General features: G+C 70.5%; 52 protein-coding genes, 1 tRNA gene and 1 riboswitch (1 of these 54 running past the window's edge). Of the genes, 29 read left to right on the top strand and 24 right to left on the bottom strand.

Annotation, left to right across the window (positions count from 1 at the left end):
• Positions 1-16, bottom strand: partial view of a hypothetical protein gene (locus ACS5PV_RS28745; protein ID WP_455398750.1) — the start only. It extends 293 nt beyond the left edge of the window; 16 of the gene's 309 nt are visible here — the first part of the coding sequence; its start codon is at positions 14-16; its stop codon lies beyond the left edge, outside the window.
• Positions 17-267: 251 nt separating this feature from the next.
• A complete protein-coding gene (locus ACS5PV_RS28740; RefSeq protein ID WP_455398749.1) occupies positions 268-531 on the bottom strand; it encodes a hypothetical protein in 264 nt (87 codons plus the stop codon).
• 312 nt (positions 532-843) lie between these two features.
• On the opposite strand from ACS5PV_RS28740, the gene ACS5PV_RS28735 reads away from it, so the two are divergent.
• The 4 genes from ACS5PV_RS28735 (at position 844) to ACS5PV_RS28720 (ending at position 3,934) form a co-directional block, all read left to right on the top strand.
• Positions 844-1,239, top strand: coding sequence for a VOC family protein (locus tag ACS5PV_RS28735; RefSeq protein ID WP_455398748.1), 396 nt, complete (start codon positions 844-846; stop codon positions 1,237-1,239).
• A 95-nt stretch (positions 1,240-1,334) separates the two neighbouring features.
• Positions 1,335-1,883, top strand: a complete 549-nt coding sequence (locus ACS5PV_RS28730; protein ID WP_455398747.1) for a twin-arginine translocation signal domain-containing protein — start codon at positions 1,335-1,337, stop codon at positions 1,881-1,883.
• A 105-nt stretch (positions 1,884-1,988) separates the two neighbouring features.
• A complete protein-coding gene (locus ACS5PV_RS28725; protein ID WP_455398746.1) occupies positions 1,989-3,557 on the top strand; it encodes a GMC family oxidoreductase in 1,569 nt (522 codons plus the stop codon).
• Positions 3,557-3,934, top strand: a complete 378-nt coding sequence (locus ACS5PV_RS28720) for a hypothetical protein (RefSeq protein WP_455398745.1) — start codon at positions 3,557-3,559, stop codon at positions 3,932-3,934. The genes ACS5PV_RS28725 and ACS5PV_RS28720 overlap by 1 nt, the downstream gene beginning before the upstream one ends.
• Before the next feature lie 282 nt (positions 3,935-4,216).
• Here ACS5PV_RS28720 and ACS5PV_RS28715 read toward each other — a convergent pair whose 3' ends face one another.
• Both ACS5PV_RS28715 and ACS5PV_RS28710 read right to left on the bottom strand, forming a co-directional pair.
• A complete protein-coding gene (locus tag ACS5PV_RS28715) occupies positions 4,217-4,543 on the bottom strand; it encodes a hypothetical protein (protein ID WP_455398744.1) in 327 nt (108 codons plus the stop codon).
• A complete protein-coding gene (locus tag ACS5PV_RS28710; RefSeq protein ID WP_455398743.1) occupies positions 4,543-4,665 on the bottom strand; it encodes a hypothetical protein in 123 nt (40 codons plus the stop codon). The genes ACS5PV_RS28715 and ACS5PV_RS28710 overlap by 1 nt, the downstream gene beginning before the upstream one ends.
• Before the next feature lie 285 nt (positions 4,666-4,950).
• On the opposite strand from ACS5PV_RS28710, the gene ACS5PV_RS28705 reads away from it, so the two are divergent.
• Positions 4,951-5,214, top strand: coding sequence for a DUF3297 family protein (locus ACS5PV_RS28705; RefSeq protein WP_455398742.1), 264 nt, complete (start codon positions 4,951-4,953; stop codon positions 5,212-5,214).
• On the opposite strand, the gene ACS5PV_RS28700 is transcribed toward ACS5PV_RS28705, so the two are convergent.
• Positions 5,201-5,710, bottom strand: coding sequence for a VOC family protein (locus ACS5PV_RS28700; protein ID WP_455398741.1), 510 nt, complete (start codon positions 5,708-5,710; stop codon positions 5,201-5,203). The two genes, ACS5PV_RS28705 and ACS5PV_RS28700, sit on opposite strands and share 14 nt — an antisense overlap.
• A gap of 123 nt (positions 5,711-5,833) precedes the next feature.
• Between ACS5PV_RS28700 and ACS5PV_RS28695 the strand changes: the two genes are divergently transcribed.
• The 4 genes from ACS5PV_RS28695 (at position 5,834) to lexA (ending at position 11,738) form a co-directional block, all read left to right on the top strand.
• The gene (locus tag ACS5PV_RS28695) at positions 5,834-6,808 is read left to right on the top strand and encodes a LysR family transcriptional regulator (protein ID WP_455398740.1); all 975 of its coding nucleotides are present in this window, start codon (positions 5,834-5,836) and stop codon (positions 6,806-6,808) included.
• Positions 6,805-7,875, top strand: a complete 1,071-nt coding sequence (locus ACS5PV_RS28690; protein ID WP_455398739.1) for a PAS domain-containing protein — start codon at positions 6,805-6,807, stop codon at positions 7,873-7,875. Before ACS5PV_RS28695 ends, ACS5PV_RS28690 begins: the two co-directional genes overlap by 4 nt.
• Before the next feature lie 72 nt (positions 7,876-7,947).
• Entirely contained in the window at positions 7,948-10,713 is a 2,766-nt protein-coding gene (gene uvrB, locus ACS5PV_RS28685) for an excinuclease ABC subunit UvrB (RefSeq protein WP_455398738.1), read from the top strand.
• Positions 10,714-11,000: 287 nt separating this feature from the next.
• Positions 11,001-11,738: a transcriptional repressor LexA gene (lexA, locus tag ACS5PV_RS28680; RefSeq protein ID WP_455398737.1), complete on the top strand. Its 738-nt coding sequence runs from the start codon at positions 11,001-11,003 to the stop codon at positions 11,736-11,738.
• 447 nt (positions 11,739-12,185) lie between these two features.
• Here the strand turns inward: lexA and ACS5PV_RS28675 are convergent, their stop codons facing one another.
• Genes ACS5PV_RS28675 through ACS5PV_RS28665 form a run of 3 tightly spaced genes read right to left on the bottom strand, consistent with a single transcriptional unit; the run spans position 12,186 to position 17,094 of the window.
• Complete coding sequence (locus tag ACS5PV_RS28675) at positions 12,186-13,541, bottom strand: NCS2 family permease (RefSeq protein ID WP_455398736.1); 1,356 nt, start codon at positions 13,539-13,541, stop codon at positions 12,186-12,188.
• Positions 13,532-16,273, bottom strand: coding sequence for a molybdopterin-dependent oxidoreductase (locus ACS5PV_RS28670; protein WP_455398735.1), 2,742 nt, complete (start codon positions 16,271-16,273; stop codon positions 13,532-13,534). Before ACS5PV_RS28670 ends, ACS5PV_RS28675 begins: the two co-directional genes overlap by 10 nt.
• Positions 16,264-17,094: an FAD binding domain-containing protein gene (locus ACS5PV_RS28665; protein WP_455398734.1), complete on the bottom strand. Its 831-nt coding sequence runs from the start codon at positions 17,092-17,094 to the stop codon at positions 16,264-16,266. Before ACS5PV_RS28665 ends, ACS5PV_RS28670 begins: the two co-directional genes overlap by 10 nt.
• A 466-nt stretch (positions 17,095-17,560) precedes the next feature.
• Between ACS5PV_RS28665 and ACS5PV_RS28660 the strand changes: the two genes are divergently transcribed.
• Both ACS5PV_RS28660 and ACS5PV_RS28655 read left to right on the top strand, forming a co-directional pair.
• Positions 17,561-18,280: a hypothetical protein gene (locus ACS5PV_RS28660; protein WP_455398733.1), complete on the top strand. Its 720-nt coding sequence runs from the start codon at positions 17,561-17,563 to the stop codon at positions 18,278-18,280.
• Positions 18,281-18,400: 120 nt separating this feature from the next.
• Entirely contained in the window at positions 18,401-19,396 is a 996-nt protein-coding gene (locus ACS5PV_RS28655) for a DMT family transporter (RefSeq protein WP_455398732.1), read from the top strand.
• A 97-nt stretch (positions 19,397-19,493) separates the two neighbouring features.
• Here ACS5PV_RS28655 and ACS5PV_RS28650 read toward each other — a convergent pair whose 3' ends face one another.
• The 3 genes from ACS5PV_RS28650 to ACS5PV_RS28640 all read right to left on the bottom strand — a co-directional run bounded on the left by ACS5PV_RS28650 (position 19,494) and on the right by ACS5PV_RS28640 (position 26,012).
• Positions 19,494-21,782: a putative bifunctional diguanylate cyclase/phosphodiesterase gene (locus tag ACS5PV_RS28650; protein ID WP_455398731.1), complete on the bottom strand. Its 2,289-nt coding sequence runs from the start codon at positions 21,780-21,782 to the stop codon at positions 19,494-19,496.
• 628 nt (positions 21,783-22,410) lie between these two features.
• The gene (locus ACS5PV_RS28645; RefSeq protein ID WP_455398730.1) at positions 22,411-23,862 is read right to left on the bottom strand and encodes a PepSY domain-containing protein; all 1,452 of its coding nucleotides are present in this window, start codon (positions 23,860-23,862) and stop codon (positions 22,411-22,413) included.
• Positions 23,862-26,012: a TonB-dependent receptor gene (locus tag ACS5PV_RS28640; RefSeq protein ID WP_455398729.1), complete on the bottom strand. Its 2,151-nt coding sequence runs from the start codon at positions 26,010-26,012 to the stop codon at positions 23,862-23,864. Before ACS5PV_RS28640 ends, ACS5PV_RS28645 begins: the two co-directional genes overlap by 1 nt.
• Positions 26,013-26,268: 256 nt before the next feature.
• Positions 26,269-26,469, bottom strand: a riboswitch (cobalamin riboswitch).
• Between the two features lie 275 nt (positions 26,470-26,744).
• Between ACS5PV_RS28640 and ACS5PV_RS28635 the strand changes: the two genes are divergently transcribed.
• The 5 genes from ACS5PV_RS28635 to ACS5PV_RS28615 all read left to right on the top strand — a co-directional run bounded on the left by ACS5PV_RS28635 (position 26,745) and on the right by ACS5PV_RS28615 (position 31,299).
• A complete protein-coding gene (locus ACS5PV_RS28635; protein ID WP_455398728.1) occupies positions 26,745-27,959 on the top strand; it encodes an ABC transporter substrate-binding protein in 1,215 nt (404 codons plus the stop codon).
• A 280-nt stretch (positions 27,960-28,239) separates the two neighbouring features.
• Positions 28,240-29,067, top strand: a complete 828-nt coding sequence (locus ACS5PV_RS28630) for an aldo/keto reductase (protein ID WP_455398727.1) — start codon at positions 28,240-28,242, stop codon at positions 29,065-29,067.
• A 69-nt stretch (positions 29,068-29,136) separates the two neighbouring features.
• Positions 29,137-29,574 (top strand): acyl-CoA thioesterase, encoded by a 438-nt coding sequence (locus ACS5PV_RS28625; RefSeq protein WP_455398726.1) that lies wholly within the window; start codon positions 29,137-29,139, stop codon positions 29,572-29,574.
• Complete coding sequence (locus tag ACS5PV_RS28620) at positions 29,571-30,410, top strand: ACT domain-containing protein (RefSeq protein ID WP_455398725.1); 840 nt, start codon at positions 29,571-29,573, stop codon at positions 30,408-30,410. Before ACS5PV_RS28625 ends, ACS5PV_RS28620 begins: the two co-directional genes overlap by 4 nt.
• Before the next feature lie 124 nt (positions 30,411-30,534).
• Positions 30,535-31,299: a sulfite exporter TauE/SafE family protein gene (locus tag ACS5PV_RS28615; protein ID WP_455398724.1), complete on the top strand. Its 765-nt coding sequence runs from the start codon at positions 30,535-30,537 to the stop codon at positions 31,297-31,299.
• Positions 31,300-31,306: 7 nt separating this feature from the next.
• On the opposite strand, the gene ACS5PV_RS28610 is transcribed toward ACS5PV_RS28615, so the two are convergent.
• A complete protein-coding gene (locus ACS5PV_RS28610; RefSeq protein WP_455398723.1) occupies positions 31,307-31,873 on the bottom strand; it encodes a hypothetical protein in 567 nt (188 codons plus the stop codon).
• Positions 31,874-32,197: 324 nt separating this feature from the next.
• Here ACS5PV_RS28610 and ACS5PV_RS28605 point away from each other — a divergent pair, with 324 nt between their 5' ends.
• The 4 genes from ACS5PV_RS28605 to ACS5PV_RS28590 all read left to right on the top strand — a co-directional run bounded on the left by ACS5PV_RS28605 (position 32,198) and on the right by ACS5PV_RS28590 (position 35,036).
• Positions 32,198-32,407 (top strand): hypothetical protein, encoded by a 210-nt coding sequence (locus ACS5PV_RS28605; protein ID WP_455398722.1) that lies wholly within the window; start codon positions 32,198-32,200, stop codon positions 32,405-32,407.
• Between the two features lie 111 nt (positions 32,408-32,518).
• Positions 32,519-33,280: a LamB/YcsF family protein gene (locus tag ACS5PV_RS28600; protein WP_455398721.1), complete on the top strand. Its 762-nt coding sequence runs from the start codon at positions 32,519-32,521 to the stop codon at positions 33,278-33,280.
• A gap of 5 nt (positions 33,281-33,285) precedes the next feature.
• Positions 33,286-34,008, top strand: a complete 723-nt coding sequence (locus ACS5PV_RS28595; RefSeq protein ID WP_455398720.1) for a 5-oxoprolinase subunit B family protein — start codon at positions 33,286-33,288, stop codon at positions 34,006-34,008.
• A complete protein-coding gene (locus ACS5PV_RS28590; RefSeq protein ID WP_455398719.1) occupies positions 34,005-35,036 on the top strand; it encodes a 5-oxoprolinase subunit C family protein in 1,032 nt (343 codons plus the stop codon). The genes ACS5PV_RS28595 and ACS5PV_RS28590 overlap by 4 nt, the downstream gene beginning before the upstream one ends.
• Before the next feature lie 120 nt (positions 35,037-35,156).
• On the opposite strand, the gene ACS5PV_RS28585 is transcribed toward ACS5PV_RS28590, so the two are convergent.
• Both ACS5PV_RS28585 and ACS5PV_RS28580 read right to left on the bottom strand, forming a co-directional pair.
• Positions 35,157-35,531: an energy transducer TonB family protein gene (locus ACS5PV_RS28585; RefSeq protein WP_455398718.1), complete on the bottom strand. Its 375-nt coding sequence runs from the start codon at positions 35,529-35,531 to the stop codon at positions 35,157-35,159.
• A gap of 151 nt (positions 35,532-35,682) precedes the next feature.
• Complete coding sequence (locus ACS5PV_RS28580) at positions 35,683-37,152, bottom strand: HWE histidine kinase domain-containing protein (protein ID WP_455398717.1); 1,470 nt, start codon at positions 37,150-37,152, stop codon at positions 35,683-35,685.
• A 563-nt stretch (positions 37,153-37,715) separates the two neighbouring features.
• Here ACS5PV_RS28580 and ACS5PV_RS28575 point away from each other — a divergent pair.
• Entirely contained in the window at positions 37,716-39,284 is a 1,569-nt protein-coding gene (locus ACS5PV_RS28575; protein ID WP_455398716.1) for a caspase family protein, read from the top strand.
• Between the two features lie 245 nt (positions 39,285-39,529).
• On the opposite strand, the gene ACS5PV_RS28570 is transcribed toward ACS5PV_RS28575, so the two are convergent.
• The 5 genes from ACS5PV_RS28570 to ACS5PV_RS28550 form a co-directional block, all read right to left on the bottom strand.
• Positions 39,530-40,108, bottom strand: a complete 579-nt coding sequence (locus tag ACS5PV_RS28570) for a cytochrome b (RefSeq protein ID WP_455398715.1) — start codon at positions 40,106-40,108, stop codon at positions 39,530-39,532.
• 121 nt (positions 40,109-40,229) lie between these two features.
• The gene (locus ACS5PV_RS28565; protein ID WP_455398714.1) at positions 40,230-41,030 is read right to left on the bottom strand and encodes a TetR/AcrR family transcriptional regulator; all 801 of its coding nucleotides are present in this window, start codon (positions 41,028-41,030) and stop codon (positions 40,230-40,232) included.
• A 166-nt stretch (positions 41,031-41,196) separates the two neighbouring features.
• Complete coding sequence (gene proC / locus ACS5PV_RS28560) at positions 41,197-42,012, bottom strand: pyrroline-5-carboxylate reductase (RefSeq protein WP_455398713.1); 816 nt, start codon at positions 42,010-42,012, stop codon at positions 41,197-41,199.
• The gene (locus tag ACS5PV_RS28555) at positions 42,009-42,512 is read right to left on the bottom strand and encodes a YbjN domain-containing protein (RefSeq protein ID WP_455398712.1); all 504 of its coding nucleotides are present in this window, start codon (positions 42,510-42,512) and stop codon (positions 42,009-42,011) included. The genes proC and ACS5PV_RS28555 overlap by 4 nt, the downstream gene beginning before the upstream one ends.
• Before the next feature lie 280 nt (positions 42,513-42,792).
• Entirely contained in the window at positions 42,793-43,080 is a 288-nt protein-coding gene (locus ACS5PV_RS28550) for an accessory factor UbiK family protein (RefSeq protein WP_455398711.1), read from the bottom strand.
• 225 nt (positions 43,081-43,305) lie between these two features.
• On the opposite strand from ACS5PV_RS28550, the gene ACS5PV_RS28545 reads away from it, so the two are divergent.
• From ACS5PV_RS28545 to ACS5PV_RS28535, 3 genes are all read left to right on the top strand, one after another.
• The gene (locus ACS5PV_RS28545; protein ID WP_455398710.1) at positions 43,306-44,025 is read left to right on the top strand and encodes a response regulator; all 720 of its coding nucleotides are present in this window, start codon (positions 43,306-43,308) and stop codon (positions 44,023-44,025) included.
• A gap of 13 nt (positions 44,026-44,038) precedes the next feature.
• Positions 44,039-45,430, top strand: a complete 1,392-nt coding sequence (locus tag ACS5PV_RS28540; RefSeq protein ID WP_455398709.1) for a sensor histidine kinase — start codon at positions 44,039-44,041, stop codon at positions 45,428-45,430.
• A gap of 317 nt (positions 45,431-45,747) precedes the next feature.
• Entirely contained in the window at positions 45,748-46,347 is a 600-nt protein-coding gene (locus ACS5PV_RS28535) for a hypothetical protein (protein ID WP_455398708.1), read from the top strand.
• Between the two features lie 19 nt (positions 46,348-46,366).
• Here the strand turns inward: ACS5PV_RS28535 and ruvA are convergent, their stop codons facing one another.
• From ruvA to ACS5PV_RS28520, 3 genes are all read right to left on the bottom strand, one after another.
• Entirely contained in the window at positions 46,367-46,993 is a 627-nt protein-coding gene (gene ruvA, locus ACS5PV_RS28530) for a Holliday junction branch migration protein RuvA (protein WP_455398707.1), read from the bottom strand.
• A gap of 103 nt (positions 46,994-47,096) precedes the next feature.
• A complete protein-coding gene (locus ACS5PV_RS28525) occupies positions 47,097-47,702 on the bottom strand; it encodes a PAS domain-containing protein (RefSeq protein ID WP_455398706.1) in 606 nt (201 codons plus the stop codon).
• Between the two features lie 563 nt (positions 47,703-48,265).
• Complete coding sequence (locus tag ACS5PV_RS28520; protein WP_455398705.1) at positions 48,266-49,234, bottom strand: UDP-glucuronic acid decarboxylase family protein; 969 nt, start codon at positions 49,232-49,234, stop codon at positions 48,266-48,268.
• A 584-nt stretch (positions 49,235-49,818) separates the two neighbouring features.
• Here ACS5PV_RS28520 and ACS5PV_RS28515 point away from each other — a divergent pair.
• Positions 49,819-49,895: transfer RNA gene (locus tag ACS5PV_RS28515), tRNA-Pro, on the top strand.
• Positions 49,896-49,919: 24 nt separating this feature from the next.
• Complete coding sequence (locus ACS5PV_RS28510) at positions 49,920-50,228, top strand: ETC complex I subunit (protein WP_455398704.1); 309 nt, start codon at positions 49,920-49,922, stop codon at positions 50,226-50,228.
• Positions 50,229-50,238: 10 nt separating this feature from the next.
• Here the strand turns inward: ACS5PV_RS28510 and ACS5PV_RS28505 are convergent, their stop codons facing one another.
• Both ACS5PV_RS28505 and ACS5PV_RS28500 read right to left on the bottom strand, forming a co-directional pair.
• Entirely contained in the window at positions 50,239-51,297 is a 1,059-nt protein-coding gene (locus tag ACS5PV_RS28505) for a spore photoproduct lyase family protein (RefSeq protein WP_455398773.1), read from the bottom strand.
• Between the two features lie 28 nt (positions 51,298-51,325).
• Positions 51,326-52,507: an MFS transporter gene (locus ACS5PV_RS28500; protein WP_455398703.1), complete on the bottom strand. Its 1,182-nt coding sequence runs from the start codon at positions 52,505-52,507 to the stop codon at positions 51,326-51,328.
• Positions 52,508-52,974: 467 nt separating this feature from the next.
• Between ACS5PV_RS28500 and ACS5PV_RS28495 the strand changes: the two genes are divergently transcribed.
• The 3 genes from ACS5PV_RS28495 (at position 52,975) to argE (ending at position 55,049) form a co-directional block, all read left to right on the top strand.
• Positions 52,975-53,175, top strand: coding sequence for a hypothetical protein (locus tag ACS5PV_RS28495; protein ID WP_455398702.1), 201 nt, complete (start codon positions 52,975-52,977; stop codon positions 53,173-53,175).
• A 208-nt stretch (positions 53,176-53,383) separates the two neighbouring features.
• Entirely contained in the window at positions 53,384-53,725 is a 342-nt protein-coding gene (locus ACS5PV_RS28490) for a DUF1491 family protein (RefSeq protein WP_455398701.1), read from the top strand.
• Positions 53,726-53,873: 148 nt separating this feature from the next.
• A complete protein-coding gene (gene argE, locus ACS5PV_RS28485) occupies positions 53,874-55,049 on the top strand; it encodes an acetylornithine deacetylase (RefSeq protein WP_455398700.1) in 1,176 nt (391 codons plus the stop codon).
• Positions 55,050-55,154: the final 105 nt, after the last annotated feature.

Genomic DNA, 55,154 nt, shown 5'->3' with positions numbered 1-55,154 from the left:
GGGCGAGCGGGGGCATGGCGGGTCTCCTGCGGTGGTCTCGCAGGGGCAAAGCGGCCCGAAGCTCTGCGGTTCCGTCGCCGGCGCGGGAAATGCCGCTCAAACGGGAAGGACCGCCCCGGGGGGCGGTCCTTCGGCAGAATTACATGTTCATCAGAGCGCTGGCGGTGCCGACCACCGTCATGGCGAGGCCGCCGGCCAGAACACCGATCATGCCGTAAGACACGGCGCGCAGAAGCTTCATCTCGCTCATTGTCCGTCTCCGTCAGGTTAGCAGCGGTATCCGCCGGCGGTCTGGCCGTACTGCTTGACCGGGAAGTTCTGCTGCTTGGCGTTGCCCTCGGCGGCCGAGCTCATCGGGCACGAGCCGTAGAACGGGACGCTGTCGTTGGCCGAGCCGATCGAGCCGGTGGTCTCGACGTCCTGGGTCCGGAACGGGTTGACGGGAGCGTTGGGGCTGAATGCCATGGCGGACGAGATCGGAGCGGCGCCAAGGACAATCGCGGTGACGACGGCGGCGATGCGGGTCTTCATGTGGTATTCAGTCTCCTTGTCGCAGTGCCTGCCGGGGGTTCGGCCTGCCTCTGTTGCGATGATTGGAATATAGGTGGCGCGTCCGTCCCGCGATGTGTCCTCGCGCACGCGGCGGAGTGGAACAGGAATTCACCCGTCCCCGTGAGCGGTAGGCGGCTTGCCCGTGCCTTCCCGTGCGGGAGGGTCGCGCCCGGGCGGCGCCGCGAGCCGGCGCGCGTCACATCCCGCTACCACCGCGGCCCGCTTCCCTGGAGCTAGTCTAAGCGGCGACACCCGAGCGGTGGCTCACGCGAAACGAGGTTCCTGCTGCCGATGGCCAAGCCCGTCCACTCGATGATCCGCGTCCTCGACGAGGAGCGCTCCCGCGCCTACTACGCCCGCGCCTTCGGCCTGGAGCTCGCCGAGCGCATCGGCTTCGACGGTTTCGCGCTCGTCTACCTGCGCCATCCCTCGTCGCCGTTCGAGCTGGAACTGACGGTCAACTTCGACCGCACCGAGCCCTACGACCTCGGCAACGGCTACGGCCACCTCGCGGTGGTGGTGGACGACGTCGACGCCGAGCACGCCCGCTTCACGCGAGAAGGCCTGCCCGCCACCCCGGTCAAGGACTTCCAGCACCAGGGCAAGACGCTCGCCCGCTTCTTCTTCGCCACCGATCCCGACGGCTACAAGATCGAGGTGATCCAGAAGGGCGGCCGCTTCGGCTGAGCCGATCCCGCCAGCCCGGCAAGCGCGCAAAGACGCGTCCCGGGCCGGCGCACCGACCGAGCACGGACAAGAAACAGCGAAAGAGGAGACACCCGATGAGAGAAGTCGATCCGCGCACGCGGTTCAGCCGCCGCGGCTTCCTGCAGAGCGCCGCCGTCGCCGCACCGGCCGCGGCCATCGCCACCGGCGCCGGGCTCCAGGTCTCGGAGGCCTGGGCCGAGAACGGCGCGGCGCTGGCGCCGGCCGAGCTGAAGACCCTGGTGAAGATGGCGCGGGACATCTACCCGCACGACTTCCTCGCCGACGTCTACTACATCACGGCGATCAAGCCCTGGGACGGCAAGGCCGCCGCCGACCCGGCGGTGAAGACGCTCTTGAAGGAGGGCGTGCGCCGCCTCGACGAGGATTCCCAGGCCCGCCTCAAGGTCAACTACGCCCAGATCGGCTGGGAGGCCGACCGGGTCGCGGTGCTGGAAGGCATCAGCCACACCGACTTCTTCAAGAAGATCCGCTCCGACCTCGTCGTCTCGCTCTACAACCAGCCGGAGCTGTGGCCAAAATTCGGCTACGAGGGCTCGTCGGCCGACAAGGGCGGCTACATCAACCGCGGCTTCAACGACATCGACTGGCTGCCGAAGGTCTGACCGGCCGGTCATCCTTCAAAAACCGAACGTCGACCAAAGAACAATCAACGAACGACCGCGCAGGACCGGCCGCGACCGGCCGTGCGGAGCGGAGCGGAGGAAACCATGGCCACATTCGACCTGAACGACGACGGCCTCGTCGTCATCGTCGGCTCGGGCGCCGGCGGCGGCACGCTCGGCACCGAGCTGGCGCTCAAGGGCATCCGCTGCGTCATCCTCGAGGCGGGCGCGCGCCACAACATGGAGGATTTCGTCAACGACGAATGGGCGAGCTTCGCCCAGCTCGCCTGGACCGACATGCGCACCACCTCGGGCTCGTGGCGGGTGGCGCGGGACTTCCCCAACCTGCCGGCCTGGATCGTCAAGGCGGTCGGCGGCTCGACGGTGCACTGGGCCGGCGCGTCCCTGCGCTTCGAGGAGCACGAGTTCCGCATCCGCGACCATTATGGCGCGATCCCCGGCGCCAACCTCCTCGACTGGCCGCTGACCCGGGCCGAGCTCGATCCCTGGTACGAGAAGGCCGAGGACCGGATGGGCGTGACGCGCACCAACGGCATCCCGGGCCTGCCGGGCAACAACAACTTCAAGGTGATGGAGGCCGGCGCCCGCCGCGTCGGCTACAAGGAGGTCCATACCGGGCGGATGGCGATCAACAGCGAGGAGCGCCACGACCGCGGCGCGTGCCAGCAGATCGGCTTCTGCTTCCAGGGCTGCAAGTCGGGCGCCAAGTGGTCGACCCTGATCGCCGAGATCCCCCGCGGCGAGGAGACCGGCAACCTGGAGGTGCGCCCGAACTGCATGGCCCTGCGCATCGAGCACGACGCGTCGGGCAAGGTCACGGGCGTGGTCTACGCCGATGCCGACGGCAAGCTCCAGCGCCAGAAGGCCCGCATCGTCGCGGTGGCCGGCAACTCGATCGAGAGCCCGCGGCTCCTCCTCAACAGTGCCTCGAACCTCTTTCCCGACGGGCTCGCCAATTCCTCGGGGCAGGTCGGCCGCAACTACCTGCGCCACATGACCGGCAGCGTCTACGGCGTGTTCGAGAAGTCGGTGCACATGTACCGCGGCACCACCATGGCGGGCATCATCCGCGACGAGGCGCACCACGACCCCAAGCGCGGCTTTGCCGGCGGCTACGAGATGGAGACGGTCTCCCTCGGCCTGCCGTTCATGGCCGCCTTCCTCAATCCCGGCGCCTGGGGCCGCTCCTTCACCAGCGCGATGGAGCAGTACCCGCGCATGGCCGGGATGTGGCTCGTCGGCGAGGACCTGCCGCAGGAGACGAACCGCATCACCCTCGATCCGGTCGTCAAGGACAAGCACGGCATGCCGGTGGCGAGCGTCCACTACGACGACCACCCCAACGACGTCGCGATGCGCAACCACGCCTACCAGCGCGGCGCGGCGATCTACGAGGCGGTCGGCGCCACCGTCACCTACCCGGTCACGCCCTATCCGAGCACCCACAACATGGGCACCAACCGGATGAGCTTAAAGCCGCGGGACGGGGTCCTGAACAAGTTCGGCCAGACCCACGACGTCAAGAACCTGTTCGTCTCCGACGGCAGCCAGTTCACGAGCGGCGCGGCCTGCAACCCGACCCTGACCATCGTGGCGCTGGCGCTCCGCCAGGCCGACCACATCGCCGGCGCGATGCAGCGGCGGGAGATCTGATGCGCCCCATCCCCACCCTCGTCCTGCTCGCGGCGCTCGCCGCTGGCCCCGCCCTGGCGCAAGGGACCTCGGCACAGGGCTCGGCCACCCCCGCCCCGCCGTCGCGCCAGCCCGGCGGGGCCGCGGCCTACCCGAACAGCCCCGGGGGCCAGCCGGCGGCGGAGCGGGACGGCCGCTCCGTCGCGACCGACCACGCCGCCTGTCCGGGCCCCGGCCCGTGCCCGGCGGCGCCCGGGCCCTCCGGCGCGGCGGATGCGAGCCGGACCCCGGCGCCGAGCAGCTCGGTCGGGCAGGCCGGCCCGGTGCCGAGCACCGCCTATCCGGACGCGCCCGGCGGGATGCCGTCGAACCGGCCGGACGGCACGGCGCCGCGGTGAGCCGCGTTCTCCGGACCGGTCATCGGTTCGGCGACTGTCATGGTGCAGGTGGATCCCGGCAGTCTTTCCGCCGACGATTCTGACGGCACGGGTTCTCCCTCCCCCCGACGGAACTCGGGCTTGCCCGAGTTCCGTCGGGGGGAGGGAGAACCCGTGCCCTTTCCTCCTGTCCGGACAGTCCTATGGAACGGGGTGAGGGGGCATCGCCTGGGCCGTAGGCTCGGCCGGCGCGCTCATCCGCGAAGGCCCGCGTAAGATTTGCACATCGATCGGCGACCACCCTCACGCCCGCCCCTGCACCGGCAGGTCGGCGAGGGTCGTCCGGGAGCGCTCGATCAGGGCGGCCGCCAGCATCGCCTCGAGGCGGATCAGGTCCTCGTCGGGCTCTGGCTGGCAGCCGCACCCGCAGCGCGGCACCGGGCCGTGCAGGGAGGCGATCTGGCGGTAGAGCGTGCCGACGGTGCGGGCGGCGGCCTCCAGCGCCGCCATCGGCGGCAGCGGGCCGCGCTCCAGGGCGTCCCAGAAGGCGAGGGTCAGGGCCTGCTCCAGGGCGGCCTGCCCGCGAGATTCGGCCTCTTCCCGAAGGCGCTCGCGTTGATGCAGGGTCATCATCGCCCGCTCCCCGATTCGCCGAAGAAGCCGACCAGCCGCTCCCAGGGTAGGCCGACCGGCGGCCATCCTTCGCGGATCAGGCCCGCGCAGCCGTGAATCAGGATCAGCGCTCGCGCCATCGCGGCCTCCATCTCGGATCGTGCCGGGGTCCGGCGCGCCCTGGATGCAGCACGTTCTCGGCGCGCGCAAGATCTAAGAGCGATTTTGGAGATCTTCTACTTTGAAATCACCAATCTATATTGTCACGTGAATTATGAAAATTCCAGAGAGCGGACCGGCCCAGGGGGCGGATTGGCAGCGGCGCGCGGAGCGGCTACTGGGGCGCCGACGCATGGTCCGGGCTCGCCAGCCCGACCCCTTGCCCGACCTCTTCCCCGACCTCCTGCCCCAAGGCTTCGAGACCGATGACCGACACCCCGCCCGACCGCCTCAGCACTGATCCGCGCAGCCCCTTCCACGACGCCGCCCTGCTGGAGCGCGGCGTCGGCGTGCGCTTCAAGGGCGTCGAGAAGACCAACGTCGAGGAGTATTGCGTCAGCGAGGGCTGGGTGCGGCTCGCGGCCGGCAACGCCAAGGACCGCTTCGGCAACCCGATGACCGTGAAGCTGAAGGGCCCGGTCGAGCCCTATTTCCGCACCCCCGAGGCCGACGCGCCTAGCGCCGGGTAGCCCCGCCCTGCGAGGGAGCCTCCGCCCGCAGGGCGGCGAGGTCGATGCGGCGGGTCACCATCTGCAATCCGCCGGCTTCGTCCCGCGGCCACTCGGCCTCGGGCCGGTCGCGGTACAGCTCCACCCCGTTGCGGTCCGGGTCGTCGAGGTAGAGCGCCTCGCTGACGCCGTGGTCGCTCGCGCCGGTGAGCGGGATGCCGGCGGCGTCGAGCCGGGCGAGCGCGTCGGCCAGCGCCGCCCGGGTCGGGTACAGGATCGCCGTGTGGTAGAGCCCGGTGCTCCCGGGCGGCGGCGGCGCCCCGCCGGCGCTGTCCCAGGTGTTGAGCCCGATATGGTGGTGGTAGCCGCCGGCCGACACGAAGGCGGCCTGGCTGCCGTAGCGCTGCATCAGCGCGAAGCCGAGCACCCCGCAATAGAAGCCGAGCGCCCGGTCGAGGTCGGCCACCCGCAGGTGGACGTGCCCGATGCGGGTCCGTGGGTCGATCGGTGCGCTCATCGGCTCGGTCTCCGGTGACGACGTGTTGGCGCCAGGCTGTCTGCGCACACTGCAACGTTTGAGAATGTCCGGAAATCCGGCATGTCGTAGCATCACTTCACACGCTCAGAGTGAGATCGAGCCGTGCCCGACCGGCTGACCGGAATGCAGATCTTCGTGCGGGTCGCCGCGACCGGCAGCCTCTCGGCCGCCGCGCGGGCGCTCGGCCTGTCGCAGAGCGGCGTCACCAAGCACGTCGCCGCCCTCGAGGACCGGCTCGGCGCCCGGCTCCTGCACCGCACCACCCGCCGCCTGACCCTGACCGAGGCCGGCCGGCGCTATCTCGAGGCCTGCGAGCGCATCCTCGCCGAGATCGACGAGGCGGAGGCCGCGGCCGGCGCCGAGGCGATGGAGCCCCGCGGCACCCTGCGGCTCAACGTGCCGGTCTCGTTCGGGGTGCTGCACGTTGCTCCGGCGCTGGCCGAGTTCGGGCAGGCCCACCCGTCGCTGACGGTCGAGCTCGGCCTCAACGACCGGCCGGTCGACCTGATCGAGGAGGGCTGGGACCTGGCGCTGCGGATCGGCCACCTGCGCGATTCGAGCCTGGTCGCCCGGGCGCTGGCGCCGTGCCGGATGCGGGTCTGCGCCGCGCCGTCCTACCTCGCCGCCCACGGCCGGCCGCGCCGGCCGGAGGACCTGATGCGGCACAACTGCCTCGGCTACACCCTGGCGAGCAGCGACGGCTGGCGCTTCGAGGCCGGCACCGTCGCGGTCTCGGGCTCGCTGCGCGCCTCGAACGGCGCCGCCCTGGTGGCGGCGGCCGCCGCCGGGCTCGGGGTGATCTACCAGCCGACCTTCCTGGTCGCCGAGGCCCTGCGCCACGGCCGCCTGGTGGGGCTCGATCTCGGGCCCGTGCCGTCCCTGCCGATCCACGCGGTGATGCCCTCGCGCCGCCGCCCGCCCGCCAAGGTCCGGGCCCTGGTGGCGTTCGTGGCGGACCGCTTCGCCGACCCGCCCTGGGATCGCGGCCTGCCCGACCCGCTCGGGAGCGATGATCCGCTGCCCCTCACCCTGGTGCCGGAGCCGGCCGCTCCGCGCGAGCCCGCGAGGCTGTCATGACCCGGGACGCCACGCCGCCCGGCCTTCCCCGGCGCCCCGAGGAGGATTTGACCGGGCTCGATTTCCCCGACCGGGACTTCCTGCGGCTGATCGAGAGCCACGGCCTGACCGGCAGCTGGACCTGGGATTTCGACCGCAACGAGCAGGTCTGGTCGCCGGGCCTCTACCGGCTGCTCGGCTTCGAGCCCGGCGGCGTGCGGGCGGATTTCGGGTTGTTCCTCAGCCTCGTCCATCCCGAGGACCGGCCGCTGATCGAGACCAACGGTGCGGTGATGCGGGAGGGGATCTTCAACGACCACACCGTCCGGGTGATCCGGCCCGACGGGTCGCTGCGGGTGCTGGCCAGCCGCGGCACCGCCTACTTCACTCCCGCCGGCCGGCCCCGCGCGGTGGCCGGGGTGGTGCTGGACGTGACCGACGCCGAGCGCCTGGCCGGCCTGCACCGCGAGGAGCAGCGCCGCAAGCGGGCCCTGTTCGAGCAGGCGCAGACCTGGATGCACGCCTCGCCCTACTCGGATTCGCTGCGCATCGCCTCGCGCGAACTCCTGAGCCTCACCGGCCTGAGCCAGCAGGATTTCCACGACGACTGGACCCGGATCCTGGTGCCGGAGGAGCGCGGGCGCGTCTACGACCAGGTCCTGGCCCGGGTCGAGGCCGGGCGGCCCTTCGTGACGGAGAACCACCTCGCCCTGGCCGGCGGCGAGCGGGGCCTGTTCCGCGGCGTGTTCGTCCCGGTGCGCGGCGCCGACGGGCGGATCGAGACCTGGGCCAGCCTGAATTCCCGGATCGACGGGATGCGGCCGGTGCCCACGGGCGCGGTGCGGCGCAGCCTGGAGCAGGCGGTCCAGGGCGCGCATCTGCGCGCCGCCCGCGGCCTGCTCGACTGGTCGATGGCCGAGCTCGCCGAAGCGAGCGGCCTCTCGCTCTCGACCATCCGGCGCCTGGAGGAGGGCAGCGAGGGGCCGGCGGCCCGCAGCCGCCACGCCGCCATCGAGGCGCTGCGCCGGGCCGGCATCGGCTTCCTGCTCGTCGAGGGCGACGCGATCGCGGTCGCCAAGGTGCGGTGAGCCGCACGAGGTGGTCAAGGTGCGCTGACGAGAGCCCTTTCCGGCCCCGGCAGGGCTTGCCATATCACCTCCATGCCAGCCCCGAAGAAGCCCCGCCTGTCGACCGGCAAGGCCTCCAAGCCCGAGCTGAAGCCGCTCGACCCGTTCCTCGCCGAGCTGTTGAACCCGGCGCTGAACCGCGACCGCCTGCCCGTCGTGGAACCGCCGCCGCCCGAGTCGCCGAAGCGCGGGCGCCCGCGCAAGGACGCGGCCGCGGCCCCCGGGACGGCACCGTCCGGGTCCGGCCGCAAGGCCAAGCGCTCCGGGGCCGCGGCCCCGGGCGGCTTCGGCGAGGCGCCGCAGGCCGCCTTCGCGCACGGCGATGCGGCCGACGTCGACCCGGCGCTCGCCCAGGCGCTGGGCCTGCGCGAGCCGGACGGCGAGGCGGTGGAGGAGCGCGGGTCGCTGGCGGCCGAGGGCGTCTCGGCGACGGTCGACGCGCTGACCAAGCTCCTCACCGAGGGCAACCCGCTGTTCAAGAACGGCGAGCTGTGGCGCCCGCACCGCCCCGAGCGGCCGCAGAAGTCGGAGGGCGGCGTCCCGTTCCGGCTGAACTCGGAATTCACCCCGGCGGGCGACCAGCCGCGCGCCATCGCCGAGCTCGTCGCCGGCGTGAAGGGCGCCGAGCGCGACCAGGTGCTCCTCGGCGTCACCGGCTCGGGCAAGACCTTCACGATGGCGAAGGTCATCGAGGAGACCCAGCGCCCGGCCCTGATCCTCGCCCCCAACAAGACCCTGGCGGCGCAGCTCTACGGCGAGTTCAAGAGCTTCTTCCCCGACAACGCGGTGGAATATTTCGTCTCGTACTACGACTATTACCAGCCCGAGGCTTATGTGCCGCGCTCCGACACCTTCATCGAGAAGGAGTCGTCGATCAACGAGCAGATCGACCGGATGCGCCACTCCGCCACCCGGGCGCTCCTGGAGCGCGACGACGTCATCATCGTCGCCTCGGTCTCGTGCATCTACGGCATCGGCTCGGTCGAGACCTACACGGCGATGTCGTTCACCGTCAGCCTCGGCGAGAAGATCGAGCAGCGCCAACTCGTCGCCGACCTGGTGGCGCTGCAATACAAGCGCATCCAGTCCGACTTCGCCCGCGGCACCTTCCGGGTCCGCGGCGACGTGATCGAGCTGTGGCCGGCCCACCTGGAAGACCGCGGCTGGCGCATCGGTCTGTTCGGCGACGAGATCGAGGCGATCTCCGAGTTCGATCCGCTCACCGGCAAGACCCTCAACACGCTCAAGTTCGTCAAGGTCTACGCCAACAGCCACTACGTCACGCCGCGCCCGACACTCCAGCAGGCGGTCAAGGGCATCAAGGACGAGCTGAAGTGGCGGGTCGAGGAGCTGACCCGGATGGGCCGGCTGATCGAGGCGCAGCGCCTGGAGCAGCGCTGCACCTTCGACCTCGAGATGATCGAGGCGACGGGGGCCTGCAACGGCATCGAGAACTATTCGCGCTACCTCACCGGCCGCAAGCCCGGCGAGCCGCCGCCGACCCTGTTCGAGTACCTGCCCGACAACGCGCTGGTCTTCACCGACGAGAGCCACGTCACGGTCTCGCAGATCGGCGGCATGTACCGGGGCGACTTCCGCCGCAAGGCGACGCTCGCCGAGTACGGCTTCCGGCTGCCCTCCTGCCTCGACAACCGCCCGTTGCGGTTCGAGGAATGGGACGCGATGCGCCCGCAATCGATCCATGTCTCGGCGACGCCCGCGAAGTGGGAGCTGGAGCAGACCGGCGGCGTCTTCGCCGAGCAGGTCATCCGTCCGACCGGCCTCGTCGATCCCGTCATCGAGGTGCGCCCGGCCCGCTCCCAGGTCGATGATCTTCTGGGGGAAGTGAAGGAGGTCGCCGCCGCCGGCTACCGGACGCTCGTGACGACGCTCACCAAGCGCATGGCCGAGGACCTGACCGAGTACCTGCACGAGAACGGCGTGCGGGTGCGCTACATGCACTCCGACATCGACACCCTGGAGCGCATCGAGATCATCCGCGACCTGCGCCTCGGCGCCTTCGACGTGCTCATCGGCATCAACCTCCTGCGCGAGGGCCTCGACATCCCGGAATGCGCCCTCGTCGGCATCCTCGACGCCGACAAGGAAGGATTCCTGCGCTCCGAGACCTCGCTGATCCAGACCATCGGCCGGGCCGCCCGCAACGCCGAGGCCCGCTGCATCCTCTACGCCGACCACATCACCGGCTCGATGGAGCGGGCGATGGCCGAGACCGAGCGCCGGCGCAAGAAGCAGCTCGCCTACAACGAGGAGCACGGCATCACGCCGCAGAGCGTGAAGCGCAACATCTCGGACATCCTGGAGAGCGTCTACGAGCGCGACCACGTCCAGGTCGATACGGGCTTGGCCAAGTCCGCCGTCACGGTCGGCCACAACCTCAAGGCGGTGATGGCCGACCTCGAGAAGCGGATGCGGACGGCCGCCGCCGATCTCGACTTCGAGGAGGCGGCGCGGCTTCGCGACGAACTCAAGCGGCTCCAGGCGACCGAGCTCGCCATCGCCGACGACCCGATGGCCGAGCAGGCCGAGGTCGAGCGCGAGGCCGGCCGCTTCGGCGCCAAGCGCAAGCGGCGCGGCGCGGAGCCCCTGGGCTACGGGCCGGGCGGCAAGGGCACCTCCGACGAGGGCACCCGCATCCGCGAGCCCGACCTCGACGACATGGGCCCGGGCACCGACCGCGAGGTGCCCTTCACCTACGCCGAGCGCCCGACCGGCCGCTCGACGCAAGGCTTTCCGGGCCAGCGGCCGAAATACAAGGGGCGCAAGGGGCGGGGGTGATCCTCCTCGATCGAGGTCGATCGCTCCCACGTCCGCCGGCCGTCCTGCGCGACCGCCGAACTCCTCCTCGCTCGGGAGCCGGCGCCCGTCCGCCGCTGGCGCATCGTCGTCCGGCCGGTCGCACCGCCCGCTTTGCATGCCCGGCCGCGCCCGAACTGGCCGCGATGTCCTCGTTCTGCTGTGTTCTCGCGCCGCAGGTGCGGACCCGCTTGCGGAACACTTGCGGAACGCTTACCATGTTCGCGATTTGTTTCCGGAGCGCGCCAGCGCGGGGATGAGAGTGTCACATGCTCACGCGTAAGCAGTTGGACCTGCTCCGCTTCATTCAGCAGAGAATGCGCGAGACGGGCGTACCCCCGTCCTTCGACGAGATGAAGGACGCCCTCGATCTCAAGTCGAAGTCGGGCATCCACCGCCTGATCACGGCGCTCGAGGAGCGCGGCTTCCTGCGCCGCCTGCCGAACCGGGCCCGGGCGATCGAGGTGATCCGCCTGCCCGACACGGTGACGGGGCCGGCGCAGGCCGCGCCGAGCGCCGAGGTGGTGCGGTTCAACCCCAGCGTGGTCGAGGGCGGGCGCGCCCACGAGCCGAAGCGGCCCGCCGGCATCCCGGCGATGGCGACGGCCTCGGACGAGAACGGCCACTCGGTCAGCGTGCCGGTGATGGGCCGGATCGCCGCCGGTACGCCGATCTCGGCGATCCAGAGCCAGAGCCGCACGGTGGCGATGTCGCCGGACTTCCTGGCCAGCGGCGAGCACTACGCGCTCGAAGTGCGCGGCGACTCGATGATCGAGGCCGGCATCCTCGACGGCGACCTCGTGGTGATCCGCCGCCAGGAGACCGCCAATACCGGCGACATCATCGTGGCGCTGATCGACGACGAGGAGGCGACCCTCAAGCGCCTGCGCCGCCGCGGCTCCTCGATCGCGCTGGAGGCCGCCAACCCGGCCTACGAGACCCGGGTGCTCGGGCCGGACCGGGTGCGGATCCAGGGAAGGCTGGTGAGCCTGGTGCGGAAGTACTGAGACCTTCCCGGGAATGGCGCCCGAACTCTCCCCCCTCTGCGCAGGGCTGTCCGGGGAAAACTTCTTTAAAATCAAGCGCGGGATCCCCTCTCCCGTGTGGGAGAGGGATAGGGGTGAGGGTGGCTCGGCTTCCGCAATAATCCTGAACAGTTGAGCTGTGCAGCTCGACACTTTCAGCTTTACACGGGAGCCGAGCCACCCTCACTCCCGGCCCCTCTCCCATACGGGAGAGGGGAGACGCGCCACTTCTTTTCCCGGACAACCCTGCCCTCTGCGGGGGAGAGTGCCCGGCGGATGCCGGGCGGGAGAGGGGTAGCGCGACGCTGTTCCAGTGGGCGCCCTTCACGACGGCTCCACCATATCCGGAAGCGGCGTCCCCTCTCCCGACCCCCTTCGGGGGCCACCCTCCCCCGCAGAGGGGGAGGGTTCAGGGGGCGGCGGTGCCCGTTAGTGCGCGCTGCCCGTCGCCACGAACTTGAACAGGAACACGCCGGCGATCACCCACACCACCGGCTTCACGTCGCGGAAGCGTCCGGTGAGCAGCTTGATCACCGCGTAGGTGATGAAGCCGAAGGCGACGCCGTTGGCGATCGAGTAGGTGAACGGCATCAAAAGCGCCGTGACGCAGGCCGGCAGCACCTCGGTCAGGTCGTCCCAGTCTAGATCGACCAGCTCGTGCAGCATCAGGCAGGCGACGTAGAATAGGGCCGGCGCCGTGGCGTAGGCCGGGACCGAGCCGGCGAGCGGGGCGAAGAACAGGCAGGCGAGGAACAGGACCGCCACCGTCGCGGCGGTGAGCCCGGTACGGCCGCCCTCCTCGACGCCGGACGCGCTCTCCAGGTACGCCGTGGTGCTCGACGTGCCCAGCAGCGAGCCGACGAAGATCGACGACGAATCCGCCATCAGGGCCTTGTCGAGGCGCTCCATCTTGCCCTCGGTGAGGAGCCCGGCGCGGTTCGCGACGCCCATCAGCGTGCCGGTGGCGTCGAACAGTTCGACGAGGAAGAACACCAGGATCACGTTGAGCAGGCCGCCCGACAGCGCGCCGGTGATGTCGAGGGCAAACAGGGTCGGGGCGATCGACGGCGGCAGCGAGGCGACGCCCTGGAAGGTGTTGTCGGCGACGACGAAGCTCAACGCCGTGACCGTCAGGATGCCGGCGAGCAGCGCGCCGCGCACCTTGCGCACCGAGAGCACCGCGACGATCAGGAAGCCCAGCACCGCCAGCACCGTGCTCGGCTTGTGCAGGTCGCCGAGCGTGACGAAGGTCGCCGGGCTCGCCGCCACCACGCCGGCGCTCTTCAGCGCGATGATCGCCAGAAACAGCCCGATGCCGACCGTGATGGCGATGCGCATCGATCGCGGGATGCCCTCGACGATGATCCGGCGCAGGCCCGTCAGCGTGACGACCATGAAGAGCAGGCCGGAGATGAACACCGCGCCGAGCGCCGCCTGCCAGGTGTAGCCCATCTGGAGCACCACCACGTAGGCGAAGTAGGCGTTGAGCCCCATGCCGGGGGCGAGCGCGATCGGGTAGTTGGCGTAGAACGCCATCACGAGCGAGCCGATCGCCGCGACGAGGCAGGTGGCGACGAACACCGCGCCCTTCGGCATCCCGGCGTCGCCCAGGATGTTGGGGTTGACGAAGACGATGTAGGCCATCGTCAGGAAGGTGGTCAGCCCCGCGAGCAGCTCCGTGCGGACGGTCGTACCGTGGGCCGAGAGCGCGAAGGTGCGCTCCAGGAAACCGCCTCCGGAAGGTCCCGCCGGCCTGGTCAGGCGGTCGTCGCGCTTCAGGTCCATCTCTCCTCCTCACCGCTGTGGGTTGCGTCGCTGGTCTGTCGGTAGATCCGGTCGGGCGCGAACGGCGTCGCGGTCAGCCGCGCGCCGGTCGCGTCCCGGATGGCGTTGGCGAGCGCCGCCGCCACGGGGTTGAACGGGCTCTCGCTCATCGACTTGGCGCCGAGCGGCCCGACCGCATCGTGGGTGTCGGCGAAGATCACCTCGGTGCGGGGCACGTCGGCGATGGCCGGGATGTGGTAGGTGCGGAAGGACGGGGTCGCGACCCGGCCCGCCTCATCGATCGCCAGGTCCTCGTAGAGCGCGGCACCGAGCGCCTGGGCGACGCCGCCTTCGATCTGGCCGCGGCACTGCACCGGGTTCATCACCCGCCCCGCGTCGGCGGCGTGGACGCTTCGCAGGATGCGCACCTCGCCGCTCGCGGGATGCACCGCGACCTGGAAGCCCTGGACGTTGAACGCTACCGAGCGCGGCGTGCCGTCGGCCCGCCCCGACGCCTCGGCGGGGCCGAGATCGGCCAGCGCCACCCGGGTGTCGCCCGCGACGACGAACGCGCCGTCGAGCCGGCAGGCGGCGGGATCGATCCCGAGCCGGTCGGCGGCGCGCGCGCGCAAGGCGGCGGCCAGCGCTTCGGCGGCCCGCAGGGTCGCCTGGCCGGCGACCACGATGCCGGTGCTGCCATAGGCGCCGGTATCGTGCCCGACCGCGTCGGTGTCGCCCTGGCGCAGGGCGATCCGGTCGGGCGTGGTGCGCAAGGCTTCCGCGGCGATCTGGCCGTGCACCGTCGAGGTGCCGTTGCCGAACTCGACGGTGCCGACGCTCAAGGCGTAGCGGCCCTCCGCGTCGAGCGCGATGCGGGCCTCCGCGAAGTGGCCGCGGGGCGGGATGGTGTCGATCATCGACAGGGCCATGCCGGAGCCGGTGCGCCAGCCCGGGGGGCCCGAGGGAGGGGGCTCGGCCAGGGCCACCGCGACCGCGTCGAGGCACTGGTCGAGGCCGTAGCTGCCGTACTGGACGTCGTGGGGTTCGAGGCTGGTCGAGACCATCGGGTCGCCGGGGCGCACGACGTTGCGCCGCCGCAGCTCGACCGGATCGAGGTCGAGCGCCCGGGCGAGCTCGTCCATGGCGGATTCGACCGCGAAGATCGTCTGGCTCAAGCCGTAGCCGCGAAAGGCGCCGGCCGGCAGGGTGTGGGTGTGGACGGCGTAGCCGTCGATCCGCTTGTTGGCGCAGCGATAGACCGCGATCACCTCGTTGCAGCCGTGATGCAGCACCCCGCCGGCATGGTTGCCGTAGGCCCCGGTATTCGACAGCACGTCGAGGGCGATCGCCGTCAGGGTGCCGTCGCGGCGGGCGCCTAGGCGCACCCGCACCCGCATCGGGTGGCGCGTGGTGGTGGCGGTGAACTGCTCGGCGCGGGTCAGCTCCCAGCGCACCGGCCGGCCGGTGGCGAGCACGGCGAGCGCCACCAGGTCCTCGGTCAGCATCTCCTGTTTTCCGCCGAAGCCGCCGCCGACCCGGCCGCACTCGACCCGGACCCGGTCCCGCGGGAGATCGAACAGCGCGCAGAGCGCGTCGCGGGTGAGGAACGGCACCTGGGTGCTGGAGCGGATGACGAGGCGCCCAATCGGGTCGCGCCAGCCCATCGCCGCGTGGGTCTCGAGATGCGCGTGCTGGATCCTCTGCGAGGTGTAGGTGCCCTCGTGCACCACGTCGGCCGCGGCGAGGCCGGCCGCGACGTCGCCGATCGCGCCATGCGCCTCGGCGGCGAGGTTGGGGTGGGGATGCAGCGGCGGCGCATCCTGGGGCGCATCCTGGCCGGTCGGCCGCGCGCCGTGGACGAGGGGCGCGTCGGGGTCGAGGGCGCGCTCGGGGTCGAGGCAGGCCGGCAGCACCTCGTAATCGACGCGCAAGGCCCGGCAGCCGGCCTCCGCCGCCGCCTCGCTCTCGGCGACCACCGCCGCGACGCGCTGGCCGACGAAGCGCAGCACCGGGTCGAGCACCCTGGTGTCGCTGGCGTCGTCGGTCGGGTTCTGGTGCCGGGCGGTGGAGAAGAGCCGGTCGGGCGCGTCGGCGTGGGTGAGCACCCGCACCACCCCGGGCAGCGCCAGGGCGGCGCTCGCATCGACGTACCGGATCCGCGCGTGGGCGTGGGGCGAGCGCAGCACCTTCAGGTGCAGGGCGCCGGGCAGGGCGAGGTCGAGGGTGTAGCGCGCCCGGCCGCTGACCAGGGCGGCGCTCGCCGGGGCCGGGGCGCTATGCCCGCAGGCCGGCGGGACCGTTCCGTCGAGCCCCGCTATCGCGTCGGCGATCGACCGGTAGCCGGTGCAGCGGCAGAGGTTGCCCTTCAGCGCCGCTGGCAGTTCGCGCCGCTGACCCTGGTCGAGGGCGGCCGCCGTCATCACCATGCCCGACGTGCAGAAGCCGCACTGGAAGCCCTGCGCGGCGACGAAGGCGGCCTGCACCGGGTGGAGGGTGTCGGGCACGCCGCCGTCAGGCGTGCAGGGGCCGGCGAGCCCTTCCGCCGTGGTGATGCTGCGCTCGGACGCCCGGAACGCCGGCACCAGGCAGGAATGCAGCGGCTCGCCGTCGACGTGGACCGTGCAGGCGCCGCAATCGCCCGCGTCGCAGCCCTTCTTGACCCCGAACCAGCCGAGATCGCGAAGGAAGGTGCGCAGGCACTGCCCGGGGCGGGGCTCGGCCTCGTGCACCGTTCCGTTGACCGTCAGCCGCATGCGCCGCCTCCCGCGAGTTCGGCCCGGGCCTCCTGGGCGAGGAGCCCGGTGACGTGGCGGCGCCAGTCCGGCGCCCCGTGGACGTCGTCGTACCAGAGCGCGTCGGGAATCGCGGCGTGGAGCGCCGCCGCCAGCGCCCCGGCCTCCGGCAGGGCGGGCAGGTCAATCCGCACCGGGCGCCTTGTCGCCGCCGTCACCGTGAGGGCGAAGGCGCCGGACGGGTCCAGGGTGGCGACGGTGAGCGCGCCGGAGCGGCCGTTGGGGCTCAGCGAGATGCGCCGGAAGGCGGCGCGCCGCCGCAGGGCCGCCACGGGGAGAAAGACCTCCCGCAGGATCTCGCCGGGCGCGAGCGCCGTCTCCTGCGGCCCGCACACCAGGTCGCGGACCGGCAGGGTCCGCTCGCCGCCGTCCGGCGTCCAGATCAGGCCGAGGCCGTCGAGGGCGACCGCGAGCGCGATCATCGGCCCGGCGGGAAGCGCGAGGCAGAGGTTGCCGCCGAATGTGGCGGCGTTCCAGATCTTGAACGAGCCGAGGAGCGCCCGGCAGCAGAGCCCGACCAGGGGCGCGGCGGTGAAGGCGGCCGGCCACTCGACCCGGTCGAGGGCCGCGATGGTGCAGGTCGCGGCGATCCGCAGGCCCTGGTCGGTCACCGCGTAGGGCTCCCAGCCGAGGGACGGCAGATCGATGAGCCGGCCCAACCCCTCCTGCGGCTCGGAGAAGAGCCAGGTCCCGCCGGCGAGCCAGGCATCGCCCGGCCGCCAGGCCGGCAGGCCGTCCCGGGCGCGGGGCGCCACCACCTCGGTGATGCTGTTGAGGTCCATGAACCGTCTCGCGAGCCTCCCGCACGCGCCCCTCGCGGCGGGCCGCGGCTACCTTAAGGCAAGATCGCGTCCAAAGCCGCAGGCGGCCGGACGGCTCGGGGCCCGCCCCGCGCCGCGCCCCACGCGATCACCGGCCAGGGCGGCGCCCCAGTGAGCCGGCGAAGCGTCTTTCTGTGGGGATTTTTAATATCTGTTAGCCATCCGATTGACTTTAATAAGTTGTTAACTCATTTATCGCGCATCCCGGGACGATGAACAGGTCGCCGTCATGCCGAAGCTAGAAAAGTTTACTTCAGGCTTTACGTTGCGGAGCGACACGGGGACGAAAGACATGCAATCGGCCTATCCCAACGGAGCGGATCTCATCGCATCCGAGGCGCCGCAAATCGACTTGGCGCCGAACTTGACGTCGGCGCACAAAAAAATTCGCCAGGGCGGTAAACCGGCGCAGAGACTCAATTCTGAGTTGATAATCAAGTCGTTCAACACCTGGGCTTTCAAGCGCGAGCAGCCCGGCAATCCCGAGCGGCTGGTGCCGGCGGTCGAGGCGGCGGCCGCGGCCGGGCGCCCGCTCGAATTCGTGCTGTACTGGGGCAAGGGCCCGCGGGCGGAGATCGCCGCGCCCGACCTGGCCTGCCTCGACTATCTCGGCCAGATGGCAGAGCGGGTGCGCCGGGCCTACGCGCCGGGGGCGGTATTCCGGCTGATCTTCACCGACACCCACGCCGCGTTGAACGGGCACCCGGATGCGGCGGCGAATGCCTATTTCGGCGCCATCGATGCCGCCGCGCAGGCCCGCGGCTTCACCAGCGCCCGGCTCGGCGACGTCGTCGCCTTCGCCCGCGAGATCGGGGCCGACATGCCCGCGGAGGAGCCCTCCGGCGAGATCCTGGCGAGCCTCGTCGCCTGCGCGGCCAAGTGGTACCGCGGCGAGGGCTCCTCGGAGCAGGGCGCGCTCGACTACTACCGCATGAACATGGTCGAGAAGACTGCGGTGGCGGCGGCCTTCCCGGAGGCGGTGTTCGTCACCTTCAACGGCAGCGAGTTCCGCGACCTGTTCCCGGCCACCCTGCCGATCTTCTACATGTACTCCCTGCGCCGCGGCGTCGGGGTGAAGCCCTGGTTCATGAGCGCTCAAGCCGAGGCCATCCCCGACGCACCCCCGGCCCGGCGGCCGACCGCCTGAAGCCCGTGCGCGGCGCCCGACGCGAGGGCGCCGCCCCGTATCGTCGAATCGTGCCGCCGCTGCGGCGGGCGGAAGAGCCCGCGGCGCCGGGCCAAGGCCGTGGAGCAGCGGAAGAATCCCATGCAGAGCGCCCCGGTCGCCGGGGGGGCGGCACAGCCCCTCCGCCCCGCCGACAACATCCCCCTCGGCATCGCGCTGATGATCGGCGCGACGGTGCTGCTGACCCTCTCGAACGCCTTCTCGAAGTACCTCGTCGCCCGTTACCCGGTCGGCGAGGTGATGTTCCTGCGCTCCGCGCTCGCCTTCGGGCTGGTCGGCGCCGTCATGCTGCCGGCGACGGGGCTCGGGGTGTTTCGCACCGAGCGGCCCGGGGCCCACGTCGCCCGCGGGCTGTCGCAGGCGATCTCCCAGACGCTGACGGTGCTGGCGCTCGGGCTGATGCCGCTCGCCGGCGTCACGGCGATCGGCTTCTCGGCGCCGCTCTTTGCCGCCGTGGTGGCGATCCTCTGGCACAAGGAGGCGTCGGACCCGGTGCGCTGGGGCGTGCTGGTGGTGGGTTTCCTCGGCGTCCTGGTGGTGACCAATCCGGGCGCCGATTCGCTCCAGGTCGGGGCGCTGTTCGCGCTCGGCAACGCCGTGATGTACGGCACCGTCACGGTGGCGGTGCGCGGCATGGCCAAGACCGAGACGGCCGGCACGCTGCTGATCTGGCAGATGGCCGTGATGGCGGCGGCGCACGCGCTGCTGCTGGTCTTCGGCTTCCGCTGGCCGAGCGGGACCGATGCCGCCCTGTTCGGGCTGCTGGGCGCCTCCCATGTCGGGGCGCAGTACCTCTGGACCCGGGCGCTCGCCTCGGCCCCGGCCACCGCGGTGTCGCCGTTCTACTACCTGATGCTGGTCTGGGGCATGGGGCTGGGCTACCTCGCCTTCGGCGAGGTCCCGACCCCGCACCTCGTCGTCGGCGGCGCGATCGTGGTGGCGGCCGGCGGCCTGCTGCTCTGGCACGAGACCCGGATGCGCCGGCGCGCCGGCGGCCCCCCGCGGCTCGTCCGCCCGGCGGTCGTCCGGTTGCACCGGCCCGCGGTGCTCGGCCTGTCGCGGGATCAGGCGGCGTGAGGGAGAGGACGTTGTCCTCGAGGGCCCAGTGCCGGCGGAGGGCGTCAGGACCGTCGAGGGCCAAGCACCGCGTCCGGCTCTCCGCCGGCACCCGACGTCACGCCGCCAGGGTCTTTGCCCGCTGCTGCTCGGCGCTCCAGCGCTCGATCAGCGTCCGCGCCTCGCCGGCCGGCACCGGGCGGCTGAACAGGTAGCCCTGGACCTCGTCGCAGCCGAGCAGCGCCAGGACGCGCTGCTGGTCGGCCGTCTCGATGCCCTCGGCGGTGGTGCGCATGCCGAGCACCCGGGCGACGTCGATGACCGCGCGCACGATCGCGGCGTTCTGCGCCCCCGTGCCGAGCCCGGTGACGAAGCTGCGGTCGATCTTGATGCGGTCGAACGGGAAGCTCCTCAGGTAGTTCAGCGAGGAGTAGCCGGTGCCGAAATCGTCCATCGCCACGTGCAGGCCGAGCGCCTTGAGGTCGCGCAGGATCGCGAGCGTTCCCTCGCCGTTGTCGAGAAGCATCTGCTCGGTGATCTCGAGCTCGAGGCGATGGGCCGGCAGGCCGGTGCGCTCCAGCACCCCGCGCACCATTCCGACGAGGTCGGGACCGGCGAACTGCACCGGCGACAGGTTGACGGCGATCTTCAGCCGTTCGGGCCAGGTCGCGGCCTGGCGGCAGGCCTCGACGAGCGACCACTCGCCGATGGCGTGGATCAGCCCGCATTCCTCGGCGATCGAGATGAACAGCGAGGGCGGCACGTTGCCCCGCACCGGGTGGCGCCAGCGCGCCAGCGCCTCGAACCCGGCGATCTCCCCGGTCTTGAGCACCACCGAGGGCTGGTAGTGCAGCTCCAGTTCGCCGTGATCGATCGCCCGGCGCAGGTCGCTCTCGAGCTGGCGGCGCTCCTCCAGCCCCTCGCTCATCTGCCGGTCGTAGAACTGGAACGTGCCGCGCTCGGCCGCCTTGACGGCGTAGAGCGCGAGGTCGGCGGCGATCAGGATGTCGTCGGCGGATGCGCCGTCCCGCGGCCCGACCGCGATGCCGATGCTGACGCTGGAGCGGATCTGGTGGCTGCCGATCTCGAACGGCGCCAGCACCGCCTCGGCGATGGCCTGCGCCATCGCCTCCAGCGCCGCCCGGTCGCCGGCGCGGGGCACGAGCAGCGCGAACTCGTCGCCGCCGAGGCGAGCCAGGACCTGGCCGGGAACGAGGGTGGCGGCGAGCCGGTCGCCCACCGCCCGGAGCAGGTGGTCGCCGACCTTGTGGCCCAGCGTGTCGTTGACGAGCTTGAAGCGGTCGAGGTCGAGGAACATCACCGCGTAGGCCGCGCCGGGCGCGGCCCGCGCGGCCTCGGCCCGGGCCTCCAGCGAGGCGCGGAACACCCGGCGGTTCGGCAGGTCGGTCAGGGGGTCGAGGGAGGCGAGGCGCACGACCCGGGCCTCGGCCTCGGAGCGCTTCGCCTCGATGCGCAGGAGCTTCTCGACCGCGATCGCCACCAGCAGCGTCAGCAGGGCCGCCACCAGCGCGTCGGTGCGCAGGGCGGCGCGGGCATCCTTGAAGATCTCGGCCTCCGGCACGCTGACGCTCACCCAGAGCGGATGCTCGCGCACCTTGCGGATCGTCACGAGCCGGCTGTCGACCCCGTCGGGCATCTCCAGGGTGAAGGTACCGGAGCGGCCCGCGCGGATCTTCTGGTAGGTCTCGGTCCGGGTGAGGTCGGCGCCGACCCCGAAGCCGCCGCCGATGCCCCCACTCGAGCGCACCACCCCGTCGCTGCCGATCAGCGAGATCGAGGCCGGGGTGCCGAGGTCGATCTTGTCGTAGAACTTCGTCAGGTGGCTCGGGTTGAGGGAGGCGACGACCACGCCGCCGAAGCGCCCGTCGGGCCCGAGGAAGCGGCGGCTGAACTGGACCGAGACCCGGCCGCTCGCCCGCCCGATCACCGGGCGGCTGATGTAGAGCACGTCGTCGGGGCGCTCGACGTGGATGCGGAAGTGGTCGCGGTCGCTGAGATCGGTCGCCGGCGGCGGCTGCGGCCCGGCATTGGTCGCCCGCATCATCCCGTCCGGCCCGATGATCGCCACCTGCACGATGATCTCGCTCAGGAGGTCGGTCGTGTTGACGATCGTGCCGTAATCCTCCCGGCCGGCGCGGCTCTCGATGCTGCGGCGCATGTAGAGCAGGGACTTGTCGATCTCGCCGATCGAGCGCAGCACGTTCTCCTCGAACACCATCGCGAAGTTATGGGTGGTGCGCTCGGAATCCTGCACCGCGTCCCGGACGTCGCCCCGGTGCTTGACCGCGACGCCGACCCACAGGAGCACCACCACGGCCAGGCCGAGGAGCACCGGCCCGCGGCGCTCCGCCAGGAATCGGGGAAATTGCTTGAGATGCAGGGTCATCCCGGCTCATCCAGCGTCATCGGAGCCGGCACTATGCAGGGCGAAAGTTATCGGTATCTGAATCAAGATGCACCATTCCGACGATTTTGCGTGCGAACACAGTGGCATAGCTTGAAGACACAGCAGATCGACTGGTGATTTTCTTTGAAGGTCGGGCGGTTTGTTGCTTGTATAGCCTGGTCGAGATCGCGCTGTAAGGCCTTGCCAGTATGCCCTCGCACGACAAACCACCTGGCGTTCAAGGCCAAGGCAAGTCGATGCCGGGTGATGCAACCGATGGTAGCGACAACTCCAGTTGCCTCATCGGCGGCGCAGGTCGATCCCGCGCCCGTGCGAGGCCCCACATCTACGTGTCGGGTGATCGAGGCAGTCGATCGTGCTCGATTCAATCACCGGGCCCGCTTCGGCCGTGATCCGATCCGCCGCCTCGGCCTTCCGCGTCCTGCCTGCGTCTTCGCGGCCGCAGAGGTGGGATGAAGCAGCGTATTCGAGAATTCTTGCGCCGGGATGGACACGGTGAGTGATCCGAGGACCAGCCCGAAATCCAGCGCGTTGCGTCCGACATTGGGCGGATCGACGGTTCTCGTGCTCGGCCCGGGCGGAGGCCGGCGAAGAAAGCTGTGGGTTTTCAGGCTCGGCGTCGCAGGCGGCGCCAGCCGAGGACGACGCCCGAGGCCGCGATCACCAGGCCGAGGGCGCTCGCGGCGACGATCGCCGCCAGCCGTGCCGCCGGGCTCTGTGCCAGCGGGCCGGCATCGAGGGTGTGGAGGGCGTCGAACAGCCAGCGATTCGCCCGCCCGCTGCGGTCGGTCCGCCCGAGGATCGCCCCGGTCGCGGGATCGACGTGGAACCACGTCGCCGCCGGGTCGTCGAAGGCGAGCCGCAAGGTGGGCAGGGTCGGGGTGCCGTGGCGGTCGTACCAGTAGGCGTCCGGCGCCGCGAGGCGGGTCACCGCGCGAAGCCGCGCTCCCGGCAGCATCGCGCCCGCGGCCGCCGCGATCGCGTCGGGCGTCAGAGCGGTGCCGCAGCACGGGCCCGAGCCGCCGGGAGCGGTGGCGACGACGACGGCCTGCCCGCCGATCCAGGCGAGATCGAGCGCGACGGTGCCGGCGGGCGCCCGAGCGAGGTCGTCGAGGCGGACGGGAAAGACCGGCGCCGCCTGTCCGGCATAGGCCGCCCGCATGGCGGCGTCGGGCGCCCGCGGTCCGAACCAGCCGCGCGGGTTCATCGACAGCCAGCCGCTGAGGAGGAAGGTGACGACGACGAGACCGCCCGCCACCCCGGCGAGGTGGTGCCAGGCGGCAAAGCCCCGATAGGGCGTGAGCCGCCCGCGCATCAGCCGGACGAAGCCGAGGACGTAGCCGCTCGCGGCCCCCGCGAGCGCGAGGCCGGAGATCCACAGCACCACGTCCTGCCATAGGCCCGCCCGGGCGCGCAGCGGCGTGAGGTAGATCCAGTGGACGATCGCGCCCACCCAGTTCCACACCCGCTCGGTCCGGGTGGTGTCGAGGGCGAGCTCGCCCGTGGCGACCGACAGGTAGAGCTCGGTCCCGGCCGGGTCGCCGAGCGCCACGCGCCGGAACGGCCGCAGGGGATCGTAGCGCGCCGTCACGGTCCACTGGTCGCGGGTGACGGGGCCGAGATCGGTGACGGTGCGGGCCAGGGGATGGGTCGCGGCGAGCGCCGCCGCGTCCTCCGCCGTCAGGGGCGGGAACGCTTCGCCGGTCGCCGCCGAGAGCGCCCGGCGTTCGCCGTCTCCCCGCGTGATCCAGTAGGCGGGCTCGGGCCCCCGCATCGCCAGGGTCAGGGTCTCGGGGAAGCGCGTGCTGCCCGAACGCTCCAGCGCCTCCTGCGGGCTCAGCCGCACGGCGTCGAGGCGCAGCGGCGACAGCGCCGCGACCCGCTCGGCATGCGTGAGGGTGGGGAAGCCGACGGCGAGCATCACCAGCCCGGAGGCGAACCAGGCGACGACGAGGAGCCCGGTCGCGATGCCGAGCCAGCGGTGGCCGAGATGCAGCCACCGCTTCAGGCGTTTGCGCAAGTCCCGCATCAGCAAGTCCCGCATCAGCAAGCGCCGCATCAGAACGTGACGTGGTAGGCGAGCTCGACCGAGCGCGGCCGGCCGAGCAGCCAGGAATTGCTGTTGCCCGAGACCGCGTAGAGCTGGTCGGTGAGGTTGTAGCCGCGCAGCGACAGGCGGGAATTCGGCGTCACCTGCCAGTCCAGGGTGGCGTTCACGAGGGTGTAGGCCGGCCGCCTGACCGTGTTGGCGAAGTCGCTGAACACCGGCCCGACGTCGTTGATCCCGAGCCGCGCCACCCAGCCCGGCGCGAAGGCGTAGGAGAGCCAGACATTGCTGACCCGCTGCGGTACGTCGACCGGCACTTTGCCGGAGAACGACACCAGCCCCGCATCGGTGTTCTGCGAGAAGCTGTCGTAGCGGGCCCGCAGCAGGGCGGTGTTGGCCTCGACGCGCCACCGCTCCGACAGCTGGTAGGCGAACGCGACCTCGATCCCGCGGGAGGACTGGCTGCCGACCGCCGCGACCTCGGTCGGCCGGTCGGGGATCGGGGTCAGCAGGTCGTCCTTGCGGATGTGGTAGGCCGCGAAGGTCCACTCGCCGCGTCCCCCGTCGAACAGGCCCTTGGCGCCGGCCTCGATTTGTTCGCCGGTGGCGAGCTGGAACTGCGCCTGCGCCACGCTGGTGGTGATCAGGCTGCCCAGCGGATCGGCGGCGGTGGCGTATTGCGTGTAGAGGGCGAGGTCGGGCGTCGGGGTGTAGACCGCGGCGACGCGGTAGCTGACGGAATCGAAGGTCTTCTCGAAGCCGGTTGCCGCGAGCGGCCGGTTCACCGCGACCCGGGGCACGTCGTAGCGCACCCCCGTCACCAGGGCGAGTTGCGGCGTCAGCTCCAGCCGGTTCTCGGCGAAGACCGAGGCCTGGCGAGTGCGCGAGACGATGTCGGTGCGGGTGCCCGCGAGGTTGATGAAGCGTCCTTGCTCGAAGTCGAACGGATCGACGAACGTTTCGCCCCCGAACGGCGCGTTGCTGTCGCGCCGGAAGCCGATATGGTTGACGTCGAAGCCGATCACCGTCGAACTCTTGAAGCCGAGGAGGCCGCCGCGGAACGTGGCGTCGAGGCGGTTGCCGATCTGCTCCTCGTGGTGGCGGATCTCGATGTAGTCGCTGCGCGCGATCAGGCCGGTCGCCGGCTGGTAGGTGTATTGCTCGACGTCGCGCCAGTGCCGCTCGGTCGAGAGGCGGTAGGCGGTGTTGCGCACAGTGATGTCGGGGCTCGGATTCCACTCGGTGCGCAGCTGCGTCCAGTTGTCGAACCAGGCGATCTGCGCATCCCGGACATTGTAGTTGGTGAAGCGCAAGCGTTCGGGCACCCGCGTGCCGACGAGCGGCGAGCCCCAGTAGCGGGTGGGCTCGTTGTATCCGAGGTCGTGCGAGAGGGTGACGCTCAGATCAGGCGTCGCCCGCCAGGTCACCGCCGCCGAGAGGGCGAGATTGCGAAAATCGCCGTCGGGCCTGACCCAGCCGTCGGCCCGGTTGCCGCTGAGGTTGAGCCGGTAGGCCAGGTCCTCGCCGACCGGCCCGCCGGTGTCGAGGGCGAGGCGCGCGACGCCGTCGGACCCGACGACCGCTCGCGCCTCGCCGACGGGGACGAAGGTCGGCTTCTTCGGCACCACGTTGATGATGCCGCCGATTGCGCCCTCGCCGTAGAGCACCGAGGCCGGGCCGCGCAGAACCTCGATCCGCTCCGCCGACCAGGTGTCGAACGGGAAGGTCACGGTGCCGACCCCGACATAGAGCCGGGTGCCGTCGTAGAGCTGCTGCACCGAGCTCGGCCCGACGAAGCCCCGGCTGGCGAAGGAATGGTTGCCGTTGCCGGGCTGCGCGACGCTGGTGATGCCGACGGCGTTCTGGGTCACCGCCTCCTCGAGCGTGTTCTGGCCCCGGGCCCGGATGGTCTCGCCGGCGATGATGTCGAGGCTCGCCGGGGTCTCGAGGGGTGTAAGGCCAAGGCGGCTGCCCGAGCGCGACGGCGTCGCGAGGTTGAGGCCCGGGGCGGCCTCCTCCCGGGAGCGGCCGCCCGCGACCTCGATGCGGTCGAGGGCGATCTCCTCGGCGGCCCCGGGGGCGGCGGTGAGGAGCGGAGCGGCCAGGAGCGAGGTCAAGGCGGCGGCGTAGGTCGTCGAGCGTCGGGCGCGGTGCGCGGGCATGGCGGTGTCCAGGGCGGGCTCCCGCGCCGTTCGTAGCCGGTCCCGTAAAACATGTAACGTTATAAAGTTACATATCGGCCATCCGGGACGACTCGCAGGCTGCGTCGTGCGCGGCCTGTCGGCGGATCGGGGGAGGGCGGGACCGGGCATGGCGGGACGGCGCGGGGCTGTGGCACGTCACCGCGAACGACAGCGGGACGGGGGCTTCTCGCCCTCGCCTCGACACCCATCAGGACACCCCGCCCGACGTGCTCGCGTGTGACCACGGCTGACGGCAGGTCTCCTGGCTCACGGGTCGTCGCCTGCCATCGTCTTCCCAGGGACCTTTGGGGGTCCCCAGTGACATGAATGATGGAAGGCTCGCCGCTTACAGTTGCGGGGGCAGCCGCGGCTTCGGGCAAGCCCTCACCGCGTTCCCTTTTGATCCCCGAGGGGAACCGTCAGGTGCAAGCTTAGCCGTTCGGATACGAAGGAGCAATGGTCGGACGCCGATGACGTCGCCATGATCGAAGGTTTGCACCTGATGAACCCTCCCCCCTCCCCGGGGGAGGGGTTCGTGCGCCTGGATCGACGGCGGGCGACGATCCCCCCGCCGCCAGACACCAGCTTTCTCAACCACGCCGCGCGATCCCGCATCGACGCCGCCCCGCGCCCCTGACATACAGGACCCCGAACCGGCCCGCCCGGGCCGCGAATAAGCTCTGACAAGAAGCTCCCTGGGAGGTCCCCCCGATGTCGTTCCGCTCAACGGCCGCCGGCGCCGCCGGCCTCGCCCTGTCGCTGGCCTTGAGTGCCCCCGCCCTCGCACAGGATACCAAGGCGCCGATCAAGATCGGCGTGCTCAGCGACATGAGCGGGCCCTTCGCCGACCAGGCCGGCACCGGCTCGGTCACCGCCGCGCAGCTCGCCGTCGAGGATTTCGCCAAGGAGGCCGGCGAGCTGAAGGTCGAGGTCGTCTCGGCCGATCACCAGAACAAGCCCGATATCGGGCTCGCCACCGCCCGGCGCTGGCTCGACCAGGAGGGCGTCTCGACCATCGTCGACCTGCCGAACTCGGCCGTCGCGCTCGCGGTCTCGAACCTGATGCGCGAGCGCCACCGGGTCGCGCTGGCGTCGAGCGCGCTCACCTCCGACCTCACCGGCAAGGCCTGCGCGCCGACGACCGTGCAGTGGGTCTCGGATACCTGGGCGCAAGGCTCGGCCACGGCGCGGGCCATCGCGGGACGGGGCCTCAAGTCCTGGTACTTCGTCACCGTCGACTACGCGCTCGGCCACGCGCTCGAGCGCGACGCCACCGTGGCGCTGAAGGCCGCCGGCGGCAGCGTGAAGGGATCGAGCAAGCACCCGCTCAATGCCGGCGACTTCGCCTCGCCGCTGCTCTCGGCGCAGGGCTCGGGCGCGCAGGTCCTGGCGCTCGCCGATACCGGCGCCGACATGATCAACGCCGTCAAGCAGGCGGCGGAGTTCGGGGTGATGCCCGAGATGCGGCTCGCCGCCCTGTTCGTGCAGCTCTCCGACACCCACGCGCTCGGCCTCAAGGCGGCGCAGGGGCTCCAGCTCGCCAGCGCCTTCTACTGGGACCGCACCGACGGCACCCGCGCCTTCGCCAAGCGCTTCGGCGAGCGCATGAACGGCCGGATGCCGACCGAGAACCACGCCGGCGTCTACTCCTCGACCCTCGCCTACCTGCGGGCGGTGCGCGACACCGGCACCATCGAGGGCGAGAAGGTGGTTGCGGCGATGCGCGAGAAGCCGATCAACGATCCGCTCTTCGGCACCGTCACGGTGCGCCAGGACGGGCGCGCGGTGCACGACCTGTTCCTCTACGAGGTCAAGGCGCCGGCCGACAGCAAGGGCCCGTACGACTACTACAAGCTCCTCGACACCGTGCCGGGCGACCAGGCGTTCCGGCCGATGGCCGACGGCGGCTGCCCGCTGGTGAAGTAATACCAACGGTCGTTGCAAACGACCTTTGGTTCCGTTCTCGAATTTTCGCTAAGCCTTTGGGTTAGTGTCGCAAATTTGAGATGGATCGATGGCCCGATGCGTCAGCATCTTGGGCCATTGGTATAAGTGCACCTCACGAAACTCCCGCTGCGCTGACGTCGGCGGAGCGAGCGGTCGGAGCGACCGGGAGTTTCGTGCGAGACACACGCCCGCCCTCGACATCGGCGGAGTCCGACCCAGTTCACGGATCTCCTGTCAGACCCCGCCGAGAGTGCCCCCGATGTCCGACGCCGTCCTGACCCTCAACGACGGGAAGCGCATCCCCCAGCTCGGCTTCGGGGTGTGGCGGCTCTCCGACGAGGAGGCCCCGGCGGTCGTCGGGACGGCGCTCGAGGCCGGCTACCGCCTGATCGACACCGCGGCGATGTACGGCAACGAGGCCGGGATCGGCCGCGCCGTCGCCGCCTCGGATCTCGCGCGCGAGGAGGTCTTCGTCGCCACCAAGGTCTGGAACGACCGCCACGGCTACGACGAGACCCTGCGGGCCTGCGAGGAATCCTTGAGCCGCCTCGCCCTCGATTACGTCGACCTCTACCTCGTCCACTGGCCGGTGCCGCAGCGCGGAGCCACCGTCGACACCTGGCGCGCCCTGATGCGCCTGCGCGAGGACGGCCGCGCCCGCTCCATCGGCGTCTGCAACTTCACGGTCGAGCACCTCAAGCGCGTGATCGACGCCACCGGCTCGACGCCTTCCGTCAACCAGATCGAGCTGCATCCGCGCTTCCAGCAGCGCTCCTTGCGCGCCTTCCATGAAGAGGCCGGCATCGTCACCGAGGCCTGGGCACCGCTCGGCCGCGGCGGCCTCCTGGAGGATCCGGTGATCCGCACGATCGCCGGGAAGCACGGCCGCACACCGGCCCAGGTCATCCTGCGCTGGCACCTCGACGCCGGAACCGTCGCGATCCCGAAATCCGCGACGCCGTCCCGCATCCGCGAGAACCGCGAGGTCGACGGATTCACCCTCGACGCCGAGGACCAGGCGTGCATCGCCGCCCTCGACGACCCGGCCGGGCGGATGGGGCCGGATCCGGAGACCTTCGGGTCGTGAGCGCGGCGTGATCGCCGGAGCCGGACCGGCCCACGGTCCGGCACTTCCTCTTGTCGCGAGGCTTGTCCGTTGAGCGGCCGCACGCCCCCCGAGACCCGCGCCGCCTACCGGCGCTTCGTCCCGATCACCACCCGATGGGCCGACAACGACGTCTACGGCCACGTCAACAACGTGGTCTACTACGCCTTCTTCGACACGGCGGTGAACAGCGTGCTGATCGCCGACGGCGCCCTCGACATCGCGAACAGCCCGGTGATCGGCCTCGTGGTCGAGACCGGGTGCCGCTACTTCCGCTCGATGGCGTTTCCCGACCGGGTCACCGCCGGGATCCGGGTCGCGCATCGCGGCACGTCGAGCGTCCGCTACGAGGTCGGGCTGTTCCGCAACGACGACGAGGACGCCGCGGCGCAGGGCCACTTCGTCCACGTCTACGTCGACCGGGCGACGCAGCGTCCGGTGCCGCTGCCCGACGCGCTGCGGCGGGTGCTGGAACCGCTCGCCCTATGAGCGGCGAGGCGGATCTCGGCCGGCTGCTTGCCGGGATGCGCCCGGAGCTGCGGCCCGGCACCTACGTCTTCGCCACGGTGGACGATGCTGCGGTGCCGGCGGATCCCGTGCCCCTGATGCGCTTTCGCGAGGCGGAGGGCACGACCCTGATCCTCCCCGAGGGGGAGGCCGCGCGGGCCGGCCTCGACGGCGCCTTCCCGTGCCGCTGGATCACCCTGACGGTGCATTCCTCGCTCGCGGCGATCGGCTTCCTCGCCGCCGTGACGGCGCGCCTCGCGGAACGGGGGATCGCCGTCAACGCCGTCTCGGCCTTCCACCACGACCACCTGTTCGTGCCGGCGGCGCGGGCGGAGGAGGCGATGGCGGTGTCCGGGGGCTCGCCGACCCTGCTGCCTCCGGATCCCCGGTCGTGGAGCGCCCGTAAGCAGATTTCGCCGAAGTGGTTGCCGGTGCGGCGCCAAAAATCTGCGGCAAAGGAAGAACCTGAGCGGACGAGGCGTTGGCCGCCAACGCAAGTCTGCCGAGGCCGGCCTCCAACTCCAACGAAGGGACCTTTCGCCCCTTACGGCTTGTTGCACCCTCCTCCGCCGCTCAAGCTACCGGCACATCACACACGGAGGACCTGCACCATGCCGCCGCGCATCCCCCTCAGTCCCGGGGGGCCGGGCCCGCTCGGGCTTGCCGCCCTCGCCCTCGCGATCCTGGCCGCCGGCCTCCTCCTCGAAGGCCACCCGGTCGACGCCTCGGTCTCGCCGCGCATGGCGCCGGCCGAGGCGCCGGCCCAGCCGCTGCCGAGCCCGGAGGCGATGCTCCAGGACATGATCGGCCGCGACTGATGCGATTTCCGGAAGATTCGTTCCGAAAATCGCATCACCAGCCCGCGCGGCGTCTGAGCGAGGCCGATTTTCGCATCGCGAAGCGATCAATCGGAAATCGTATGACGACGAGAAGACCGATCCCGTGACCGACCTCCTCGCCGGCTCCGCCGGCCCGCTCGGCTGGGCGGTGATCCTCGCCACCTTCCTGCTCGCCGGCTTCGTCAAGGGCGTGATCGGGCTCGGCCTGCCGACGGTGGCGGTCGGCCTGCTCGCCACGGTGATGAGCCCGGCGCAGGCCGCGGCGCTCCTGATCGTGCCCTCCTTCGTCACCAACGTCTGGCAGCTGCTGGCCGGGCCGCGCTTCGGCGGCCTGCTGCGGCGGCTGTGGCCGATGATGGCGGCGGTCGCCGTCGGCACCGTGGCGAGCGCCGGGCTGATCGCCGGCGCGCAGGGGCCGGGCCCCGCAAGCGCGCTCGGCGTCGCTCTCGTGGCCTACGCGGCGACCGGGCTCGCCGGCCTCTCGTTCCGGGTGCCTCCCTGCGCCGAGCCGTGGTTGTCGCCGGCCGTCGGCCTTCTCACCGGCCTCGTCACCGGGGCGACCGGCGTCTTCGTGATCCCGGCGGTGCCCTACCTCCAGGCGCTGCGGCTCGACCGGGACGAGCTGATCCAGGCGCTCGGCCTATCCTTCACGGTCTCGACCGTGGCGCTCGCCGCGGGGCTGGCGCGGGAGGGCGCGCTGCCGCTCGCCGCCGGATTCGCCTCGCTGGCCACCCTGGCGCCGGCGCTGCTAGGCATGGCGGCGGGGCAGTGGCTGCGCGGACGGGTCTCGGCCCCGACCTTCCGGCGCGCCTTCCTGATCGGCCTCCTGCTCCTCGGCGCCCACCTGGCCGCGCGGCCGTGGCTGTGACGGACGCCTACTCGTCGTCGTCGTCGAGGGGGCGCAGGAACTGCATCCGCCGGCCCGCCGGGTCCTCGATGGTGGTGCGGCGCATCACCAGGAAGCCGCCATCCTGGGCGCGGCGGATCCGGTCGGCGCGGGCGTCGACCCAGAGGTCGACGTCGCGGTAGCCCATCGTGTCGGGCGGCAGCGGGCGGGCGGTCCGCACCGGCCGCGGCTCCGGCCGGACGGCGACCGCCCGGCGCGGCACCTCGGCGGCCGACCGCGGGACGGGTTGCCGAAGCGGGCGCGACGCGACGTGCTCCCGCCGCCCGGGCGGGCGCTGCGCGACCGCCGGCCGCTCGGCCCGGCGCGGCCGCGACGCGGTCCGGGCAGGCGTCGCGGCGGATCGCGCGGGCGCGGTGTCGGCGACGGGGGAGGGGGGCGTCTTCGCCTGCGTCACGGCCGCCGGCGCCTCGGCGGGCTTTGCCGGCGGATCGCTCCATGGGCGCGGGGCGGCCGGATCCTGCGCCCACGCCGGCGGCGCGCACAGGAGGCCGAGCAACAGGGCGAGGCCGACGGGGCGGCGCAGTCCGTCACGCATGATCGCACCTCCGGATCGGCAGGCCCGGCCTGCCCGGCTCCTCGGTCGTCGCGGCGGAAAGAGGGGCCGCGCCGCGGTCGTCGCACCCTGACCGTATCCGGGAAGGTAGCGGGGCGCGGCATCAGCGTCCACGCGCGTGGATCAAGAATCCACCGCGCCGTCCCGACGCGGCGCGACCCGGCTTGTTAGGACCTGCGTCACTGCGTCTCGCAAGCCTGTTGGAACTCTGTTAACCACGTCGCGTTCCCGCGCCGGCCCCCGATCCGTTCGGCCGGGCCCGTCCCTTGCCACCGCAACGGCACAACCTCTCCGGGACCGGTAGCGATGATCCAGTTCGACACGAAGGCGCTCGCGATGGGACGGGCGGCTACCCTCGCCGCCTCGTACGAGGCCAAGTTGCGACAGGCCGCGATGATGCTCACCCTGGCGGTCGGCGTTCCGCTGGTCCTGGCCTGGTTCGGCCTGATCGGCTGGGGCGTGCTCTGGCTCGCCCGCAGTGCCCTCGACCTGTCGGTGAGCGCGCTCGCGCTCTGACGGGCGGAATCGCCCGGAGAGCAACCCCGGGCGGCGCGGCCCGCGGGTTGCAGGGGCCTCGGGGCGATGCCAGGAACAGGCATCCGCTTCACTGCCCCGGGTTGCGCGCCAATGCTGTCCATCGACCTCAATTCGGACCTCGGCGAGGGTTTCGGCGACTATCGCTGCGGCGACGACGCGGCGATGCTGGAGGTCGTGACCTCGGCCAACGTCGCCTGCGGCCTGCATGCGGGCGATCCCGAGATCATGGCCCGCGCCTTCGCCATCGCGCGCGAGCGCGGCGTCGCGGTCGGCGCCCATCCGGGCTACCCCGACCTGTGGGGCTTCGGCCGCCGGGTCCTGCCCTTCACCCCCGGCGAGGTCGAGCGCCTCGTCGCCTACCAGGTCGGCGCCGCGGCCGGGCTCGCGGCCTATGCCGGCCACCGCCTCACCTACGTCAAGGCGCACGGCGCGCTCGCCAACCTCGCGGCGGTGGAGCGGGAGGTGGCCGACGCCATCGCCCGCGCGGTCAAGGCCGTCGATCCCTCGCTGTCGCTGCTCGCCATCGCGCTGACGGCCCAGGTCGCGGCCGGCGAGGCGCAGGGCCTCGACGTGCACCAGGAGATCTTCGCCGATCGCGGCTACACCGAGGCCGGGTTCCTGATCCCCCGCGGCCAGCCCGGCGCGATGATCACCGACGCGGCGGAGGCCGCCGGGCGCGTGCTCGCCATGGTGCAGGAGGGGGCGATCATCGCGGCGAGCGGCAAGCGCCTGCCGACGCCGATCCGCTCGGTCTGCGTCCACGGCGATTCCGCCCACGCGGTGGCCACCGCCCGGGCCGTGCGCACCCGGCTCGAAGGCGCCGGCGTGCGCCTCGCCCCGTTCCGGGCTTGAGATCGATGGAGAGCCCCCGCCTCCTCGATGCCGGCGAGGCCGCCCTGGTGGCGGAGTTCGGCACCACCGTCGATCCGGCGATCCACGACCGGGTGCTCGCCCTCGACGACGCGTTGCGCGCCGAGCCGCCCGAGGGCCTGCGCGAGACGGTGCCGACCTACCGCTCGCTGATGATCCACTACGATCCGCTCGTCCTCGAACGGGACGCGCTCGCCGCGCGGGTGCTGGCGCTGGCCGCCACCCCCGGCGCGACGCGGGCCGGCGCCGCCCTTTGGACGCTGCCCTGCTGCTACGATCCGGAGCACGCCGAGGATATCGGCGCCGTGGCGCAGGCGACCGGCCTCTCGGTCGAGCGCGTTGCGGCGCTGCACGCGGGGGCCGAGTACCGCGTCTACATGTACGGCTTTGCTCCGGGCTTTGCCTATCTCGGCGGCCTGCCGGGAGAGCTGGCGGTGTCGCGCCGGGCCACGCCGCGTCCGCCGCATCCGGCGAACGCCCTGATGATCGGCGGCGGGCTCGCGGCGGTCGGCACCTTCCCGATGCCGACCGGCTGGTACGTCGTCGGCCGCACGCCCGAGCGGCTCTACGCGCCGCACCGGCCCGATCCGTTCCCGGTCGCCGTCGGCGACACGCTCCGCTTCGAGGCGGTGGATGCCGCCACCTTCGCGGCCCTCGACCGCCGCGCCGCTGCCGGCGAGATCGTCGCCCAGCGCCGGGAGGCCGCATGACCCCTCGTCTCAGCATCCTCTCCGCCGGTCCCGGCGTCACGCTCCAGGACGCCGGCCGCCACGGCTACCTGCGCTACGGCATCACCGCCGCCGGGCCGATGGACCCGCTCGCCCACGCCACCGCCAACCGGGCGCTCGGCAACCCGCCCGGGGCCACCGCCCTCGAAGTGTCGCTCGGCGGCGTCGAGGTGACGGCCGAGGGCGGACCGCTCGGGATCGCCGTCGCCGGCGGCGAGTTCCGGCTCAGCCTCGACGGCGCGCCCCTGCCGCCGGCCTCGAGCCTCACGCTCCATCCCGGCAGCCACCTCGTGGTGCGGGCGGGGCGGGCCGGGGCCTGGGCCTACCTCGCGGCGGCCGGCCGGTTCGACCTCGCTCCCACCCTCGGCTCGACCGCGACCCACACCCGCTCCGGCTTCGGCGGCCTCGACGGGCGGGCGCTGCGCGCCGGCGACCGGCTGAGCGTGGCCGATGCTCGCCCCGGCCCGGCCGATCCCCACGCGCTCGTCGCGCCCTGGCTCGTGCGCTCAGCCGAGGAGATCCGGGTGGTGATGGGCCCGCAGGACGATTTCTTCGCCGATGACCAGATCGCCGCCTTCCTGGCCGGACCCTGGACCGTCACCACCAAGGGCGACCGGATGGCCTGCTTCCTCGACGGCACGCCGCTCACCCACGCCAAGGGCTACAACATCGTCTCGGACGGCATCGCCATGGGGGCGATCCAGGTGCCCGGCGAGGGCTGGCCGATCATCCTGATGGCCGACCGGCAATCCACCGGCGGCTACCCGAAGATCGCCACGGTGATCGGCCCGGATCTCGGGCGCCTCGCGCAGGCGCAGGGCGGCACGCGCATCCGCTTCCGCGCGGTCGACCGCGCCGAGGCGGTGGCGGCGCGCCGCGCCGAGGCCCAGGCGCTGGCCGGCCCGGTGGCGATGGAGCCGCTGATCCGCACCGATTTCAGCGCCGAGTTCCTGCTCGGGCGCAACCTGATCGGCGGGGTGGTGGACGGGGCCGGGGCGCATGGGCCGTGAGCGGCGGTCGATCGGTTCCTGGAGCATTGTCCGACGAAGTGGATACCGGTTCGTCGCAGAAAATACAGCAAGATCAATGACCTAGGGAGCTTCGCGACTGCCGCGCGATCGTGAAGCGCTCTAGTTGTGAAACCGGATCGGGATGGTGACCTCGACCGACGATCTCGCGATCGACGGCGGGAAGGGGGGCAGCCGGAAACCGCGGGGCGGCATGACCAGGTTGGCGACCCAGTCGACCCCCTGGCTGCCCGAGCTCTGCACGATGCGGGAACGGGTGACCAGGCCGGAGCGCAGGATCGTACAACTCACCACCACCACGCCGAATTCCCGCGGGTGGAAGCGGTCCCGCCGTATCTTGTCGACGATGATGCTCCTGATCGTGCGGACGTAGCCGGCGAAAGCTCGTCGGTCCTGAGCGGTCAGAGGAGCTTCGGCGCGGGCTGACCCGGCCATGGCGGCCAGGAACAGCGCTGCTTGCATCGCTCGTTTGATCATGTGTCGAACCCGATGACGCCCGCCTGCGTCCGACGATCCTGGTTGCCCGGTACGGCCTGCACCCGTCGATTCTCGGGCGGCCACGATGCGCGACGGCGAGGCAGGGCCGAGGCCAGTTCCAGGATCTCCTCCGTTCGGGAGCGGGCCCGGCTCAGCCACCCGCCTTACCCCCCACCTCCGGCATCGGCGCTTCCACTGTCGCGACGACGCCCTGCGGCCGATACTCCACCTCCGCCGTGCCGCCGATCTCCGCGGCGAGCACCCGCTCGATCATCCGCGAGCCGAAGCCGCGCCGGGCCGGGGCCGAGACCGGCGGGCCGTCCGTCTCCTCCCAGCGCAGCCGCAGGCGCCCGTCCCCGGTCACGTCCCAGGTCAGGAGCACCCGGCCCCGCTCGGTCGAGAGCGCGCCGTACTTGACCGCGTTCGTCGCGAGTTCGTGCAGCGCCATCACGAAGGCGAGCGCCAGCCGGGGCGGCAGGCGGACCGGCGGGCCGTCGATGGTGAAGCGCCGGCCCGCGCCGGTGCGGAACGGGCGCAAGGCCTCGTCGGCGATCTCCGCCAGGGTCGCGCCCTCCCAACTCTCGCGGGTCAGGACGTCGTGGGCGGCCGAGAGCGATTGCAGGCGGGCGTTGAAGGCGGTGCGCGCCTCGTCGAGCGAGCTGGCGTGGGTCAGGGTCTGGTTGGCGATCGACTGGATCGTCGCCATCGAGTTCTTCACCCGGTGGTTCAACTCCTCGGCGAGCAGCGCCCGGTGCTCGTCGCCGCGCTTGCGCTCGGTCACGTCGATGGTCACGCCGGCCATGCTCAGGGGTACGCCGTCGGCGTCGTAGAAAGGCTGGCCGCGGATCTGGAGCCAGCGCACCTCGCCCGCCGGCGTGCGGATGCGGTACTCGATGTCGTAGTCGCTGCCGGTCGCGATCGAGTCGCGCACCGCCGCCTGCATCCGGTCGCGGTCCTCCGGCAGGATCGCGGCGATCAGGTCGTCGAAGGTGAACGGCTCGGCCGGATCGCGGCCGACGTTGCGCTTGCAGTTCTCGGACGCCACCAGCCGCATGCCGTCGAGCTCGAGGGTCCAGGAGCCGAGCCGCGAGGCCTCGAGGATGAAGCGCAGCCGCTCCTCGCTCCGCCGCAGGGCGAGCGAGCGCCGCTCGATCTCGCGATCCAGGGCGTCGCGGTCGCGCTGCAGGCGGACCAGCCGGTCGCGCTCCAGCGTCACGTCGAATTGCGAGGCGAAGAAGTAGGTGAGCGCGCCGTCCTCGCCGAAGACCGGCGAGACCAGCAGCCGGTTCCAGAACGCCTCGCCGGTCTTCTTGTGGTTGAGGAGGTCGATCTCGATCGGGACCCGGCGCGCGATCGCCGTGCGGATCCTCGCCACGTCCCCGGCGTCGGTCCCGGGGCCCTGGAGGAAGCGGCAGTTGCGGCCGACGATCTCGTCCCGGGCGTAGCCGGTCAGCCGCGTGAAGGCGTCGTTGACGAAGACGATCGGGTTGTCGGGCTGATGCGGATCGGTGATCACCATCGGCATGCGCGTCGCCCGCACGGCGGCTGCGAACGGATCGGGCGTGGCGCCGGTCCGGGTCAGCTCGGTCGCGATGCGGCTGTCGTCGCGGCCCTCGGTCACGGGTTACGTCGCTCCTGCACGGGGCGGGGTGAGACGTCTTGCGCTCACTTCATTTGTGTCATCGCCAACGCCTCGGCCTCGCGCAACGCCCGCGGTTGCTGCAAAAGCGCGCATCCTCCGGTGCGGCCAAGAAACCCAGAGGAATGCTTCAGCTTGCAAGCGCCACTCTGTGATAGCGTCGCGGAGTAGCCGACTACGGTTCCGTAAGACGGCGTTCGTCGCTACGTAATGATGTTATCTCCTCGATGAGGGGATTTTCGTGGAAAGCTGTCTCAAGCTGCTCCGCTGTTGGGTCATGCTATCGGATCTATCTTAATTGAGTTTGATTATGAACCTATAGCGGCACCAAAGACATTTCTATATAAGAAATACGGATTATTATCTGACAATCTAAATCTTGATATGAGGCGGCAAATTTGCAAAATTTATGTGAATACACATTATTTATCTGACATAATATTGGCGATAACGTCTATTAGGAAGAAAATTTCACATGTGCGTTATCTGATGTTGCGATAAAACAAACATATGATATGCCTTATGACGTAAGGTGGGAAAAAAGCATGACTAGCGTAGCAATCATCATCTGGGCAAGTAAATACAAAAATGAATTAAAAGCATTGCCCGCATGTGCTAGAGATGGCGATGCAATGAGAATTATAGTCGAGAATGAATCAAAATTCTCAGATATTTTAAATATAGAAAACGAAGAAAGTTCTGTCGTAGCTTTCGAAAAAATATCGACATTCTTGAAAAGACATAAGCCCGGGTCGCTCGACGAGGTATTCATTTATTTCTCTGGTCATGGCGAGTCTATCGCAGATGATTTTTTATATTTATTGCCCGGATATAAAAGCTCACAAAAAATGTCGACATCTATTGTAAATAGTCAATTAGATGATCTCGTTCGTTCGCTTAATCCTAAATTATTTGTGAAAATTGTCGACGCTTGCGAGTCGGGGACCGCATACATAAAAGATTCTGGACCGTTCGAAATTATCAGTAAGTCGAAAAATTCTTTTCAAAATGTTTTCTTTTTTTCCTCATCGCATTCCGACGAAAAGTCTTATTTGGATGATCATCTAAGTTATCTAACCGAATGTATCGTTAAAGCGGTGCAGGATCACCCTATCGAGACAGTCAAGTACGTAAATATCCTTAACGCGGCGGCAGATTTTTTCGACACTATAAATTTTCAGAGGCCGTACATAGTTCAGCAAGGTTCACTTGACGGCGTTTTTTGTACTGTTGACGAAGTTCTGCGCAAAAAACTTCAACCATACACGCGTGTCATTGCACCAGCGAACAATGGTAATAAAACAATACAAGGAACATCTATAATAGATGCCATTAAACTCGATGCAGAAAAATATGTAACTAAGGATGAGGCTTATGAAAGATTAAGATCTATAATTTCAACTTTTGATGATTTTGATTTATCAGAAGATCTGAAGGATCTTTACGAGTTCAGAAAATTCGTTATCAAAGTCACGGAGTTGCCTGAAACAAAAACCATCGGCGAATATGTCTCGAATAGCAAAGGCGCAGATTCTTGGTTTGTTGATGTGCAAAAGAACAGTGAAAAATACATGAGACGAGTCCGAAAGGGAACAAGCGGATTTGGTTTATTTGGAAATTCAACTCCACAAACAGGTGCGATTTCCCGGTCGCGATTAGCCGCCTTATCTAGTAATTCAGACGATTATACAGTTGTTGAAGATACAAGAATGGTTATTTCTGGAATACGACATACCACTGATACCGAAATACCCGCTTATAAAATATCAGCAGAAGCAAAATTTCCTAATTTACAAAATGTTGATTGCTTTATCGTTCCAATACTATCTAGAACAACGCTTTTAGTTGCAGCCACTTTCCGCAGTTATAAATCGAGATCGTGGGATAATCTTAGAGCGTCAGGCAATGACGAATGGTTTTACAGTGAGGCGGCCTTAAAAGAAGCCTCAGATATCGAAAAATTGTTTGGTAGAGTGAAGGAAAGATTCCGATCTGCGATTGAGGAGCCTATCAGGCTTAAATTTACACCTGCCGCTGCGAAATCTGAAGCGATCCCGTTCTTAATCGAAGAAGAAAAACTCCCTGCACGCCCAAGGCCAAATGCAAAAAAATGACCTGTGCCGCCAGATATTATAGCATATAATATAAAATATTTATGTCATGTGACTTGAGCGCAATCGATTTGTATAAAAAGGCAGAAACTAAGGGGCTGAGATGCAGTCGAGGAAATGCGCGAGTGTGTCCTCGATTGGAGCATAGTAATAGCATTAGAAGCGCGCCGGCCCGAGGAACAACCGGGCTGGCGGGGTCCGGGCGAGCAAATAGAGGTGATCGCGCAAAGGCCCGGGCTCCCCGGCGCTCACACGTCCTGGCGCGGCAGCATCCGGTCGAGGAGGGCGTCGCGCCGGGCGATCAGGTGCCAGGCGGTAGCCAGCAAGTGCAATGCCACCAGGGCGTAGACCGCGTACTGGCCGGCGAGGTGGATCCGGTCGGCGAGCGCCGCCACCGCCTCGTTCTTCGCCATGAAGGGCGGGATCGGGAACAGGTAGAAGTACTGCGTCGTGTTGCCGGCGGCGGCCGACATCACGAAGCCGCTCGCCGGCATCAGCAGGAACACGAGGTAGAGCAGCCAGTGGTTGATCCGGCCGAGGAGCGCCAGGCCCTTCGGCACGAAGGCTTCCGGCGGGGCCGGGTGCCAGGCCCGCCACAGGATGCGGATCGCCACGATGGCGAAGATCGTGATGCCGACCGATTTGTGCAGCTGGAAGTAGAAGCCCTTGGCCGGGCTCGCCGGCAGGCTCGTGGCGATCCAGGCCAGCGGCAGCACCGCCAGCACCAGGGCGGCAGTGAGCCAGTGCAGGCCCTGCGCCACCGCCGAGTAGCGCGGCTGCTCGACGCGGGCGATCGTCGCCGGCGCGCGGGTGGACAGGTCGAGCATCCGGGCAGGTTCCTCGCGAGGGCCGCCAGCGCGGCGGGGGCTGGTCTACCCCCGCAGGCTAGACAATGCGCGACGCATGGTCACCCTGGAATCGCTCGAATCGGCGGGGACGGGAACGGCGTCAGATCGCCGCCGCCGGATCGCCCCCGAGGGGATTGCCCTCGTCCTCGTTCCGATCGTCATCCCGGCGGTCGCGCCGGCGCCGGCGGCGTCCGCCCTCGGCGAGGGACTGGGCCAGCGCCCGGAACGGCGCGGTCAGGCGGCGCACGTCCTCGGCGCGCTCCATGAAGCGCTCGCCGTTGCGGATCTCGCGGTCGAGCGCCGCCATGGTGCGGGCAAGCGCCGGATCCTCGTCCTCGAGCCACACCTCCATGACGCGGGCGAACGCGATCACCACGCCCTGGAGCTTGACGCGGCCGAGCGGTCCCTCGGTGCTGATGCCGGCCGAGGCCAGCATGAAGCGCTGCGAGTTGAGCGCCACCTGGTTGAGGGCGGCGAGCGAAAGGGGATCACCGCGCAGCGCGAAGGAGATGCGGCGCAGGGCCGGCTTGTAGGGGTCCATCGCGTCGAGGCGGCGCATCAGCACGTCGAACAGCCGCTCGCGGGTCGGCTCCTCGTCGAGGTCGTCGCTGGCGCCCTCCAGCACCTGCTTGTCGATCATGCGGGAGAAGCCCCCGAGCACCGCGCCCTTCGACGGGTAGGCGTCGCGGAACTCTGCCAGGCTCACCCCGGCCTCGCGGGCGATGTCGCCGACCTCGATGTCGTTCCAGGGCTGCTCGGCGGCAAGCCGCATCAGCGCCTCGACGATCGCCTCCCGCGGCGGCAGGCGGGGGGCGTCCGGCGCAGCCCCGGCGTCGTGCGACGCGCCGGAGGTCGTGCTGCCGGACGGCTTGCCGTCGGACGCCTTGGGGGTGCGGGCCATGGATGGACGCTCCGATACCGTTGAGGCTTGGATGGGGGGCTGTCGAGCCGCCCCGAGGCGGATTGCCCGCCCCGCCCGCGTATCTAGGGATCAGCCCGCCGGTCGGGCAGGGGGCCGCGGCGACGCGCCCGGGTGAGCGGCCGGCGACGCGATCCGCCGAAGGATGTCAGCCCGCCAGCTCGCCGGCCCGACGCCTGGCCGCCGCCACAGCGTCCCGCATCAGGGGGCTCAAGCCACCCTCGGCCATCAGCACGCCGAGCGCCGCCGCGGTGGTGCCGCCGGGCGAGGTCACGTTCTGGCGGAGCGTCGCCGGCTCCTCGGGGCTCTGGCCGAGGAGTTCGCCCGCCCCCGCCACGGTCTGGCGGGCGAGGCGCGCCGCCACCCCGGCCGGCAGCCCGGCGGCGATGCCCGCCTCGGTCAGGGCCTCGGCGAGGAGGAAGACGTAGGCCGGGCCCGAGCCTGAGACCGCCGTCACGGCGTCGATCAGGTCCTCGCTGTCCAGCCACTCGACGAGGCCGATGCCGGAGAGGAGCGCGTGCGCCGTGCGGCGCTGGTCCTCGGTGGTCTCGGGCGAGGCTGCGGCGCCGGTCGCGCCCCGGCGGATGCTCGCCGGCAGGTTCGGCATCGCCCGCACCACCGCGCGGGCGCGGGGCAGGCGGTCCTTGAGGTTGGCGATCGTCTTGCCGGCGAGCACCGAGACCACGAGCGTGTCCGGCCCGGCGAGCGGCGCCACCGCGCTCGCGGCGGCCTCCAGGCCCTGGGGCTTGATCGCCAGGACCAGGGCCTCCGGCGCGGCCGGGTCCTGCGGGTTGAGCGCGATTGCATGGGCGGCGCAGAGCGCCGCCATGGCGGGGGCGGGGTTCGGGTCGATCACGGCGACGCGGCGACCCGGCAGCCCGTCGGCGAGCCAGCCCTCCAGCATCGACCCGCCCATCTTGCCGGCGCCGACCAGGATCAGCGAGGCGGGGAGACCCCCGCTCACGCCTCGCCCTCTGTCTCGAACAGCACGGCGTCGAGGGCCTCGCGGGCGGTCTTGCCGGCCCAGATCACGAACTGGAACGCCTGGAAGTAGCGCTCGCAGGCCTCGACCGCGGTCTTGAGCATGGTCTCGCACTGGCCGTGCGTCGGCTCGGCGCCGCCGGTGAGCACGAGCGCGTGGCGGAACATCACCACGTGTTCGCTGTTCCAGAGGTCGAAATGGCCGACCCAGAGCTGCTCGTTGACGAGGGAGACGAGCCGCAGCACCTCGTTGCGCCGCCGCTCCGGCACCTTCAGGTCGAAGGCGGAGGCGACGTGCAGCGCCTCCACGTCCTCGATCCACGTGAAGGCGACGTGGTACTCGGCCCAGCGGCCGGCGACCGCGACCGACATCTCGTCGGTCTCGGCGCGATCGAAGATCCAGTCCCGGAGGGAAGCGAGGCGCTCGACGACATCGAGCGGGTGCTCGGCGCGGTTCAGGTCGTCGATGTTGAGCTGGGTCATGGCGATCCAAGTTTGGCTCGTCCGAGCGGGAAACAGCTGCGTCAGCGAACGCGGCGAGTGTCGTCTTCAAGGCAGATCGCGACCCGGGCACGGTCAGGACGTGCCGGCGAAAAGCTTAAGTTCCGACTTGTCTCCCCAGAGCGGCTGCGAATCAGTGCGTGACCCACTATAGCCCGGGCGAGTCGAGGGACTCAAAGCGGAAAGCCGCGGCGGCGGCGGCGTGCCGCCGGCTATCCACCGAAGCTTCCTGTGCACAAGCGGGACGCGCCCGGACGACGGCTCAGGCGGTCGCCGTGCTCCCCGTCGCCGGCCCCTTGGCCTTGGCGGCCGGAGCGGCGGCCTCGAGCGCCGCGACGCGGGCGGTCAGCGCGTCGTTCTGGGCGCGCAGGGACGCGACGAGATCGCGCAGCACCTCGACCTCCTCGCGGGTGGCGACGTCCATGTCCCGCAGCATGCGCTCGATCTGCGCCTTGACCACGGTCTCGGCCTCACGGCGCACGCCCTGGGCCGCGCCGGCGGCGTCGGTCATCAGGCGGGCGAAGTCGTCGAACAGGCGGTTCTGCTGCATGGAAAAAACTCCGGGGCTGGTCCGTGATGCACAGCCCTAATGCATTTCACCGCGGAATGGGCCCCGGTCCGGGCTCCCCTTCGCGCGAAAATGCGGCACCATCGCGGTGGCGCCTCCGTGCGGGCCGCATCGGTTGCGCGACGGTGTCGCGGGCCGGGCCCAGCAACAGACGGTTGCACAATGATGGCTTCAAGCAAAACCCGGTCTCGGGCATAAGGCGAACCCGTGAGCACGACACCGCACATCCTGATCGTCGAGGACGATCGCGAGATCAGCACGCTGGTCGCCCGCTATCTCCGTGGCAACGATTGCCGGGTCTCGATCGCCGGCGACGGCCGCGAGATGGACCGGCTGCTGGCCGATTCCCGGGTCGACCTGATCGTGCTCGACCTGATGCTCCCGGGCGAGGACGGGCTGTCGATCTGCCGGCGCCTGCGCGCCTCCTCCGGCATACCGATCCTGATGCTGACGGCCAAGAGCGAGGAGATCGACCGGATCGTCGGGCTCGAGATCGGGGCCGACGACTACCTCGCCAAGCCCTTCAACCCGCGCGAACTGCTCGCCCGCATCCGGGCGATCCTGCGCCGCGGCGCCGCCGCGCAAGGCGCGCGCGACGACGAGGGCGTGCGCCGCCACGCCTTCGCGGGCTTCGTGCTCGATGCGGGCCTGCGCCAGCTCCTCAACCCGGAGGGCGCGCAGGTCGCGCTCACCGGCGCCGAGTTCGACCTCCTGCACGCGATGTGCCTGCGGCCGGGCCGGGTGCTTTCCCGCGACCAGCTCCTCGACCTGACGCAGGGGCGCGCCCCTGGGCCATTCGAGCGCAGCATCGACGTGCTGGTGAGCCGCATCCGCCAGAAGATCGAGCGCGATCCGCGCAACCCGGAGATGATCAAGACCATCCGCTCCGGCGGCTACCTGTTCACCCCGGAGGTGATCTCGACATGACGGGCATCGCGCCGTGACGGGCAAGGGTCCCCTGCCGGGCCGCATCGCCGGGCAGCTCGCCCTGCTGGTGGTGGCCGCGATCGTCGTCACCCACGTCGTCGTGACGGTGGCGTTCCTGCTGCTGCGCCCGGAGCTGCGCCGCTCCGACGAGCGCCCGAGCGCGCTCGCCAACCGCCTCGTCACCGTCGTCCACATGGTAGCGGCGGCCCCGGCGGAGGACCGGGCCGACGTGGTGGCGGCGGCGCGCCACAGCGCCTCGGCCCTCCACCTGACCCTGCTGCCCGCCAACGAGCCGAACGCGCCGGCCCCGTCGAGCGCCGACGTGCCGGAGATCACCGGCCTGCGGGCGGCGCTCGGCCCCGGCTACGGCATCGCGGCCGAGCACCAGCCCGCTGGCGCGCTGCACCTGCGCATTGCCGGGCCGGGGGGGCTGCAACTCGCTGCCGACCTGCCGCCGCTGCCGCTGCCGCACCCGCCGCTGACCAGCGCGGTGCTGATCACGCTCGTCTTCCTCGCGCTCTCGCTGACGCTCCTGTCGATCTGGGCGACGCGGGCGCTCACCGCGCCGCTGGCGCGGCTGGCCGAGGCGGCGGAGGCCTTCGGCACCGCCACCGAGGCGCGACCGCTGCCGGAGCGCGGGCCCGAGGAGGTGCTGGCCCTGTCCCGGGCGCTCGGGCGGATGCGCGACCGGGTCCTGCGCCTCATCGACGACCGCACCCACATGCTGGCGGCGATCAGCCACGACCTGCGCACGCCGATCACCCGCCTGCGCCTCAGGGCGGAGTTCCTGGAGGACGAGGCGCTACGCCGGCAGTTCCTGCGCGACCTCGACCAGATGAACGCGCTCGTCGAGGCGGCGCTCTCCTTCGTGCGTGACGGCCAGCCCCGCGAGGGGCAGCCCCGCGGCGACCTCGGCCTCGTCGACCTCGCCTCGGTGGTGCAGACGGTCTGCGACGGATTCGCCGATATCGGCGAGGCGGTGCGGGCCGAGGAGGTGCGGGACGAGGATCGGCGGCCGGCCCTGGTGCGCGGCTCGTCGGGCGAGCTGCAGCGGGCGCTGACCAACCTCATCGACAACGCGGTCAAGTATGCCGGCGGCGCCACCGTGCGCCTCGTCGAGGCCGGGCCGGGCCGCGTCGCGGTCGAGATCCTCGACGAGGGCCCGGGCATCCCGGAGGAGGAGCGCGCCCTGATGCTCCAGCCCTTCGTGCGCGGCGACCGCGCGCGCACCCTCAACGAGGCCGGCGGCTTCGGCCTCGGCCTGTCGATCGCGAGCGCCATCGCGCAGTCGCACGGCGGCACGTTCAGCCTGGAGAACCGGGTGCCGCAGGGCCTTTGCGTGCGCCTCGAACTGCCGCGGGCGGCCGGCGCCGCGCCGCGCCAGCCGGCAGCCCGGGCCGCTTGATACGCTGTCCGGAAGATCCCTTGCGGACAGCGTATCGCAAGCCGGCGCGGTGAAGCCTTCGGCTTCACACGCCTGAGCGAAGCCGATTTCCGCATTGCGAACGCGATCCGGCAGGATCGCGCGGAGCAATCGATCGGAAATCTTATGCGCCGACACATCTGGCGAAGATGTAACGCCTCGTTGCGGCAGGATCTGCCGCAACGGGCGGAAACCCGATCCCCGCACAGGCGAAAGAACTCTTAAGCCGCGCCGGCCGCAGGCTGACCCGCGTCGGGGATGACGAATCCATCCCCATTACGCAGAGGATCCGGGTTCCCATGACGACCGTCTCCGCATCCAGCAGCACCGCCCAGCCGCTCGACCAAACCCGGGGGGGAGGGCCCAAGCAGCGCCTACTCGACCGGATCTCGGCGCAGCAGCAGGCCGGCAGCCTCAGTGCCACCGATGCGAGCGCGCTGACGAGCGCCGTCCAGGACATCGACCAGGCAATGTCCGGCACCTCGGGCACGTCCGGCGCCGGCGGTACCCGCCTCGACCCGGCCCAGGCCAGGAGCCGGATGGACGACCTCATCGGCGCCGAGGTCACCAAGGGCACCCTGACGAGCGACCAGGCGACGACGCTCAAGGGCCTGCTGTCGCCGCGCAAGGGCGGGGGCCACGGCGGGCATGGTGGCGGGCTTGGCGGCATCGGCGGGGCGGACGGTCCGCCTCCCGGCCAGACGCCCGCCGGCGCGGCGGACGCCGCCGCCTCGACCGACGCGACCTCGACGACATCGAGCGCCAGCGACCTGCTCGCGGGCTTCCTCAAGCAGCTCCAGGACGCGCAGGCCCAGACCCCGGCGAGCGGCTACGGCGCGAGCGGCGCGAGCGGCACGCCGACGGGCAGCCAGGCGGCGGTGTTCGACTTCAAGGTCTAGCCCCCGGGGCCGTGGGCGCTCACCGCGCCAGCTCGCGCAGGCCGAGGCGGATCAGGGTCTTGGCCTCCATCGCCGCCTCGCCCTCGCCGGCGCCTTTCAGCGCCGCGGCCACCGCCGCCGAGGCCTGGACCTGGGCGTAGCCGAGATTGACCAGGGCCGAGATCGCGTCGGCGACCGGCTGGGGCGCGGTCTTGTCCTCCACCGCCCCGGTGAGCTGGATCAGCGCCGGGTCGACGGGGGAGAAGGCCGGGGCCCTGTCCTTCAGTTCGGCCACCAGCCGGGCGGCGAGCCGCGGGCCGACGCCGGGCGCGCGGGCGACAGCGCCCTTGTCGCCGGTGGCGATGGCGGTGGCGAGGTCGCCCGGCTCCATCACCGAGAGCACGCCGAGCGCCACCCGGGTGCCGACGCCCTGCACGGTCTGGAGCAGGCGGAACCACTCGCGCTCCGCGTCGGCCCGGAAGCCGTAGAGGCGGATCATGTCCTCGCGCACGTGGGTCTCGATCGCCAGTTCCGCCGCCTCGCCGGTCGGCGGCAGGCGCTGGAGCGTGCGGGCCGAGCAATGCACCACGTAGCCGACGCCGTGCACGTCGAGGATGACGAAGTCCTCGCCGTAGGAATCCACCACGCCCTTCAGCTTGCCGATCATCGCCCGTCGGATCTCCGCCGGGCCGACGCGGCCCGGGTCCCGGGCCATACCCAGCCCGGCCCCGGCCCACAAGGCGGCGCGCTGCTGCGGGCCGCCGCGACGGTCAGCTCAGCCGGCGCAGGTAGGCCCGGCGCAGGCCCTTGCCGATCTCGCGGCCGAGTTCCAGGAGCAGCATGTCGAGGATCTTCAAGAGGAACGGCCGGTCGGCCGTCGCCAGGGCCTCGCGGGCGGCGATGCAGGCCTCGGCGGCCTGCTCCAGCGGGCAGTCCGGCCGCGCATCGACGCAGTGGTCGTAGGCGGTGTCGCTCAGCGCGCTGCCGGTCATGTCGACCAGGATGCCGTGCGCCCGGGCCGGCCGGCCGTCGCCGCCGCGCTCGTAGCGGGCGCGGGAGAGCACCCACAGCGTCCGCCCGGCGGCGTCCCGCACCCGGAACTCGGCCACGAACGAGCCGCCGGAAGCCGCGCCGTGCTGCATCCGGGCGACGACCGCGTCGCGGTCGTCGGGATGGATGCAGGCGGCGAAGACCCGCAGGGGCACGCCCTTCGCCAGCCGGTCGAGATCGGCCCCGAACAGGCTGCCGGCGACATCGTCGCCGTGCATCCGGTCGCCGGCGATGTCCCACGACCAGGTGCCGACCATGTCCGCCGTCATCGGCAGGGCCGGCCGCGCCGTTCCGGCGCCGCGTCTTCCCTCGACGTCCCCGATCATGATGGTCCGCAGCCCCTACGCGTCGCTCGACACCCCCTGGTGGTCGGGCCTGTCCCGGCCTTGTGCGCTCCCCCGGCGAGGGCGGTCAATGCAGTCAATTTCCGGTGGCTCGGCCGCCTGACCTGCGCCGGGCGCGATCGTCCGGGGCGTCACGGCCGCGAGCGAGCGACGAGGCGGACCGGAGAATCGTCGAGCGCCGGGAACGGAACTCTCGTCCGCGACCCGGATATCTGCCCGCCCTTGTGTCATGGATGGTTTCTGTTCAAGCATAGAGTCGCGACAGTCTCGAAATCTCAGTGCGCGATCCTCAAGAAGCGGCGTCGACAATCATTTTTGGGTCAGGAATATTGGCGATGATCGTGAAGGTCACGATGGTGCCGGGCATGGTCGCGGTCGGCCGCGGGGCGGCGTGAATTCGTCGCATGCTCCGGCGTGGCATCGGGGCGCCCGGTGCCACGGCGTGATCGCGTCAACGTCGATCCCGGGCGGGCCCGAGATCGACGGGATCATCGACCCGGGACTCCGGGAACGGAGCCGACGATCGCTGTCAGCGGTCCCTGCTCTCATCGGGCCTCATCGCCGGACCTGAGATGGTCGTCGAAGTAGGCGATCGTCCTCGAGAGGCCCTGGCGAAGCTCGATGGTCGGCTGCCAGTCGAGGATCGCCTTGGCCTTGGTGATGTCGGGCCGGCGCTGGCGCGGATCGTCGGGCGGCAGCGGGCGAAACACCATCTTCGACCTGGAATTCGTCAGATCGACGACGATCTCGGCGAGCTGACGGATGGTGAACTCGCCCGGGTTGCCGATGTTGATCGGCCCGATGACGCTCGCATCCGAGCCCATCAGCCGGATGAAGCCCTCGATGAGGTCGTCGACGTAGCAGAACGAGCGCGTCTGCTCGCCGTCACCGTACAGGGTGATGTCCTCGCCGCGCAGGGCCTGGAGCACGATGTTCGACACGACGCGCCCGTCGTTCGGGTGCATGCGCGGGCCGTACGTGTTGAAGATGCGCGCGACCTTGATCGGCAGCTTGTGCTGGCGGTGGTAGTCGAAGAACAGCGTCTCGGCGCAGCGCTTGCCCTCGTCGTAGCACGAGCGGAGGCCGATCGGGTTGACCCGGCCCCAATACTCCTCCGGCTGGGGATGGACCTCCGGATCTCCGTAGACCTCCGAGGTCGATGCCTGGAAGATCCTGGCTTTGACACGCTTGGCGAGGCCCAGCATGTTGATCGCCCCGATGACGCTGGTCTTCGCCGTCTGGACCGGATCGAACTGGTAGTGGACCGGCGAGGCCGGGCACGCCAGATTGTAGATTTCGTCAACCTCCACGTAGAGCGGAAAGGTGACGTCGTGCCTCATCATCTCGAAATTGGGATTTCCAAGCAGATGTGAGATGTTGCGCCGGGTGCCGGTGAAGAAGTTGTCGACGCACAGGACCTCGTGGCCCTGCTCGAGCAGGCGCTCGCACAGGTGCGATCCGAGGAAGCCCGCTCCCCCGGTGACGAGGATCTTCTTCGTGGTGCCATAGCGCATGGCGAACTCCGTCTGCTGGCGAATGCGGGACCGTCGGGATCGGACCTGCTTCAAGCGCACGGATCGGTCGTGCCAACGCCTACATACGTTAAGCCGTGCGCACGGCCGCGGAGCGATGTTAGACCCTGTATGGGTCGAGCCCGACGGGCTCGGCCATGGCGGCGTGCAGGCGCGGGGAACGAGCGGGCGGACGACATCCGGCTCGGTCACGAGTGGGGGCGGGCGCCCAAGACGCGGCCTGCTTGCGCGAGTTGCGAGATCTCGGGCGACGACGGGTCGAGCGGCTACGCTCCGTCGATCGCGAGCGGATCCCCGACCACGGTCACGACGGAAGCGAGCCGCGCGCCGGGAACCGGTCTCGCCTCCAGCCCGTTGACGTACGGATCTTCAAGGACCCGAGACCCGCCTTCAGCCCCGCCGGCAACAGCCGAGCGGGGCTTTTTCATACCGATCGGCGCCCGGGACAGGGCGGGATCGTCGCGGGGTTCTTCGCGCCGGAGCGGCATTTTCGAGCATCTTGGCGGCCCCTCCATCCCGCCGCGCAGCTTGCGTGCCCGAGGGATTTTCACTACGAACCGGGGCATCGGGGCGTAGCGCAGTCTGGTAGCGCATCTGGTTTGGGACCAGAGGGTCGCTGGTTCGAATCCGGCCGCCCCGACCATCACCGCACGGATCAGAGCCCGCGATGTCGACCGCCCGCATCTTCCGCCCTGCCAAGGACCCGACCCAGTCCGGCCTCGCCCGGACCAAGCAGTGGACGCTGGAGTTCGAGCAGGCGAGCCCGCGCGAGACCGAGCCGCTGATGGGCTGGACCTCGTCCTCGGACATGCTCCAGCAGGTGCGGCTCGAGTTCGACACCAAGGAGGAGGCGATCGCCTACGCGACCCGCGAGGGCATCGCCTACCGGGTCGAGGAGCCGCAGCTGCCGCTGCGCCGCGGCCTGTCCTACTCCGACAACTTCAAGTACAACCGCACCGCGCCCTGGACGCACTGATCCGGACGCCTCAGAACGCGTAGCGCACGCCGCACCAGGGCAGCTCCTCGGCGAGCAGCGCCTTGAACCGGGTGAGCCAGCGGCCCTTCCAGCCGGTGCGGTAGCGCAGGTTCTCCATCCCGCCCTCGGAGCGCTTGGTTTCCTGGATGTCCGGGCGCCACAACAGTGCCTCGGCCTTCGGGTGCCAGCGCAGGTTCACCTCGTGCAGGGCCGCGTTGTGGGTGAGGAAGATGATCTCGGCCTTCAGCTGCGCCTTCGCGGCCGGGCCGATCCCGGCATCGAGCGCGCGAAACAGCCCCCGCCAGTCCTCCTCCCAGCCCTCGTACAGGATCACCGGCGAGAAATTGGCGTGGACCTCGTAGCCCGCCGCCACGAAGTCGTCGATCGCGGCGATGCGCTCCGCCATCGGTGAGGTGCGCACGTCGACCACCCGGGCGATGCGCTCGGGCATCAGCGAGAAGCGGATCCGGGTTTTGTCCTCCGGCGCGTAGGCCAGCAGGTCGCGGTTGACGAACTTGGTGGCGAAGGACGCCTTGGCGTTCGGAAGGCCGCGAAACAGCCCGACGAGGTCGCGCACGCTGTCGCAGGCGAGCGCATCGACCGAGAGGTCGCCGTTCTCGCCGATGTCGTAGACCCAGAACTCTTCGTCGATCTGGTCGGGCGCGGGGAGGGGGCCCTGCGCGGCGGCGTGGCGGGCGATCGCCCGGCCGATCGCCTCGGTGTTGACGAACAGGGTGATCGGGTTGGCGAAGCCCTTGCGGCGCGGCACGTAGCAATAGGCGCAGGCCATGGCGCAGCCGTTCGAGCTCGACGGCGCGATGAAATGGGCGCTGCGCCCGTTCGGCCGCGCGGCCAGCCCCTTCTTGACCCCGAGCACCAGGGTCGAGCGCTTGATCCGCACCCAGTCCTCGACCGAGCCCGCGTTGCCGTGCAGCTCCGGGATGTTCCAGTGCGAGGGGACCACGATCCGCCGCGCGTGCGGAAAGCGCTCCAGGATCTCGCGGCCGCGAGGGAAGTCCTCGACGGCGGGCTCGTGGTAGATCGTGTCGATCGCGAGGAGGTTCGGCAGGGGGCGGCTCGGGCGGAGCGGGGGACCTTCACGATCTAGGGCGGTCGCGGGGCTCCAGCAGGGGCACGAGCAGGCTCGCCGCCGCGAAGGCGCCGCCGACGGCGCAGAGCGCCGGCCAGCCGCCGGCCGCGAAGGCCCGGGTGCCGGCGGACGCGCCGAGCGCCCCGCCGGCGAAGATCGCGGTGAAGAACACCGTGTTGATCCGCCCGCGGGCGCCGGGGGCCAGCGCGTAGACCCGGGTCTGGTTGGCGATCAGCGCGGTGTTGATGCCGATGTCGATGAGCAGCACCCCGATCGCCAGCGCGACGAGCGAGTGGCCGCCGAACAGGCCGAACACCAGGAAGGCGGCGAGCGTCAGCACGGCGCCGCCGACCAGCACCGGGCGCGGGCTTCGCGTATCGGCGAAGCGCCCGGCGATCGGCGCGCACAGCGCGCCCGCCGCGCCGATCAGCCCGAACAGGCCGGCCCCGGCGGGATCGAGCCCGAAGGGCGGCGCCTCGACGAGGAGCGCCAGCGTGGTCCAGAACGCGTTGAAGGCGGCAAACAGCAGCGCCTGGGCCAGCGCCGCGCGGCGCAACACTGGCTGGGAGCGCACGAGGTCGAGGATCGAGCCCATCAGCGCGCCGTAGCCGAGGCGCGCGGTGGGCGGCGTCCGCGGCAGCCCGGCCCAGGCGAGGCCGGCGAGCGCCACCGACAGCCCGGCCGCCCCGACGAACACCGCGCGCCAGCCGAGCCAGGCGCCGACGAAGCCGCTCAAGGTCCGGGCGAGCAGGATGCCGAGCAAGAGGCCGGTCATCACCTGGCCGACCATCCGGCCGCGCACCGCGTCGGGCGCCAGCTCGGCGGCGAAGGGCACCGCCTGCTGGGCGGCGGTCGAGAGCACCCCGATCAGGAAGCTCGCCAGCACCAGGAGGCCGAGGCTGGTGCTCAGGGCGGCCAGCACCAGCACGGCGGCGAGCAGCAGGAGCTGGCCGACGATCAGGCTGCGCCGCGCCAGCTTGTCGCCGAGCGGGACGAGGCCGAGGATGCCGACGCCGTAGCCGGCGAGCGTCGCGGTCGGCACGAGCACCGAGGCGTCGTGGCCGAAGACCTGGACCAGGAGCCCGAGCAGCGGCTGGTTGTAGTAGATGTTGGCGACCGCCCCGCCGGCGATCAGGCTGAGGCTCAGGCGGGTCGCGGCGGAAAGGGGCGACGCGGAGAGGGGCAACATGGGCGCGTCCTGTGAGCGCTTCCTGCGCGAGTGCTCGTCGGCGCCCGACATAGCGGGTTTTCGCGCTGCGGCACGGGGCCCGCCCGCACGGGAGGCCCGCCCTGCGGGCATGCCGCTTCGGAAGAGACGTACTGGACGAGGGACGGTCCTTGGACGAAAGGTGCGATCACACGCCCGTGAGGCACCTTCCGTAAGCGCAGATCATCGCCACATGGGGAAGTGAGCGAGCCGGAAGTGCCGGCTTGCCTCGGCGCGCGATGCGCCGATACCTTTCCCGATCGCAGTCGATCGGTTCCCCGGCGGGCGAAACGCGACGCTTGGGCGAAGCGCGACGCTTGGGCGAGGCCCGACATGGGCTTCGCCGCTGGCCGCGGCGCGGGCGCCCCGGGAACCGGGTTCGTCTCGGGGACTATGAGCGGTGATGCATCCCGCCATCGACGCGATCCATCGCCTCAAGGAGACGGACGATGTCGCAGTACCGCGTACTGTTCGCCAAGCAGATCCTCGGAGTCCCGTTCACCGTCGGGACCGTCGAGATCACCCGTGCCCGCGACCCGGAGCGGGCGGTGCGCGCCGCCGCCCTGCGCTTCGCCCGCCAGCACGGCGTCGAGGATTGGCGCGAGCGGGCCGACGTGGCCGCGCTCGACGGGGCTGCCCCGGCTTCCTGACGCGCCTCCTGACTCGCCGCCCCGCACGCACGGTTCGATGCAGCGCCCGATCGCCTCGCGATCGGGCGCTGTCCCATTCCGATTGCCTCGCAATCGGGTGCTGTCCCGTCCCGATTGCCCCGCGATCGGGCGCTGTCCCGTCCCGATTGCCTCGCAATCGGGCGCTGTCCTATGAGTGCCCGGACATTCGTCGAGGACGCCCCGCCCGATGGCACGCCTGCGCTCCGATTTCTGGGTCGCCGCCCACCTGCGCCGCTGCGCGGTCGAGGGGGTGAGCGCGGTGCAGCGCCGCCGCGGCGCGCCGGAGGCCGGCGCGATCTTCGTCAAGGTCGACCGTCTCGACGGGCGCGCCGACCTCTACGGCCCGGCGCCCCAGGCCCTGTTCGAGGGCGACGAGACCGCCGGCCGCCGCTTCGAGCCCCTGATGCGCGAGGCGCTGCCGCCCGATGTCGAGGCCCGGCTCGCGAAGGAGATCCGGTTCGATTCCGACCTCTGGATCGTCGAGATCGACGACCGGGAGGGCCGGCATTTCCTGGACCTATCCGCATAGGGTTTCGGTCGATCGAGGCGGCCCGCTGTCCGCCGGCGCCGGAACGCGGCATAAGGGAGGGGCTGCCCGCCACGCGGTGGCATCGGCCCTGCACGCCTCGCGGGGTCACGGTTTCTCGCACCACCCCGTCAGGCTCCGCACGCTTCCCATGACGCCCTCCGATTCCACGCTTCCCGCCATCAAGGACCTGCTCGCCACCCTCGTCGCCTTCGAGACGGTCAGCTCCGCCACGAATTTGCCGCTCGTCGACTTCGTCGAGGAATATTGCCGCCGCCACGGCGCCGCGGTCGAGCGGGTGGTCGACGCGACGGGGGAGAAGGCGGCCCTGTGGGTCACGGTCGGGCCGCAGGACCGGCCGGGCTACGTGCTGTCGGGCCACAGCGATGTGGTGCCGGTGGAGGGCCAGGACTGGACGCACGACCCGTTCCGGCTGACCGAGATCGACGGGCGCCTCTACGGCCGCGGCACATCGGACATGAAGGGCTTCCTCGCCGTCTGCCTGGCGCTCCTGCCCGAGATGGCGGCGGCTCCCCTCGCCCGCCCGCTGCACCTCGCCATCTCCTACGACGAGGAGATCGGCTGCCTCGGCGTCCGGCCGCTCATCGCCCATATCCGCGAGCGGGGCGTCCGGCCGCTCGGCTGCTTCGTCGGCGAGCCGACCGGCATGGCGGTGGTGACCGGCCACAAGGGCAAGTACGGCGCCAAGGCGACCTTCCGCGGCCGGGCCTGCCACTCGGCGCTGGCGCCGACCGGGGTCAACGCCGTCGAGTACGCCGCGCGCTTCATCGACCGGGTGCGGCTGACCGCCGAGGGCCTGGCGAAGGACGGCGCCCGCGACGACCTCTACGACGTGCCCCACACGACCGGGCTCACCGCCCTGGTCCAGGGCGGCACGGCGCTCAACATCGTGCCCGACCGCTGTACCGTCGGGTTCGAGTTCCGGGCGATCGCCGGCGACGATCCCCGCGGCCTCGCCGAGTCGGTGCTCGCCTACGCGCGCGACGTGCTGGTGCCGGAGATGCAGGCGCGCGATCCGGCGAGCGGCCTCACGGTCGAGCCGGTGATCGACTATCCGGGCCTCGACATCGCCCCCGACGCGCCCCTCGTCACCCTGGCCAAGCGCCTCGCCGGCCGCAACGCCCACGCCAAGGTCTCCTACGGCACCGAGGCCGGCCTGTTCCAGAGCCTCGGCGACATCCCCTCGGTGGTGATCGGCCCCGGCGACATCGCCCGCGCCCACAAGGCCGACGAGTACGTCGAGACGGGCGAGCTCGCCGACTGCGCCGCCTTCCTGCGCCGGCTGATCGCCGAGAATCGCGCGTAGAGCCATGACGCTCCGTCGGCCGGGGTCTGCCCGGCCGAGGCTTGACCGCGGCCGCGCGGGGGCGGATCACCGCGCCCGGACCGGCGCCCGATCGCAGCGCGATCG

The organism is Methylobacterium sp. Gmos1, assembly GCF_053764715.1.
The sequence above is the reverse complement of the archived record's forward strand: the minus strand, read 5'-3'. Positions and strand labels throughout refer to the sequence as shown.

Bases quoted from the DNA above. Each gene is read 5' to 3' on its own strand.
- ACS5PV_RS28740 (WP_455398749.1), bottom strand. From the start codon at position 531: ATGAAGACCCGCATCGCCGCCGTCGTCACCGCGATTGTCCTTGGCGCC.
- ACS5PV_RS28735 (WP_455398748.1), top strand. From the start codon at position 844: ATGGCCAAGCCCGTCCACTCGATGATCCGCGTCCTCGACGAGGAGCGC.
- ACS5PV_RS28730 (WP_455398747.1), top strand. From the start codon at position 1,335: ATGAGAGAAGTCGATCCGCGCACGCGGTTCAGCCGCCGCGGCTTCCTG.
- ACS5PV_RS28725 (WP_455398746.1), top strand. From the start codon at position 1,989: ATGGCCACATTCGACCTGAACGACGACGGCCTCGTCGTCATCGTCGGC.
- ACS5PV_RS28720 (WP_455398745.1), top strand. From the start codon at position 3,557: ATGCGCCCCATCCCCACCCTCGTCCTGCTCGCGGCGCTCGCCGCTGGC.
- ACS5PV_RS28715 (WP_455398744.1), bottom strand. From the start codon at position 4,543: ATGACCCTGCATCAACGCGAGCGCCTTCGGGAAGAGGCCGAATCTCGC.
- ACS5PV_RS28710 (WP_455398743.1), bottom strand. From the start codon at position 4,665: ATGGCGCGAGCGCTGATCCTGATTCACGGCTGCGCGGGCCTGATCCGC.
- ACS5PV_RS28705 (WP_455398742.1), top strand. From the start codon at position 4,951: ATGACCGACACCCCGCCCGACCGCCTCAGCACTGATCCGCGCAGCCCC.
- ACS5PV_RS28700 (WP_455398741.1), bottom strand. From the start codon at position 5,710: ATGAGCGCACCGATCGACCCACGGACCCGCATCGGGCACGTCCACCTG.
- ACS5PV_RS28690 (WP_455398739.1), top strand. From the start codon at position 6,805: ATGACCCGGGACGCCACGCCGCCCGGCCTTCCCCGGCGCCCCGAGGAG.
- uvrB (WP_455398738.1), top strand. From the start codon at position 7,948: ATGCCAGCCCCGAAGAAGCCCCGCCTGTCGACCGGCAAGGCCTCCAAG.
- lexA (WP_455398737.1), top strand. From the start codon at position 11,001: ATGCTCACGCGTAAGCAGTTGGACCTGCTCCGCTTCATTCAGCAGAGA.
- ACS5PV_RS28675 (WP_455398736.1), bottom strand. From the start codon at position 13,541: ATGGACCTGAAGCGCGACGACCGCCTGACCAGGCCGGCGGGACCTTCC.
- ACS5PV_RS28670 (WP_455398735.1), bottom strand. From the start codon at position 16,273: ATGCGGCTGACGGTCAACGGAACGGTGCACGAGGCCGAGCCCCGCCCC.
- ACS5PV_RS28665 (WP_455398734.1), bottom strand. From the start codon at position 17,094: ATGGACCTCAACAGCATCACCGAGGTGGTGGCGCCCCGCGCCCGGGAC.
- ACS5PV_RS28655 (WP_455398732.1), top strand. From the start codon at position 18,401: ATGCAGAGCGCCCCGGTCGCCGGGGGGGCGGCACAGCCCCTCCGCCCC.
- ACS5PV_RS28650 (WP_455398731.1), bottom strand. From the start codon at position 21,782: ATGACCCTGCATCTCAAGCAATTTCCCCGATTCCTGGCGGAGCGCCGC.
- ACS5PV_RS28645 (WP_455398730.1), bottom strand. From the start codon at position 23,862: ATGCGGCGCTTGCTGATGCGGGACTTGCTGATGCGGGACTTGCGCAAA.
- ACS5PV_RS28640 (WP_455398729.1), bottom strand. From the start codon at position 26,012: ATGCCCGCGCACCGCGCCCGACGCTCGACGACCTACGCCGCCGCCTTG.
- ACS5PV_RS28635 (WP_455398728.1), top strand. From the start codon at position 26,745: ATGTCGTTCCGCTCAACGGCCGCCGGCGCCGCCGGCCTCGCCCTGTCG.
- ACS5PV_RS28630 (WP_455398727.1), top strand. From the start codon at position 28,240: ATGTCCGACGCCGTCCTGACCCTCAACGACGGGAAGCGCATCCCCCAG.
- ACS5PV_RS28620 (WP_455398725.1), top strand. From the start codon at position 29,571: ATGAGCGGCGAGGCGGATCTCGGCCGGCTGCTTGCCGGGATGCGCCCG.
- ACS5PV_RS28610 (WP_455398723.1), bottom strand. From the start codon at position 31,873: ATGCGTGACGGACTGCGCCGCCCCGTCGGCCTCGCCCTGTTGCTCGGC.
- ACS5PV_RS28605 (WP_455398722.1), top strand. From the start codon at position 32,198: ATGATCCAGTTCGACACGAAGGCGCTCGCGATGGGACGGGCGGCTACC.
- ACS5PV_RS28600 (WP_455398721.1), top strand. From the start codon at position 32,519: ATGCTGTCCATCGACCTCAATTCGGACCTCGGCGAGGGTTTCGGCGAC.
- ACS5PV_RS28595 (WP_455398720.1), top strand. From the start codon at position 33,286: ATGGAGAGCCCCCGCCTCCTCGATGCCGGCGAGGCCGCCCTGGTGGCG.
- ACS5PV_RS28590 (WP_455398719.1), top strand. From the start codon at position 34,005: ATGACCCCTCGTCTCAGCATCCTCTCCGCCGGTCCCGGCGTCACGCTC.
- ACS5PV_RS28585 (WP_455398718.1), bottom strand. From the start codon at position 35,531: ATGATCAAACGAGCGATGCAAGCAGCGCTGTTCCTGGCCGCCATGGCC.
- ACS5PV_RS28575 (WP_455398716.1), top strand. From the start codon at position 37,716: ATGACTAGCGTAGCAATCATCATCTGGGCAAGTAAATACAAAAATGAA.
- ACS5PV_RS28570 (WP_455398715.1), bottom strand. From the start codon at position 40,108: ATGCTCGACCTGTCCACCCGCGCGCCGGCGACGATCGCCCGCGTCGAG.
- ACS5PV_RS28565 (WP_455398714.1), bottom strand. From the start codon at position 41,030: ATGGCCCGCACCCCCAAGGCGTCCGACGGCAAGCCGTCCGGCAGCACG.
- ACS5PV_RS28555 (WP_455398712.1), bottom strand. From the start codon at position 42,512: ATGACCCAGCTCAACATCGACGACCTGAACCGCGCCGAGCACCCGCTC.
- ACS5PV_RS28550 (WP_455398711.1), bottom strand. From the start codon at position 43,080: ATGCAGCAGAACCGCCTGTTCGACGACTTCGCCCGCCTGATGACCGAC.
- ACS5PV_RS28535 (WP_455398708.1), top strand. From the start codon at position 45,748: ATGACGACCGTCTCCGCATCCAGCAGCACCGCCCAGCCGCTCGACCAA.
- ruvA (WP_455398707.1), bottom strand. From the start codon at position 46,993: ATGATCGGCAAGCTGAAGGGCGTGGTGGATTCCTACGGCGAGGACTTC.
- ACS5PV_RS28525 (WP_455398706.1), bottom strand. From the start codon at position 47,702: ATGATCGGGGACGTCGAGGGAAGACGCGGCGCCGGAACGGCGCGGCCG.
- ACS5PV_RS28520 (WP_455398705.1), bottom strand. From the start codon at position 49,234: ATGCGCTATGGCACCACGAAGAAGATCCTCGTCACCGGGGGAGCGGGC.
- ACS5PV_RS28510 (WP_455398704.1), top strand. From the start codon at position 49,920: ATGTCGACCGCCCGCATCTTCCGCCCTGCCAAGGACCCGACCCAGTCC.
- ACS5PV_RS28500 (WP_455398703.1), bottom strand. From the start codon at position 52,507: ATGTTGCCCCTCTCCGCGTCGCCCCTTTCCGCCGCGACCCGCCTGAGC.
- ACS5PV_RS28495 (WP_455398702.1), top strand. From the start codon at position 52,975: ATGTCGCAGTACCGCGTACTGTTCGCCAAGCAGATCCTCGGAGTCCCG.
- ACS5PV_RS28490 (WP_455398701.1), top strand. From the start codon at position 53,384: ATGGCACGCCTGCGCTCCGATTTCTGGGTCGCCGCCCACCTGCGCCGC.
- argE (WP_455398700.1), top strand. From the start codon at position 53,874: ATGACGCCCTCCGATTCCACGCTTCCCGCCATCAAGGACCTGCTCGCC.